Source organism: Nioella aestuarii, from assembly GCF_050896395.1.
Classification (GTDB): Bacteria; Pseudomonadota; Alphaproteobacteria; order Rhodobacterales; family Rhodobacteraceae; genus Nioella; species Nioella aestuarii.
Genome location: NZ_JBPBBA010000031.1, coordinates 1 through 47,785 on the forward strand (window position 1 = coordinate 1; position 47,785 = coordinate 47,785).

Here is a 47,785-nt window from a genome sequence, read left to right on the forward strand (position 1 = left end):
GGTGCGGAGGGTGCACTCACCGCGCGGAAACGGGCCACGTAGGCGGGACCGCCAGCCTTGGGCCCGGTGCCCGACAGCCCCTCGCCGCCGAACGGCTGAGAGCCGACGATGGCCCCGATCTGGTTTCGGTTCACGTAGATATTGCCCGCTTTAACCGCTTCGGTGATGTGCTGGACCCGGTCGTCGATCCGTGTGTGCAACCCGAATGTCAGGCCAAACCCCTTTGCGTTGACCGAAGCAATGACCTTGTCGATCTCGTGCGATTTGAATGTCGCCACATGCAGCACCGGACCGAACACCTCTTTCTCCATGTCCTCGATCCCGTTCACCCTGACCGCGACCGGCGCAACGAAACTGCCTGCCTCGGGCGCGCTCACCTCGTGCAGCACCTGGCCTTCAGCACGGGCGCGGGCCACGTAACCTGCAATGTCATCGCGCGCAGCGGTCGAGATGATCGGGCCCACATCTGTGGCCGGATCCCAAGGGTCGGCAACCGTCAGCTCGTCCATTGCCCCGTTCAGCATCTTCAGAAACGCAGGCGCGATATCCTGTTGCACGTAAAGACACCGCAACGCCGAGCAGCGCTGGCCCGCCGATTGGAAGCTGGAGGCCACGATATCACGGACCGCCTGCTCCGGCAGAGCCGTCGAATCCACGATCATAGCGTTAAGCCCGCCGGTTTCCGCGATCAGCGGCGCATGAGGCGCAACCTTGCCCGCCATCGCGCGGTTGATGCGCTGTGCGGTGGCGGTCGATCCGGTGAAGCAGACGCCCGCCACACGGGAATCGCCGGTTAGAAGTCCGCCAATGCGGCTACCTTTGCCTGGAAGCAATTGCAGCGCATGAACGGGCACCCCAGCCTCGTGCATCAAGCGCACCCCAAGCGCCGCCATCAGCGTGGTGGTCTCTGCCGGCTTGGCCAGCACCGCATTCCCTGCCGCCAATGCAGCTGCGATTTGGCCTGTGAAAATAGCCAGTGGGAAGTTCCAGGGGGAAACGCAGGTAAAGATGCCGCGTGGGGCGTCTTCGGTTGCCTGATCGGCGTAATAACGCAGGAAATCCACCGCTTCGCGCAGCTCGGCCACGCCATCCATCAGGGTCTTTCCGGCCTCTCGCGTCAGGACTGCAAAGATCTCGCCGAAATGCGTTTCATAAAGGTCGGCAGCTTTCAACAGCGCCGCCCGGCGCGCCTCTGCGGGCGCATCCCAGATTCGGGCCGCGTTAAGCGCGGTTTCCACATCCGCCTCGGTCGCCTCGGACACGCGGCCAACGATATCGCCCGGTTTGGCGGGGTTCACCACGTCCATCGCGGCCTCGCCCTGCACAGGACCGGCCAAAAGCGGGCCAGCCTGCCACTGACGTTCCGCAAAGGGCGCACGGGCAGCCTCGATCGCGGCCAGGTCATCTCGGGAGTGCAGATCAAATCCCTTGGAATTCAGGCGTTCCCCAAAGAGGCGCGGCGGCGCGATGACGCCGGGCGCAGGGGTTTTCGCGGCCTCTGCCAACTGCTCGAACGGATCGGCGCCGACCACCTCTGCGGGTACGTCCTCGTCCACGATCTGGTTCACGAAACTGCTGTTTGCCCCGTTTTCCAGAAGCCGCCGCACGAGATAGGCCAGCAAGTCGCGATGCGCGCCGACTGGAGCATAAATCCGACAGCGGGTGGCGTTTTTCTTGTGCAGGATATCATGCAACGCCTCGCCCATCCCGTGCAGGCGCTGAAACTCGAACGTGTCGAAATCCTCGGCCATATCCAGAATGGCCGCTGCCGAATGGGCGTTGTGGGTGGCGAATTGCGCATAGATGCGGTCGGAATAGCCAAGCAGTTTCCGCGCACAGCACAGATACGCCACATCGGTCGCCGGTTTGCGGGTGTAGACTGGGAACCCCGCCAACCCCTCGACCTGCGCGCGCTTGATCTCGGTATCCCAATAGGCGCCCTTGACGAGGCGAACCATGATCTTGCGGTCGAGCTCGGTTGCGAGCGCGTTGAGCCAGTCAATCACACCCGGCGCGCGCTTGCCGTAAGCCTGCACCACCACGCCGAACCCGTCCCACCCGGCAAGGCTGTCATCGCGCAGCACCGCCTCGATTACGTCGAGCGAGATATCCAGGCGGTCCGCTTCCTCAGCGTCGATATTGAGCCCCATACCAGCTGCCTTGGCGTCCTGCGCAAGGTCCAGCACGCGCGGCACCAGCTCGGTCATAACGCGCGCGTATTTGGTTTCTTCATAACGGGGATGCAGTGCCGACAGCTTGATCGAAATCCCGGGATTGGCGCGGATATCGTCATGCTTTGCCTCGGTCGCAAGCTTGGCGATGGCGCCCTTGTATGCCGCGAAAAAATGGTCCGCATCATGGGCCGTCATCGCGGCCTCGCCCAACATGTCATAGGAATATGTGTAGCCCTGCGCAGTGCGGGATCTGCCGCGCTTCACAGCCTCGCCGATGGTTTCCCCGAGAACGAATTGCTGGCCCATTTCCTTCATCGCGCGCGCCACGGCCCGGCGGATAACCGGTTCCCCCAGACGTTTCACCGCCCCGCGCAAGGTTGCGGTCAGGCCGGGTTCCGCGTTTTCTTTCAGAACCTTACCAGTCAGCATGAGGCCCCATGTCGAGGCATTGACCAGAGAAGAGCTTGAATGGCCCAGATGCTTGCCCCATTCGGAGGGCGCGATCTTGTCCTCGATCAGCGCATCCATTGTCTCGGCATCCGGCACGCGCAACAGAGCCTCGGCCAGACACATAAGCGCCACGCCTTCCTCAGTGGAGAGCCCGTATTCGGCTAGGAACACCTCCATCAGGCCGGGCTTGCTGTCGTTGCGGATGGCGTTGACCAGCTCTGCCGCCGAAGCCGCCATGCGCGTTCGGGTGGTCAGATCGGGGGCCAGCGTGGTCGTGAGGCGGTGAAGCAGAACGGTCTCATCGGCCAGATGGTCGGCGCGGATGGACTGGCGCAGATCGGCAAGGGTGGTCATGGCAAACCTCGAAGACAAGAGATGCATATCTCTAGCACCCTTACGAAAGTCTGGTTGCCTTTCCTTGTTGAAAATTCCGGCTCCTGACCCTATTCCATGGCTTGATTCAGGCTGAAATTACCCAAGAGGACGCATGGAAAGTCAACTTGACCGGTTCGACCGGAAAATCGTTTCCCTGTTGCTGAGCGACGGTCGCATGCCTGTGACCGAAATTGCCCAGAAGATTGGATTGTCGAAAACCCCCTGCCAGATGCGGGTGAACCGGTTGCGCAAGGATGGGGTGATCCGGGGCTTTCGGGCGGTGGTGGATCCGGCAAAGCTGGGGCAGGAGCATGTGGCCTTTGTAGAGGTGCGCCTGACGGACACGACCGAGGACGCGCTCCGGGCGTTCAATGGCGCAGCGCTGAAGGTGCCCGAGATTGAGCAAGCGCATATGATTGCAGGCGCGTTCGACTATCTCTTGAAGGTGCGGACCAGGGATATCCGCGATTATCGGCGGGTGTTGGGAGAGGTGATTTCTGCGCTACCTTTCGTTGGTCACACTTCCACACATGTGTCGATGGAGGCGGTGAAGGACCAGGCGTTCTGAGCCGGTTTCGCCGGGGACACCCCGAACACCCCCTTGTGCATATGGCGGGTCGGTTTCGCCGCCTGTCGGCGTCGACCCGAGAGCGGCCCTTCTCAACCCCCGGCTGACGCCGGAGGCCTCGGCGGGCCGCGTTGCCACGGCAGGTTGAGGGGGCGGTGTTAAGCAGCGAATGTTGGCCTGAGGATCGAGGCCAGGATGCCTCCGACGGGAGTATTTGGGCCAAAAAGAAGCCGGATCAGAATGGAACTTCCGGAATTGGGGGATGGCCGGAACAAGAGTGAGGAACGCCTCTGGCGGGCGGTGCAGCGCAAGGACAGGATTGAGCTGGGTCACGAGACGCGCGGGGCGGTCATTGGGAGAGCGCGGTGTCAATTGCGCGGGAGAGTTTGCTTGCCAGCTCGTCGATCTGACGGTCAGTGATGATGTAAGGCGGCGCGAGCAGTATATGGTCACCTGCCTGACCGTTGGCAGTGCCGCCTGAGGGGTAGCAGATCAACCCCTCTGCCATGGCTGCCGACTTGACCTTGAGATGCAGTTTGCGCGCGGGATCGAAGGGGCGTTTCGTGGCCCGATCCTCGACAAGTTCCACACCCCGCAGGAGCCCGCGCCCACGCAGGTCGCCCACATGGGCGTGTTGGCCAAAGGCCTGCTGCAGCGCCGCCTGCAACACCTCGCCCTTGGCCTTCACCCGGTCGCAAAGGCCCCGCGAGACGATGGCGTTGACCACAGCATGACCGGCAGCGGCGGCAAGCGGGTGGCCGTGATACGTATGGCCATGCTGGAAGCTGCCGGAGCCCTGTTCGATGGCCTTGTAGATCGGGGCAGAGGCCAGCATCGCGCCGATCGGGGCATAGCCCGCGCCAAGGCCCTTTGCGATGGTGACGATATCAGGGGAAATCCCGTCAGCCTCGCTGGCAAAGAGATGCCCGGTCCGGCCCATGCCGCACATGACCTCATCGAGGATCAGCAGCACGCCATACTTGTCGCAGATTTGCCGGATGCGCTTGAAATAGCCCTCAACGGCTGGAACCGCACCCGCCGTTGCGCCCACCACCGGTTCGGCGATGAAGGCCATGATGGTATCAGGGCCTTGGCGCAGAATTTCCTCCTCCAGCGCATTGGCAGCGCGCTGGCCGAACTCCCACCGGCTTTCAGCGTCCTGCCGCTCTCGATATTCGAAGCAGGGCATGATGTGATGGGTATCCACCAGAAGCGGCGCGTATTTTTGCCGCCGCCAGGCATTGCCGCCTGCAGCCAGAGCACCGAGCGTGTTGCCGTGGTAGCTTTGCCGCCGGGCGATCAGCTTATGGCGCTGCGGCTGGCCGGTTTCTAGATGATATTGGCGGGCGAGCTTGATGGCGGCCTCGACCGCTTCGGACCCGCCGGACAGCAGGTAGACCTTGTCAATTCCAGCGGGCGCGTGGGTGATCAGCAGGTTGGCCAGTGCCTCGGCGGGTTCCGAGGTGAAGAAGCCGGTATGGGCGAAGGCGATCGTGTCAAGCTGTGCGTGGATGGCGGCACGCACGTCTGCATCGGAATGTCCGAGACAGGACACCGCCGCACCGCCAGAGCCGTCCAGATAGGCGCGGCCTTCGGAGTCATAGAGATAACAACCTTCGCCGCGAACTGCTGTGGGAAGGGACCCGGGGCCGCGCCCGAACATGTGCGACGTCATTGGCCTGTTCTTTGCGAAAGGGGGATGCTGCATGGGCGATATTGGGGGCATGGGTGGCTGCGAAAATGGACCACGGATGGTCCCCGCTGGACCTGGCCCGAGGTCTGGGCAAGCTGATGCGTGGTCATGGTACCCTCTTCGATTGCGTCGCAACAAATTGCGAATGCAGAATGAATGAAACAAACCATTGATTTCCGTCAAGACATGAAGCAAACGCGCGGAATTGAAACAGAACTGGTTTTGACGACATGACCCTCGACGATCTCAGACAGGCTTTGGCAGAGCAGGTTCACACCGCTTCGCCCAAGGTGTCGCGCCTTGCTGCATGGGCTTTGGAACATCCACAGGAGATGGCGTTTCACTCCGTCAGGGCCTTGGCGAAACGGGCGGACGTGAACGCAAACACGGTGTTTCGTCTGGCTGTTGCGCTTGGATTTCCCGGCTACGAGCCGTGCCGGTCGGCCTTTCAGGCGGCGCTGAGAGGCGAGGGTGGCATGTACGGGTCGCGGGCAAAACAGCTGCGATCCCGGGGCACGGCGGCCCTGTCGGCACGAATTCGCGAGTCGGCGCACAAGAACCTGGACGCGCTGTTTTCCGATGCGAACGTCCAGAGGGTCAGCGAGGCGGTGGACCTGCTGGAAGCTGCCGAGCGTATCTTCGTTGTCGGGGTACGCAGCTGTTTCTCGCTGGCCCATTACCTCAGCTACTCGGGACGCATGGCGTTTGATAGCTTTGCCCCGCCGCTGAACGAACCCGGCGGCATCGCCGACGCCATCACCTCGACCGGCCCTTCGGATGTGGTGGTCGTGATCACCTTCTCGCTCTACTCGTCCGAGGTCGTGCGCGCCTATGAGGCCGCGCTTGCACGCGGGGCGCGGGTCATTGCCATCACCGACAGCTATGTCTCACCGGTGGCGCGGGGGGCCGATGTGGTCTTTTGCCTGCCGATGGATGGGCCGCAGCCCCTGCCCTCTCAGGGCGCATCCTTCGCGTTGGCCGAAGTGCTGGTGGGCGAGATGATCGCGCGCAGCGACAGCGCCGCACAGCGGATTGCCGACTACGAAGACAGGATGCTGGAATTCGGTGGTTACGTGCAGACCGCGCCGGGGGCCCGACCCAAGGGATCAGGCTGAGCGCTTCCCGTAATACAAACCAACGACATGCTCTGCCTCTGCAAAGAACAGCCAACGGGAGGTCACGAGGCCAGCAACGTGGGCAAGCACAGCGAGCAGGCCAAGCACATGACCCGCGCCCGGGATGATCAGCAGGACAACCGGCAGGCCATAACCCAGGGTCAGCGCGATCATTCGCAGCTTGCGGGAATGCTTGCGGCCCACCACATGCACGAACTCCTTCAGCAGGTAGTTTGTGCCGGTATGGGGCGGCTCGAACGCGCGGATGGTGCCGGGGGAACCCAGACCCGTAGCGGTGGCAAGGTTGGTGCCGGATTCGCGAAGCGCACTGTCCCCGACCTGCCAATGGGCGACCTGCACGGCAGCAGCCAGCGCCAATAGCGCGGCGGCGGTGGTCATCTGGCCCGCCAGCAGCGCACCGCCCGCGATGGACAGCGTCAGAAGGTGAATGGGCGTCAGCGGCTGGTTCCAGCGTGGCACGGTCCTGAGCTGCCCGTAGATCATGGAGGTGGAATAGACGGTCAGAACCGATAGCGCCGCCCCGATCCAGCCGACCAGTGTCAGGCGGGTACCTAGGAACACGGCACAAAAGGCGTAGACCGCCATGACCAGCAGCGCCATGACCGACAGCCATGCCTCGCGGCTGAGCCAACTGGTTTTCCACTGGGTGAAGGCGCGCAAGGCCCGTTGCGGATTGCCCAGGTGAAAGGTCGAGGCCAACAGCCCACCCACGGCCAGCGCATAGGCAATGGCGTAGAAGACGAAGGCGACCCAGCCGGTGACGGGCGGAAAACCGAGGCCCAGGAAGAAGAGCAGCCCAAAGCCGAGGCCCGAGAAGCTGGTGAAGATGATGACGGACGGTGCGGGATGCATCAGAGCTTCTCCAGTGCCTTGTCCAGCCAGCCGAGGAAGCCTTTGGGGTCTTCGGCGACGGGTTCGAGGAAGGGGGCGAGGATGTCGATATCCTCGGCGCGGTCCTGTTTCGGACGCGGCGGCAGGTACTTGTTGACGGGCTTGGTGCCCTGTTCGGGCATCAGGTCCATCCCGCCACGCTCGGCCACCAGCTTTGACACGTCGCTGTCGGGATCGCCCAGATCACCGAAATGGCGCGCGCCCGCGGGGCAGGTGCGCACGCAGGCGGGCTGGCGGTCCACCTCGGGCAGGTTTTCATTGTAGATCCGGTCCACGCAAAGGGTGCATTTCTTCATCACCCCCTCCAGCGCGTCCAGTTCCCGCGCGCCATAGGGGCAGGCCCAGGCACAGAGGCCGCAGCCGATGCAGGCGCTCTCGTTCACCAGAACGATCCCGTCCTCTGACCGCTTGTAGCTGGCCCCGGTCGGGCACACCGTGACGCAGGGCGCGTCTTCGCAATGCAGGCAGGACTTGGGGAAGTGCACCAGCTGCGCAGGGCCTTCGGCGGGCGTAATCTCGTAGCTGTGGACCCGGTTCAGGAAGGTGCCCGCGGGATTGGCGCCATAGGCGTCCACATCGGACAGCGGTGCACCATAGTTTTCCGTATTCCAGCCCTTGCAGGAAATCACGCAGGCATGGCAGCCGACGCAGGTGTCTAGGTCGATCACCAACCCGAGTTTCTTTTGCGTGCTGACGGGAAGCTCGGTCATGCGGCCTGCTCCTTGCGGGTGTCTTGGACGAAGGCCGAAAGATCAGCGGCGAACCGGTCCGGGTCTTCAAGGAAGGGGGCGTGGCCGATGCCATCGTATGGCAGGAAGCGGCCTTGTGGCATGGTTTCAGCGGCGGCCTTGCCCGTTTGCGGGGAAACAACCGTGTCGGCGGTTCCATGGATCACCAGACCGGGGCAGGTCATGGCGGCGTAGGTTGGGCGCATGTCCCAGTTGGCGGCAAAAAGCGCACGGCGAGCAGTCGCCGGGCAAAGCATGTTGGCGGCGACCATGCGGCCATAGGTTGCGCGGTCCAGCGGTTTCGCGGTGCAGGCGTCGACGAAACGGGCCGTGGCGGGGATGAGGCGCGAAAGATCGGTGGTATAGAGATTACGATCAAGGCCGGGGCTGGCGGGGCCGACCATCCAATCCTCGCGCGCAGTGCCGATGGCGAGGATGCCTCCGGCCAGCACGACACCCGCAAGGGCCACGTCGCCATGGGTAGCCAGGTAACTTGCGATAACCCGGCTGCCATAAGACCAGCCAACGAGGGTGACGTTGCTCAGATCATGCAGAGCCATGACGGCGGCGACATCGTCGGCCCAGAGTTGCGTGTCGGTATAGGCTGCCGGATCCTCGGGCTTGTCGGACGCGCCGTGGCCACGCAGGTCCATCGCGACGATATGAAAGCGGTCCCTGAGCCGGTCGATCAGCGGATCCCAGCACAGCGATTGCTGCGCCCATCCGTGGATCAGCAGGATCGCGGGATTGGCGGGGCTGCCTGCGGTATAGGTCGCGATCCGGGTGCCGTCGGAGCTGGTGATCTTTGCGGCACTCATTTGCCCACCTTCCATGCGAGGTTCTCCGGTCCCTGCCCCACGGGGGACTTTATCGGCGGATAGGAAGGTTGCGATTCTTCCGGCGCTGCGACCTTCTCGATTTTCACGCGCAGGTCGAACCAAGCCGCCTGACCGGTAACCGGATCAGAGTTGGTCCAGCGCATTCCATCGCCCTTCGGCGGCAGAAGTTCATGTATAAGATGATTAAGCAGGAAGCCCTTGGTGGCCTCCGGCGCGTGCTCATCCAGCGCCCAGGCCCCCTTGCGCTTGCCGATGGCGTTCCAGGTCCAGACGGTGTTTTCATTGAGTGCGGCCATGTGGGCGACAGGGACGGTGATGGATCCATGGGCCGAGGTGACCTTGGCCCAATCGCCCTCAGAAAACCCATTGGCGTCCCAGATCTTCGTCGGCACATATAGCGGGTTGCGCCCGTGCAGTTGCCGGAGCCATGCGTTCTGGGTGCCCCAGCTGTGATACATCGCCATGGGCCGCTGCGTCAGTGCGTGAACCGGGAATTCCTCGGTATCAACATGGCTGTCCTCAAAGGGCGCATACCAGATCGGCAGCGGATCCATCACTTGCTTGACCCGCTCGCGCAGATGTTCGGGCGGTTGGCGATCACCATGGCCCTCAGCGGCCAGCTGGAAACGGCGCATCGGTTCCGCGTAGAGGCTGAAGAGGTAGGGCTGCGGGCTGTCAAAGATGCCCATGCCCACGGCCCAATCCTGATAGGCATTGTTCCACGGTTTGAAATACAGCGCCTCATCCGGGATGTGTTCAACGAAGAAGCCGCCATTTTCGATATAGCGGTCGAGCTGTTCGGGGTTCGGCGCGCCCCGCCCCTTTTCGCTGCCATCGCCCCGGAAGCCTGCCAGCGGACCGATGCCGGGCTTGCGTTCGTGGTTCACGATATAGTCGGCATAGTCCTTGTACTTGGCGCTGCCGTCCTCGTTGACGAAGGCAGGCATTCCAAGGCGCGCGCCGAGATCGACCAGCACCGACTGGAAGCCGCGCACATCGCGGTCAGGCTCGATCACCGGCCAGCGGATCGCGTCGGCTGCCGCATCAGCCTCGCAGATCGGGCGGTCGAGCAGCGAAATACAATCATGCCGCTCCAGATAGGTCGTGTCGGGCAGGATCAGGTCCGCATAGGCCACCATCTCGGAGCTATAAGCGTCGGAATAGATGATGCGCGGAATGACATACTCTCCGCTGTCGTCCTTATCCGTCAGCATCTTCATGACGCCCGACGTGTTCATCGACGAATTCCACGACATGTTCGCCATATACATGAACAGCGTGTCGATCTTGTAGGGGTCGCCCGCATGGGCGTTGGAAATCACCATATGCATGAGGCCATGGGAACTCATCGGATTTTCCCAGGTGAATGCCTTGTCGATCCGCGCCGGAGAACCATCCGGTTTTAGCGCCAGATCCTCTGGCCCGTGCACGAAGCCAAGATGGGGGCCATCAAGAGGTGTATCGGGTGTAACCTTGCTATGCGGTTTCGGGTGGGCCTCCATCGGTTTCGGATAGGGCGGCTTGAAGCGGAAGCCGCCGGGCACCTCGACGCTGCCAAGGATGATCTGCAACACATGCAAAGCGCGGCAGGTCTGGAAGCCGTTGGAATGGGCGGAAATCCCGCGCATCGAATGGAAGCTGACCGGGCGACCGATCATCTTGTCATGCTTTACACCCCGGAAATCAGTCCAGGGCTGGTCGATCTCGATCTCTTCCTCGAAAGCCACTCGCGCCAGTTCGGCGGCGATATGGCGGATTCGTTTCGTGGAAATGCCGACACGGTCGGCCACTGCCTCGGGCGTGTAGTCGTCTGACAGATAACGCTCTGCCATAAGCTGGAACACCGGGCGATGCGTGACACCTGCATTGCGCCAGGTGCCGGCAAGGTCGGGCACTACATCGGGATCGTCGAAGGGCGCAGGCTTGCCGGTGCGGCGATCCAGAACCAGCATCTTGCCGTCTTCGTCGCGCAGTAGCAGACCGTGTTCAGGCGAGCTTTCGTCGCCATTCACCAGCACCGGCGCATTGGTGTAACGGCGCAGGTAATCGAGGTCGATCCTGCCTGCCTTCAGCAGGCAATGGATGAGCGACAGGATGAAGAGCCCGTCGGTGCCGGGGGTGATCCCCACCCATTCGTCGGCCACGGCGTTATAGCCCGAGCGGATCGGGTTCACGCCGATCACCTTCGCGCCGCGCGCCTTGATCTTGCCAAGCCCCATCTTGATCGGGTTCGAGTCGTGATCTTCCGCAACGCCGAAGATCATCAGCAGTTTCGTATGATCCCAGTCCGGCTGACCGAATTCCCAGAACGCGCCACCCATGGTGTAGATGCCACCCGCCGCCATGTTGACGGAACAGAAGCCGCCATGAGCCGCGAAATTGGGAGTGCCGTAGTTCTGCGCCCAAAGGCCCGTGAAGCTTTGCGACTGGTCGCGACCGGTGAAGAAGGCGAGCTTCTCGGGGTTGGTTTCGCGGATCGGTTTCAGCCACGACACCGCCAGTTCCAACGCCTCGTCCCAGGTGATTTCCTCGAACTCACCTGACCCGCGCGGACCGACGCGTTTCAGTGGCGCGCGCAGGCGCGAGGGCGCGTTGACCTGCATGATCCCCGCCGAGCCCTTGGCACAGAGCACGCCCTTGTTCACCGGATGGTCGCGATTACCCTCGATATAGGCGACCTGGCCGTCCTTCATGTGCACGTTGATCCCGCAGCGGCAGGCGCACATGTAGCAGGTCGTCTTGCGGATCTCGTCCGATACTTTCGGGGAGAGATCAATCGCGGGTTGAGTATGGGCCATGGGTGTCCTGTACCTTCCTGCCGGAATACCTGTTCTTCATTTCCGCCGTGTGCGGCGAACGGAGCACAAAAGTTAGGCTCTTTCCAGAACGTTTTATCGCATTTCTGGTAACGATGCTTGACCCAACAAGCGAGGGCCAGTCTTTTAGGGGCAATATGGCCAGTTTTTCTGTAAGCGCTTACATTATGTCGCAGAGATCAACCCTCTTCGCAGGGCTTCTGATGCTGTCTGGATGTGTTCCGGGGGGCGAATCACCAGGCGATGCGGCCTGTATTTCGACCAATAGCCCCCCGATGGTGCAGCGTGACATCTTTCAGCCCGGCGCGATAACCGTGGCGGCCGTGGGAGACGTTCTGATGCATGTACTTCTACAAGAAGTCGCAGCGTCACAGCCCGATGGATACGGTACGTTGCTGCGCCATGCCGCGCCGTATCTGCAATTGGCGGACGTGACCATTGCCAATCTGGAAGGCCCTGCTGCCCGCGATGTCCTGCCCGGTGGTGGAGAACGGGCGGTGCCTGCCGGGGTGATCTATGACGGTCAGGTGTATTCCGGCTACCCCGCGTTCAACTATCACCCCTCGTTGGTCCCGGCCTTGCGCGATGCGGGCATCGATGTGCTGCAGACGGCGAACAATCACGCGATGGACCGCGGGTCTCTGGGCGTCGACAGAACACATGAGGCGATTGCCGCGGCGGGACTGCCCCAGACCGGTACCCGGTCTCGTTCAGCGCCAGATGCGCCCTGGCACACGGTGATCACGGCAGGCGGCGCACGGATTGCCTTTCTGGCCTGTTCCTATTCCACCAACGGCCGCGCCGATCCCAACCATCAGGTTCTGCAATGCTACCAGGATGAGGCCGAGCTGCTGTCCACCATCCAGAGCCTGCGCGCCAGTGCGTCTGTCGATGCGGTGATTGTCCTGCCCCATTGGGGCGCGGAATACACCCAGTCCCCAGACGCCAACCAGCGCCGCCTTGCCCGCGCCGCGATGGAGGCCGGGGCCGCCGCCGTGATCGGCACCCACCCGCATGTGCTGCAACCAATCGAGCACGTCACCACGTCGGATGGGCGTCAGGGGTTCATCGCTTACTCGCTTGGCAACTTCATCTCGTCACAATGGACACTGCCACAGCGATCGTCGGTCATCCTTTATTTCGACCTGCTGCCCGGCCCGGGCGGGCTGGAGGCACAGATGCCCGCCTATCTCCCGACCCGCGTGACACGCTATGTCTCGGGCGTGGTGGTGCAGCCTGCCGAACAAGCGGTTGATGGGCAGCAAAGCGTCACCCATGTTGCGCAGGTTCTGGGGCATGAAGGCGTGCTAAGCTTGGCCGATATCGCACGCCTTCAGGGCCGCCCGATCTGCACGCGACGCAGCTGACGCGACGCAGGTGCTTGCGCAGCTTCGCAGCCCGTGCGACTTTGACCACCTGATCAAGAAATGGACCGGACGGGATGACCCAGACGACCCTAGAGACCACCACGACCGCCGCAGGACTGCCGCAGGTCAGTGACCCGCGCAACCCCGGCATGGCGCTGGATATGGATTGGGTGATGGGCGCGCAGGCCAACACCTCAGCCATTGAACGCCGCTGCGCCACCCTGCCCGGCCGCCGGACGGTCAAGAAGGAATATCAGGCCGCATGGCTGGCCCGCGCGATTTCCTGCATCGACCTGACGACACTGGCGGGCGACGATACGCCGGGCCGGGTGAAGCGGCTCTGCGCCAAGGCGATGCAGCCGGTGCGCGCCGATCTGCTGGAGGCCATCGGCCTGCCCAATCTCACCACCGGCGCGGTCTGCGTGTATCATGAGATGGTGCCGGTCGCGGTCGAGGCGCTGGCGGGGTCCGGCATTCCGGTCGCCGCCGTATCGACGGGCTTCCCGGCGGGGCTCTCGCCCTATCATCTGCGGGTGAAAGAGATCGAGGAAAGCGTGAAGGCCGGGGCCGAGGAGATCGACATCGTGATTTCTCGCCGCCACGTGCTGACCGGCAACTGGCAGGCGCTGTATGATGAGATGAAGGAGTTCCGCGAAGCCTGTGGCGAGGCGCATGTGAAGGCCATTCTGGCGACGGGTGAGTTGGGCACTTTGCGCAACGTCGCCCGCGCCTCGCTCGTCTGCATGATGGCGGGGGCGGATTTCATCAAGACCTCGACCGGCAAGGAAAGCGTCAATGCCACCCTGCCGGTGTCGCTGGTCATGATCCGCGCGATCCGGGCCTATCAACAGGCGACCGGATACCGTGTTGGCTACAAGCCCGCGGGCGGGATTTCGAAGGTGAAGGACTCGCTGGTGTACCTGTCGCTGATGAAAGAGGAACTGGGCGACAGATGGCTGCGGCCCGACCTCTTCCGTTTCGGCGCCTCGTCCCTGTTGGGCGATATTGAGCGGCAGCTGGAACACCACGTGACCGGGGCCTATTCCGCCAGCTGGCGGCATGCGATGGCATAAGGAGGACGCATCATGCTCAATCAGATTTCTACTAAGACACGGTCAATTTTCCTCGCGCTGGCAACGAGTTGTCTTTCCACCGCGGCCTTTGCTCAGGTCAGCGAGGACTTCGGCGCAGAGTGGCTAGTCATAACGGGCACAACGAGCGCAGACCTAGTTCGCCGGGGATTTGAACTCTTGACGTCGTCCAGTCACACGATTGGAGATGCAACCGAGGTGGTCGTAACTTTTTGGCTCAATGAAAACGACGGCGTTGTTCGCTGTGTTGAATACCTGAATGGGCATGAGCCTGCGGGTGTCAGACTAATCGGTGACATCCGGCACTCAGAGAGACACTACGGCTGTGGCCTACCTTACCTCCCCCAGTGAACGGCGGAATAAATGACCATCCCCGAGATTTTCGAGACCATGGAGTACGGCCCCGCGATGGAAGACGCCTCCGAAGCCCGCGCGTGGATCGCCAGGCATGAGGGCCGGTTCGGCCAGTTCATCGGTGGGGCCTTCACGGCACCGGGTGAGACCTTCGCCACGAAGAACCCCGCCGCAGGTGAGGAATTGGCGCAGGTCACGCAAGGCAGCGCGGCGGATGTGGAGGCGGCGGTTGAGGCGGCCTCCAAGGCCTTCCCCCGCTGGTCGAAGCTGTCCGGGCACAAACGCGCCCGGCACCTCTATGCACTCGCGCGGCTCTTGCAGAAGCACAGCCGCCTGTTCGCTGTGGTGGAAACACTGGATAACGGCAAACCGATCCGCGAGGCCCGCGACATCGACGTGCCCCTCGCTCAGCGGCATTTCTATTATCACGCCGGTCTGGCGCAGCTGCGCGATAGCGAGTTGCCGGGGCACCAGCCGCTTGGCGTCTGCGGGCAGGTGATCCCATGGAACTTCCCGCTTCTGATGCTGGCGTGGAAGGTCGCGCCCGCGCTGGCCGCTGGCAACACGGTGGTGCTGAAGCCCGCCGAATACACGTCGCTCACCGCGCTGCTCTTTGCCGATATCTGCCGCGAGGCTGGGTTGCCCAAGGGTGTCGTCAATATCGTCACCGGCGATGGTGCGACGGGGGCGGCACTTGTCGAACATCCCGGCATCGCCAAGGTGGCTTTCACCGGCTCGACCGAGGTGGGCCGCAAGATCCGAGAGGCGACGGCGGGCAGCGGCAAGGCGCTGACGCTCGAACTGGGGGGCAAGTCGCCCTACATCGTCTTCGACGACGCCGATATCGACAGCGCCATCGAGGGGCTCGTGGATGCGATCTGGTTCAATCAGGGGCAGGTTTGCTGCGCAGGATCGCGCCTGCTTGTGCAGGAGAACATCGCAGAAGATTTCCATGCCCGACTCAAGGCCCGTATGGCCAATCTGCGCGCAGGCGATCCGCTAGACAAATGCATCGATATCGGCGCGGTGGTGGACCCGGTTCAACTTGCGCAGATCAGCCGGATGGTGAGCGAGAACAATGCGGGCGAGACCTATCATGCGCCGATCAACATGCCGTCCGAGGGCTGTTTTTACCCGCCCACGCTGATCACCGGGCTGGAGCCTGCGGACCGGCTGATGCAGGAGGAAATCTTCGGCCCCGTCCTTGTGTCCTCCACCTTCCGCACGCCGGGCGAGGCGGTGGCGATGGCTAACAACACGCGCTATGGGCTTGCAGCGACAGTCTGGACCGAGAACGTCAACCTCGCGCTCGACGTGGCGCCAAAGCTGGCGGCGGGGGTGGTCTGGGTCAACGCCACCAACCTCTTCGACGCGGCGGCGGGCTTCGGCGGGGTGCGCGAAAGCGGGTTTGGCCGCGAAGGTGGTTGGGAGGGTCTGTTGGCCTATCTCAAGCCCGCGGATGCGAGCAAGCCGGTGAAGCCTGCGAAGGTTCATGAGGCAGGCGAGGCGGATTTCGACGGGATCGACCGCACCGCAAAGCTCTATATCGGCGGCAAGCAGGCGCGGCCCGATGGCGGCTATTCGCGCGCCATTCACGGGCCGCGTGGCGCGCTGCTCGGCCATGTGGGGATCGCGAACCGCAAGGATATCCGGAACGCGGTGGAGGCGGCGCAGAAGGCCGCCGGTTGGGGCAAGACGACCGGGCACCTTCGGGCGCAGATCCTCTATTACCTGGCCGAGAACCTCGGTGCGCGGGGGGCCGAGTTTGCCGACCGGATCCGGGCGCAGACGGGGCGGTCTGCTGCCTCGGCCCGGGATGAGGTGGACATCGCGCTGTCGCGGCTCTTCAGCTACGCGGCCTGGGCTGACAAGTTCGACGGCGCGGCCAAATCGGTGCCCATTCGCGGCGTGGCGCTGGCGATGAACGAGCCCGTCGGCGTGATAGGGGCCTTCTGCCCGGAGGATGCGCCCTTGCTCGGCCCGGTGTCGCTGCTGGCGCCAGCGATGGCCATGGGCAACCGGGTGATCCTGGTCGCCGGCGAAAGCGCGCCGCTTAGCGCCACGGACCTTTACCAGGTGCTCGACACGTCGGACGTGCCCGGTGGTGTGGTGAACATCCTGACCGGGGCACATTCCGATCTGGCAAAACCGCTGGCCACCCATATGGATGTTGACGCGGTTTGGAGCTTCTCCTCCGCAGAAATCTCGGGTGCTGTGGAAAAGGGTAGCGCCGGAACGCTGAAGCGGACCTGGGTCAACAATGGGCGCAACCCCGATTGGTTTGGAGCAGCTGGCGAGGGCAAGGCGTTTCTGAGTGCCGCGACCGAGGTGAAAACGATCTGGGTGCCCTACGGGGAATGAGCGTGTTTCGCCGCCTGACGGCTTCGATCCGCGGGGGCTTTGCCCCCGCACCCCCAGAGTATTTACACCAAGAAGAAAAGCGGGTTCAGCGGCCCGACACACGGTCTTTCAGCTTGGCCCACCGGACAAGAACCCAGTCGACCGCGGGGTCTATCACGCGATCCTCGAACCGTTCCCAGAGTCTCCACAGGAAGAAGACAAACCCGGCTAGAAGCAGAAGGATCACGATGTTGAGCCACGGAAAGAAGGTCACGTCGGGGCCATCAACGGCGCGGATCGCCACGGCATTGGGATAGATAGACAGGGCCGGCAGCCGCCATCCGTAATGGGTGATCACAACCCATTGCGGATTGGCAGACGTGCTGGTCAGATCCGCCGCCTCGGCATGAAGATTAGAGCTGTCGAGCTTGAAATAGGGCGGCCAGCCGAAGCCCGTATCCTCGTTGCGATAGACACTGACATTGCCATCGGGTTGGGTCGTGTTGATCAAACGCAGATCGCGGTTGGTTCCGTCCGTGTTGCCTGTATCCGAGCGGGCATAGAACATCCGGTTCCAGCCCGACAGGTCAGCTCGGATGATTTCGGTTCCAGTGATCCGCACGACATCACGTCCCGGCAAGGTGTAATGCAGGAACCCGCCAATGAAGAGCGCGATCAGCAGCAGGATAATCCAGCGAACCCATCTCATATCGGTCAATTCCTTTCCGGCGAATGGCCTTTTCCTATCGTGTCAGATGGGCACCGCCAAGCCAAATACGAGGGCTTGCGGCATGATGGCCATGGGCGCAAAGTGCGCGCATGAGTGATGATCCAAGCCTAGACCGCCTGTTTGCCGAGATCGCTGCCCGTGAGGGAGAGCTGATCCAGCTGACACAAGACCTTGTCCGCATTCCCACGCTGAACCCGCCGGGGCTGCATTACCACGACATCTGCGATTTTCTTGGCGACCGGCTGCGCCGCAAGGGTTTCCACGTGGACATGATCCGCGCCCGTGGTGCGCCTGCCGACAGCGAGAAATACCAGCGCTGGAACGTTGTGGCGCGTCATCAGGGGGCAGGCGGCACCGGCGAATGCGTGCATTTCAACAGCCACCACGACGTGGTCGAAGTGGGCCATGGCTGGACCACCGACCCGTTCGGGGGCGAGTTGAAAGAGGGGCGCATTTACGGGCGCGGCACTTGCGACATGAAGGGCGGGCTTGCTGCGTCTGTCATCGCGGCAGAGGCGTTCATTGCGGCCTTCCCCGACTATTCCGGCGCCATCGAGATCAGCGCCACGGCGGATGAGGAGTCCGGTGGCTATGGCGGTGTTGCCTACCTGGCGGAACATGGCTGGTTCTCGCCCGAGAAGGTCCAGCACGTGATCATCCCCGAACCGTTGAACAAGGATCGGATTTGTCTGGGTCATCGCGGCGTCTGGTGGGCCGAGATCGAAACCAAGGGACGGATCGCCCATGGCTCCATGCCCTTCCTAGGTGACAGCGCCATCCGTCATATGAGTGCGGTGCTGGAGGAAATGGAGCGCACACTCTATCCGCTGCTCGCCGGAAAGCGCACGGCGATGCCGGTTGTGCCCGAGGGGGCGAAGCAATCGACGCTTAACGTGAATTCCATTCATGGGGGAGAGCCAGAGCAGGACTCGGATTATACCGGCCTGCCCGCGCCCTGCGTCGCAGACCGATGCCGCATCGTCATCGACCGGCGCTTTCTGATCGAGGAAGACCTGAACGAGGTGAAGGCCGAGGTCGCGCGGATGCTGGAAGGCATCAAGGCCAGTCGTCCGAATTTCGAATATGACATCCGAGACTTGTTCGAGGTGATCCCTTCTATGACGGACGAGGACGCGCCGGTGGTGAAAACCGTGCAGGCCGCGATCGAAAAGGTCTTGCACAAGCAAGCGGAATTCGTTGTCTCACCCGGCACCTATGACCAGAAGCATATCGACAGGATAGGCAAGCTTAAGAACTGCATCGCATACGGGCCGGGCATTCTGGACCTTGCCCATCAACCCGATGAATGGGTGGGGGTGCAGGACATGATGGACAGCGCCAAGGTGATGGCGCTCACTCTGCGGGAACTGCTGACCTGAAGGGGCGGGCGCGGCATCGTGTCATGGGCGCGAGGCCAGGGCCGAGCCGAAGCCTTGCAACCCGCGCAAGCCGGGGTTGAGGATTCGTCGGGTGGTGGTGGGCTGAGCAGAGGCGTATCAGCGCCACCGAACACCTTCCATCCCGATCTTATACAGGATCAAGACAATGCCTCACGCAGCCCACAACCTGCACGCCTTCAGCTTTCTGATGACCGCCCTAGATCTGCGCGGTCTCTTCCCCGGCACCCGCACCCGCAAGGCGTCTGAACCGGTCCCGCACTGGATCGACTTCCTGCATCCGACCCCGCGGGACTAAAACGCGCCGGACCGCCCTTGCCGGTTCGCGCCAGTCACGAAAACAACAGGGTCGCCGCTGGACCGCAGGGCGGCGATCAGCAGATACGGCAGGAACACCACCGCGCCGAACAGCATTGCTGCACCAAGCGCGATGCCAGCCCCGCTGAACCCATGCCGCCAGGCGACCCAGAACGCCGAAAGCAGCAGATATAGCAGGAAATCCAGAGCGAACTGGCCGGGCCATGTGACAGTCAGGATGGCGCTGAAAAAGGGTGTAAAGAAGTCCAACCCGTCGCGCAGGATCACCGCGCCGGAATAAACCCAGATCACCGCAACCATTCCTGCGATCAGCCATTTGATTCCTTGCATGACAGACTCCTGTTCTATGTGTCAGCTCTGGCAGTAACTGGACCGGGGTCATTGCAGCAATTACCTCTGAGGTAACTGTGTTTCGCTCGGGCAGAGCGCTATGCTGCCGCTGTGTTTCAGCCGGAGATCCCCCATGCAATTCGGAGAGTCCTTGCGCGACTGGCGCAGCAAAAGACGAATGAGCCAACTCGATCTGGGTTTGTCGGCCAATGTGTCGGCCCGGCATATCTCGTTTCTCGAAACCGGCCGGTCACGGCCGAGCCGGTCGATGGTCCTGACACTTTGCGAGGAGCTGGATGTGCCCCGCCCCGACCGCAACCACATGCTGACCGCCGCTGGCTTTGCACCGCTCTACAAGGCGCGCAACTGGGAGGCGTCCGACATGGAGCCCGCCCGCGCGGCGATGGAACATATGCTGACCAGCCACGCGCCCTATCCCGGCCTCGCGCTGGACCGGCATTGGCGCATTTTGCGGATGAACGCGCCTGCCGAACGGCTCTTTGGCCTGTTCGGGATACAGGAGGGCGACGCGATGTTGGAAGCGATGCTTGGAAACGCGACACTCCTAGATGCCATCGAGAACCTGCCGGAATTGGCCCTGCATCTGTCGGCACGACTGCGTACAGAGAGCGCCCATCTGGGGGGCGACGCGGTGCTGGAGGCCTATGCGGCAGCTCTTGACCGGCTGATCGCCGCGAGACCTCGGGCCGACGGACCATTGCCCGCCTTTGTTCCCACGCTGATCAGGTTGGGGGACGCGCGGCTTTCATTCTTGTCCACCATTGCGCAGTTCGGCTCGGCCGAGGATATCGCGCTGGCAGAGATCCGGGTGGAGCTTATGTTCCCCGCAGACGACGCCACTCGCGCCGCGATGACGCCCCCTTGACCCCATGCCGCGGCTCACCTAGGAGATGCGCAGGCCGCAGGCGCCTGCCATCCGCAGACATTCGTCATGGTGAAGCCCTGTTACTGATACGACCCATCATCCTGCTCGCATATCGCGCGGATGGTAACGCGGATACCCGTCCAGTCTTTGCGATGTGTTCACAGCAAGGAGATAGGGGCCATGTCAGTCATTCCCCGGAACACGTTCACAGACGGACCGCTTGGCGCAACCTATGCCCGAACGGCCCTTCCCATCATATTCGTCATGGGCATGAACGGGCTTTTGTCCGTCAGCGATGCTCTCTTTCTGGGCCGCTATGTCGGGCCAGACGCGCTTGCCGCCGTCACCATGATGTTTCCCGCCTACATGGTGATCGTGGCCAGCGCTACCTTGACCGGCAGCGGGTTGTCCAGCGTGCTGGCCCGGCATCTGGGGCGCGCGGATGGCCCTGCCGCGCGTCAGGTCTTTGCCTCTGCGCACGGATTGGCAGTGGCGATAAGCGGTCTGCTGATCCTTGCATTCTTGCTGTTTGGGCCGGCTGTTGCCCTTGCCACGGCGAGAGGGGACACCGCATTGGCGGATATGGGGCTAAGCTATATGCGCATCCTCGTGCTGGCTGCGCCTTTGACATTCCTTCTGTCGGTGCATTCCGACGCCCTGCGCAACGAAGGGCGTGCGGGTTTCATGGCGGCGATGAGCCTGCTGGTGTCACTGGCCAATATCGGCTTCAACTACCTGCTGATCGCTGGACTTGAGATGGGCGTGGCCGGGTCAGCCTATGGCACCGTACTTGCACAGACGCTGGCCTTTTCGATCATCGCGGGGTTTCGCGCTCGGAGCCAAGCCGCTCTGACCCTCAGGGGACTATTCCAGCACAATCCTCTTACCGGGTGGGGTGAGATCCTGTCGCTTGGCGCCCCGCAGAGCCTGACTTTCATCGGCATCGCCCTTGGAACGGCGGCGGTCATGGCCGCGCTGCAAATGACCGGCGGGAACGACTATGGCGTGACGGTATCAGCCTATGGCATCGCCTCTCGGCTGCTGACTTTTTTCTTTCTGCCACTTCTGGGACTGTCCCATGCCATGCAGTCGATTACCGGCAATTGCATCGGGGCCGGTCAACCCGACAGGGCGCGAAACAGCCTGCGCCTGGCGATCGCCCTGGCCTTTGGGTACTGCCTGCTGACGCAGATCGTTCTGCTTGTGTTTGCCAGTCGCATCGGGGCGGGGTTTGTCGAAGATACCGCCGTGGTGGCCGAGGTCGGGCGCATCTTGCCGATGATCACGGCGGCAATTGTCCTGACCGGGCCACTGATGATGACCGCCATGCATTTTCAGGCCATCGGAGATGCGGCACGCGCAGCGTTGCTTGGCCTGTCCAAACCTTTCCTGTTTGCCATTCCCCTGACTTTTGGACTGGCGCTATGGATCGGTGAAACCGGGGTCTGGCTGGCCGGGCCGGTGGCCGAGGTGCTACTTCTCGTGCTGACCTTGATTGTCCTGCGACGCAGTCCGACGCCAGCAGCGCAGGAGGTGCGCCCATGAAATCGCCCTTACCTACCCGCAATGCGGCCAAGGATGCCGCCCGAGATCTGCGAAAAACTTTGGCCAAAGACGGTGAACATATCAGCCACGGTCAAGCGCTTGACCGGGTGGCCCGCGCCCACGGATTCCGAGATTGGAACACGCTGTCCGCCGCCATCGCCGACACGCCCCCAACCCGGCTAATCCCCGGTGCGCGGCTATCGGGGCGATATCTGTCGCAGCCATTCATAGCAACGGTGCTAAGCGTGGAAGAGCCCAAGAAGGGTTGGTTCCGCGTAGGGTTGGATCTTGATAACCCGGTGGATGTGGTGACGTTCGATAGCTTTTCGAACCTGCGCAGGCGGATTCGGGGGACCGTTGGACCAGATGGCAGGTCGAAGGAGACGACCTCGGACGGTGTCCCCCATCTGGTTCTGGATCTTTGAAAGTCCGGGCCGGGATTGCCTCGTCGCTACCAAGCGGCATGTCCGCGACCACAATCGCGTATGTCAAACGCCGCCGGACCGTCGCGCCATGCATCCCCCCAAATATCCATGATGGGGCCAAGCGTGCTGTCCATATCTTGCAGCAGCTTGCCAGCCGAATCGCCTACCAAAGCGATATCGCAATGCCGGTCGATCAGCCTGGCAACGGGGTGACTAAGCCAATCAGACAGACCAGCGGCACCCCGTCTTTGCGGGCCCGGATATCAGCGGGCATCGGGGCGGTTTTCCTTGCAGCGGTGTTCATGTCCCTTCCCATGCAGCGCCATTGTGAGACTGCGGCATAGTGCGCTGCGGCGCATAAATTCAGCAACGCCACGAGGGCCACGCAAGAAATTTCCTCGTCAACTCGCTTGATTAAGCGCCCGCTTCGCCCTTTCATGGGGCAGAGGACCGGCATGCGACCGGCCATGACAGGGAGAAATGATATGCGTATCCTGCAAACCACGGCGCTTGCGCTGGTTCTGGGCAGCACCGCCGCCTTCGCCACCACGACCGACATCACGATCGGTATGCAGTTGGAGCCACCCAACCTTGACCCGACCTCTGGCGCGGCGGCCGCGATTGACGAGGTCACCTACGCCAATATCTTCGAAGGTCTGACGCGCTTTGCCTCTGACGGATCGGTCATTCCGGGCCTTGCCGAAAGCTGGGACATTTCCGAAGACGGGCTGACCTACACGTTCCATCTGCGCGAAGGTGTCATGTTCCATGACGGAACCAGCTTCACCGCCGAAGATGCAGTGTTCAGCCTCGACCGGGCCCGCGCCGAAGAATCTACCAACGCGCAAGGCGGCCTGTTCGCCGGGATCGCCAGTGCCGAGGCAGTCGATGACACCACGCTTGTCGTCACTCTCTCGGACCCAAATGGTAGCTTCCTGTTCAACATGGCCTGGGGTGACGCCGTAATGGTCGCGCCCGAAAGTGCCGAAAGCAACGCCACCAACCCCGTGGGCACTGGCCCCTTCCGGTTCAGCGAATGGGTACAGGGCGACCGTGTAGAACTGGTTCGCAACGAAGATTACTGGGGCGAGCCGGTAGCGCTTGAAGCAGCGACCTTCCGCTTCATCAGCGACCCAAGCGCGGCTTTTGCGGCGATGATGGCGGGCGACGTGGATGCGTTCCCGGTCTTTCCCAGCCCTGAAACGCTGGCCCAGTTCGACGCCGACCCGCGCTTCAACGTGATCGTGGGCTCGACCGAAGGTGAAACGATCCTCTCCACCAACAACATGGCCGATCACCTGTCTGACGTGCGCGTGCGGCAGGCGATTGCCCATGCGATCAACCGTCAGGACATTATCGACGGGGCAATGTTCGGCTATGGCACGCCCATCGGCACCCATTTCGCACCGCATAATCCCGATTATGTCGACCTGACCGGCATGTCCGAGTACAACCCCGGCCGCGCCCGCGAATTGCTGGCCGAAGCCGGGGCCGAAGGGATCACCCTACGCCTGATGCTGCCGCCGCCGTCTTATGCGCGCCGCGGGGGCGAGATCGTCGCCGCTCAGCTGCGAGACGTTGGGCTGGATGTGGAGATTTCCAACCTGGAATGGGCGCAGTGGCTGGAACAGGTGTTTCGCGGCCATGACTTCGACCTGACCATTGTCAGCCACACGGAGCCGATGGATATCGGCATCTATGGCCGCGACGATTACTACTTCCAGTATTCGTCTGACGCGTTCAATGCCGTGATGGCAGAACTGAATGCCACCACTGACCCGGCGGGCCGGTCTGCCCTGCTGCAACAGGCACAGCGGATCATCGCCGAGGATTATGTGAACGGCTACCTGTTCCAGCTGGCCAAGACCGGTGTTGCCAATGCCGATATTGAAGGACTTTGGGAAAACTCGCCCACGCAGGCCATCGACCTGACCGGGGTGCGCTGGACCGACTGAGGTCTGCCCCCCACTGATGACCCCCGCCGCGAGGCGGGGGTTTTTCTTTGCAAAGGGTTCCGAAATTGGTTCCACCCCCGTCAACCCGCGTCAACAAGGTGCTGCCCGGTGTGCTGCTCAGCCTGCTGGCGATCCTTCTGTTCGACCTGATGGGGCTGGTGATCAAGCACCTGTCCAGCAGCTACGGCGCTGCTGAACTGTCAGCATGGCGAAACCTGTTTGGCCTGATCCCGGCCGGCATCGCCCTATGGTCGTCGCGTGCATGGCGCCAGGGGGGCCGCACGCTGCGCCTGCGTCAGTGGCATATCCCTCTGATCCGCGGACTTGCCGTAACCGTCGCGCAATTTTGCTTCTATCTGGCGCTTGGGCGGCTGGCTTTTGCCACGGCGGCAACCATTTCCTATTCCAACGCGCTTTTTATCCTCGTCTATTCCGTCCCCCTTTTGGGGGAAAGGGTGGGCCTGTTCCGTTGGTGCGCGGCATTGATCGGCTTTGCGGGTGTCATCCTTGTCATGGGGCCGGGGCGCGAGAGTTTCACTTGGGAGGCACTGCTGCCGCTTGCCGCTGCCTCGCTATATGCCTTCGCGGGTGTCTCATCGCGGATGATGGACGAGGACGTACCAAGCCCGTTGATCAACCTGTGGTCTTCGTCCGTCTCCTGCATCGGGGCCTTTACGCTTGCGATGGCGCTTGGCGGCTTTACCACCCCGGCCTCGCTGACAGATATGGGGTGGATTCTGTTGATGGGCCTCTTCGGCGGGTCAGCTGTGCTGAGCATGGTGGTGGCCTACCGCATGACCGAACCCGGAAACCTTGCGCCCTTCGCCTATTCGGGCATCCCCACAGCCTTCGTTCTGGGCTGGTTATTCTTTGGGGAAAGCCCGTTCTCGGACCTGTTTCCGGGGGCCATCCTGATCATCGCGGGCGGGTTAATGATCGTGTGGCGGGAACGGCGCAACATGCGAAAGGCCTGATCTGGGCGGGACCAAATTCCTTGCAAGGAATTTTCAAGGATCTTGCAAGATCCTTCCCCGCTCAGACCGCAAAGGCCGCGCTATCTTCCTCACCGGCGATATCCAGAACCACCGCCCCGCGCCGATGCCGCCCCTCGACATGGGCATAGCCATCACGGATGTTGTCGAACGGATAGACCCGATCAATCAACGGGCGCAGATCACCCGCAAGCACCAGGTCGGCCACCGTTTCCGCCAGGGCCCGGCTATCCCCGTTCACATGCAGCTTCATACGCTTTCCGCCACCAAATCCGGAAAGCAGAGCACGCGGCACATCGCCGATGCCGAAGTTCAACGGCAAAAACAGACCCCTCTCGGCAAGAAGCCCCTTGGCCGTACTGAAGCTGATTGCTCCGACGGTGTCGAAAATCAGGTCAAACCGCTCTGAGAGGGTCGCAATATCGGTCACCCGATAGTCAACCACAGCATCCGCCCCGAGATCTCGCAGATAATCGAGATTGTCGCCACTGGCCACGCCTGTGACATGCGCGCCAAGCCATTTCGCGATTTGCACAGCATATCCGCCGACCCCGCCAGACGCCCCGACGATCAGAACCTTCTGCCCCGGCTGAACAGCCGCCACATCGCGCAGGAATTCTATCGCGCAGTTGGTTCCGAAAGGCAGCGATGCGGCTTCCTGAAAGGTCAGGCCTCCGGGAATGGGGGCAATCGAACCCTCCGCTGACATGGTCAGGTACTCCGCGTGGGCCCCGAACATGCTGAACCCGAATACCCGTTCCCCCGGCCTGAAGCGGGTCACGCCTTCGCCCACAGCCTCAACAACACCGGAAAAGTCACCGCCAAGAACCGGTTTGCGCGGGCGGAAAAGCCCCGTCATCAGCCGCCCTGGCAGCCACAGCCCCCCCGGGAAGGCCGAGGCGCGCAGCCGCCAATCGCCGGTCGTGATCCCGGCGGCCATGACCTTAACCAGAACCTCACCTCGCCCTGGTTCCGGGCGAGGTAGCTCTCGCGGCTGAACCACATCCGGGCTGCCATAACTTTCGCATATCATCGCTTTCATTTCAGTCTCCTTTGTCGCTGTTGCGGCACGGATAGACCACCAGGATTCATGCGTAAATTGAGAGAATGTGCAACCGAACCATGCATGAATGCATGATTAGCCTTGCTCATGAAAAAGCCCCCGCCGGATCGCTCCGCCGGGGGCCACACCTGCTTAAATCACCTTACATCGGAGGGATTGCGAAGAACATGGTTTCGCCGGAATGGTCGTCGACACCGTCATTGTCGGTCGACACCCACATCGTGCCGTCAGCCATGATCGCCAGGCCTTCGACCTTGTCCAACACATAGCCGCCTGTTGAGGTCAGGTAGGGGATCAGGTCCAGAACCACCTCATGGTCAACCACCGGCAGGTCGCCGCCCAACGGGGCAGGCACCATATCGGCCAGCGCAACGCGGGTGATCAGTTTGGTCACTGCATCCGACCCGATCTGGTTGTCGCGTTCGATCAGGTAGACATAGTCGCCATGGGCAACGATTTCCGACAGGCCAACCCAGCCGGTTTCCGGTGTCGTGGTTTCATACAGCACCGCGCCCCATTCCTCGGTTTCGGTGTTGTAGGCCACCAGCTTGACGTGATGCGCAGGGTCGTCAGCCCATTCACGCTGCACCGCCATCCAGAGGGTGTCGCCGACCATAGTGATCCCCTCGAAGCCGAAACGGCGTTCCACCGCCTGCAACTCTGCCGGTAGCGGGACGTAGTCTTCGATCTCGCCATCGGCCCCAACATGATACAGCGCGTGCGGCACCAGACGGTCGGTGCGCCCTTCAGAGGCAATCCAGAAACCACCATCGCCATCCAGCGTGATGCCTTCCATGTCCAGCAACTGCGCCGGTTGACCGCCACGAGTCACACGGATCGCATCGATGATGCGCGAGGGGCCGTCCAGTGACGGATCGATCACGAAGATCGTCGGCTGCATCGCATAAAAGCTGTCATTCACGGCGTAGATCAAACCGCTTTCCGGGTCAGCCACCATGCCAGAGATCGCACCCCAACCGGTCAGCTCATCCATGCCTTCGGATGTCAGATGCGGATAGGCCGCGTCGGCGTCCTGATACTCGTAAATCATGACATGGCTGCGCGCAGCGCCGTCTTCCAGCCCGTCCACCTCGTTGGCGCTGATCAACAGCCCACGTTCGGGAATGGTTACGTAGCCTTCCGGCCCGATGCCAGAGGGTAGCAGTTGTTCCAGCACAGGATTTGCCGGGTCGGTCACGTCATAGACGCCCACCACACTGGCGCGTTCGGCACCAACAAAAACGTAGGGCGTGCCGCCGAATACGTCGAAAGTGACCGACTCGGGTTCCACACCTTTGTTGCCGGACCGGCGTTCCGGGTAGTGCCCGATCTGGATGATCGCCTCTTCGAAAGACGTGCCGGATTCGTAAACCACGGTGCCGTCCTGATGGAAGATGGTCCAGCCGCGCGATCCGCCATCCATGTCGCCTTCATTGGCAATGGCGAAATGGCCGTCGTCGATCCAGGTCACCGCGTCAGGTTCGCGCAGGCGGCCCATCTGCACGCCGTCATAGACAAAGGCGCGCTCTTCTTCGACGTCAATTCCAACGAGGTCGACGGCACCCGCCGAGAAGTGGCTCAGCACTTCACCAGATGCATTCAGAACAACCATGTGATTGTTTTCCTGCATGGTCACGACGATCTCGTTCTCGCTGTTGATCGAGACGAATTCCGGTTCCGGGTCTTCGGGCGACACGTCGGCCAGACCGGTCACGTCGGCAACGATCATGGCGTCGCACTGCATGACCCCATCAGTCAGCGGCACAATCGCAACGAAGCCCGCAGGCATCTGACCGGTGCGGCCATCGCCCAGATCCTCGTCACGCTCGTTCTCAATGGCGACCGCAATGAAGCTGTGGTCGGGTGCCGCGGCAACGCTGTCAGGCTGTCCGCCAAGGTCGCAATCGCCCAGCGTTTCGCGGCTGTCCACATCAATAGCCAGAAGGTGACCGGACGTGTTGATATAGTCGGCAGAGGTGTTGACGCCTGCAAAGGCGGTCTGCCCGATAACAGCGACCGAGGTCGGCTCGCCATCCAGCGCGACCACCCCCGCAGCTTGCGGATTGGACGGATCGGTGATGTCAATGAAGCCGAGCACTTCAGCCGGGCTGTCAGTATAGACAAGCGTCATGCCATCAGCTGTGGCGGCGATGATCTCGGACGAGGTTTCCTCAGCGTCCGGTATGTTCTGAGCGACCGGGAAAGACGCAATGCGGTTGAAATTCATGTCTGCAAGTGCAGGACCAGCCATCAGGGCTGCGGCAGTGCCAAGCAGGACGGTGCGATAGGTCATAGGATGTCTCCAGCGGTTGGATACGCTCCCCGTGCCCTAGCTTTGTGACAACCGCATAAAGCTTAGATGATAGGCTTGTGAAACCACATGTGCGAATTCCTTTGATGCCACGCCTGGATGACTGGCCTGCGCTCGATACAGGTTTGACTGATTGGTCTGATCAGACGCCCCGGCGCTGTTTCTTTCGGAAGGCTTCCTGACCTGCGCGGGCGTCCCTGACGCTTGCGCGTTCCGATACTTCGGGAACACCCACATACCAATCGGCGCCACCTGGCGTCCAGGTATAGGCATCCGAAGCCATGCTTAGCACCGTGGTTCGATCCGTGCCCTGTGCCCAGTCCAATGCGGCCTCCAGATCGGCCAGGCTTTCGCAACGCCGCGACAGCGCACCCATTGCCTCGGCATGTTTTGCGAAATCCACATGCAGCGGGTTGGCCTTGTTCACCACTCGGCTATCTTTCAGCAGGTTATTGAAACCGGGCACGCCCATGCCGGTTTGCAGGCGATTGATCACCCCGAAACCGCCATTATCGCAAACAACCACGATCATCTTGTGCCCCGAAAGGACCGAGGAATAGATGTCGGAATTCATCATCATGTAGGATCCGTCACCGACCAACACGATCGGAGTCCCGTTACTCCCCTTAGCCATTGCATGGCCCCAGGCACCGGCAATCTCGTATCCCATGCAGGAAAATCCGAATTCACAGTCAAAAGTATTCGGCGCTTTGACACGCCAGTTCTTGACCGATTCACCCGGCAGGCCACCTGCCGCCGTCACGACGGTGTCCTCCGGTTTTGCCACCTTGTTCACCACGGCAATCACCTGCGAATAGCTGGGAACCGCCGCATTGGTTGGCGTTTGGCGTTCATTCAGCATCGCATTCCAGTCGGCATATAGTTTTTTTGCCTGGTTCATTCGGGTCGGGGGGCAACGCCAGTCGCCAAGCGCTGCATCCAAGTCGGCCAGCGCTTCCAGCGCGTCACCAACAACCGGCAGGGCTCGGTGCTTGCGGGCATCAAAGCGGGCCGCATTGATGTTGATGAACTGAGCGTCACGGGGAAAGGTCGTCCAGGATCCGGTGGTGAAGTCCTGCAAGCGGGTACCAACCGCGATCACCACATCAGCCGTTTCGGCAATCCCCTTCGCGGCGTCGGTCCCCTCGATCCCCATCGGGCCGATATAGGCGGGATGATCATGAATGACCGCGCCCTTCCCTGCGATGGTTTCCGCCATCGGAATACCACGGTCTCGGGCGAACTGGGCCAGAGCCTCTCCAGCGCCGGAATAGCGCACGCCACCGCCTGAGATGATCATCGGGTTCTTGGCGGTTTTCAATAGCTCCACCGCCGCCGCGATCTCGTCTCTTGATGGACGCAGACGCGGGATCGTCCAAAGCGTTTCCTCAAAGAATTCGTTCGGATAGTCGTAGGCGAGTTCCTGAATATCCTGTGGCAGACCGATAAACGCCGGACCGCAATCGGCGGGGTCCAACATGGTGGCCACGGCTTGCGGGAGGCTGCTGAGGATCTGGGCGGGATGTGTGATGCGGTCCCAGTAACGCGAAACAGCACGGAAGCTGTCATTCACGGTGGTGGAAGGGCAACCGAAGTGCTCCACCTGCTGCAAGACGGGGTCCGGCAAGCGGTTGCTGAACGTGTCCCCACAGAGCAGCAGGACCGGCAAGCGGTTGGCATGGGCCACGCCCGCCGCCGTCACCATGTTGGTTGCCCCAGGCCCAACCGAGGTCGTCGCGACCATTATCTGGCGGCGCAGCTTGGCCTTGCCATAGCCGATGGCCGCCAGTGCCATGGATTGTTCGTTCTGCCCGCGCCATGTCGGCAACTGATCCTGTACCTGTTCCAATGCTTCGGACAAACAGGTGACATTGCCGTGCCCGAAGATACCGAACACCCCGGCGAACAGGGGCACCCGTTCGCCCTCGATCTCGGTGAATTGGTTGCAGAGATAGCGGACAAGTGCCTGGGCCATGGTCAGGCGCACGGTGCCTTGGGTCATGAGACCTCCTCCGGGTGGCGAAATCCTCTTCCTGTTGGAACGTATATTGACAATAAGAGGTATATGCAATGAGTATTGCGAATACGCATCGCCGTTGGCTTTGGCGACCGATGCCCTTGCCCGCTGCCAAGCCTGTGCAGGACGCTGGCGCTGAAATCGGGCATGGTTGAGATTAACAGCTGTGCGTTCGCTGCATCCAAGGCGCTGGTCGTTGGAATTGGCTTCTTTGGCCTTGGGCGGAAAAACGTCGGTGAAAGGATCGAGAATGATCTCGACACCAAGCGTGTACAGATCGTGTTTTGAAGGGGGACATCATGCAGAACAACAAACTAAAGGCCCTGTGGGCGTCCGGCCGGCCGGCACTGAATGGATGGTGTTCCATTGGCAATCCCTTCACCGCAGAAATCATGGCCGCGCAAGGCTATGACAGCGTCACAATCGACATGCAGCATGGCGCGCTGGATTATTCAGCTGCGCTGCCGATGCTTCAGGCGATGAAAGCCTCTGAGGCGACGCTGATGGCGCGGGTACCGTGGCTAGACCCCGCCGCGATCATGAAGGCACTGGATGCGGGTGCCATGGGGATCATTTGCCCGATGATCAACACAGCTGAGGAAGCTGCCGAATTCGTCAGCTACATGCGCTATCCGCCTCACGGGCAGCGCAGCTATGGCCCGACACGTGCCGCAGTGGCGATACCGGGATATGGGGTTGCCGCCAATGACGAGGTGCTGGCACTGGCGATGATCGAAACCGCCGAGGGTATGGCAAATCTCGAAGCAATCGCCGCGACTTCGGGACTTGACGGCATCTATGTGGGCCCGGCCGACCTGACCCTGGGGACACAACAGGGGCGGTTGGCGCCGGGCTTTGACCGCGAGGAACCCGAGATGCTTGCGCTTATCAAACGTATCGCGGACACGTGCCGCACCAACGATATCCGCGCCTGCATCCATTGCGGCACACCTGACTATGCCGCCCGAATGATCGACATGGGTTATTCCCTGACCACAGTCTCTGGCGATGCGCGCCTGCTAGCCGGTGCGGCAGCGGAATCGGTTACGGCTTGGCGGCGCCGGGTCGGCCAGAGTGCAACACCCGCCGACACCGGAGGGACATACTGATGCCCAGACTTCTGGTTGCCGGAAAGTTGCACCCCGCGGGGGAGGCGAGGATAGCCGCCTTGCGCACCGAAGGGATCGAGGTGGACTATGTGGAGGAGATCTCCGAGGAGTCCTACCTGCCTCTTATGGCCACCGCCGATGCACTTGTCCTGCGCACACAGCCCCTGACAGCAGAGACCATCGCAAACGCCCCACGGCTCAAGGTCGTATCGCGCCATGGGGTTGGCTACGACGCGGTCGATGTAGCGGCGCTGACGGAACGGGGCATTGTACTGACCATCGTCGGCGACGTGAACTCTGCCTCGGTTGCGGAACAGGCAATGATGTTTCTGCTTGCGGCCTCCAAACGGGTGCTGAGAGCCGACCGTGCAGTGCGCGATCCCGCCCTTTGGGGATGGCGCAACCGGCTGGAGCAGCAAGAGATTTCTGGAAAGAACCTGTTGATCGTGGGCTATGGCCGGTCGGGCCGGAAGCTGGCAAAGATGGCGGCAGGGTTTGACATGCAGGTCCGTGCCCATGACCCCTATCTTGAGCGTGTGGGCTGGCCTGATGGACCGGTTCGCCCATCCGGTCTGGACGAGGGACTGGCCTGGGCCGACTGCATCTCGGTCCATATCCCGAAAGTCGAGCGTCCCATTCTGGGCGCTGATGAGCTGGCGCGCTGCAAACCCGGCGTGATCATCGCAAACACGGCCCGTGGCGGCGTGATAGACGAGGCCGCGCTGGCCGATGCCCTGGCCTCGGGCCATGTAGGAGGCGCGGGCGTGGATGTGTTCGAGACCGAGCCCCCCGGCGCGGATATGCCGCTCACCGGCTGTGATACGGCCCTGCTGACACCGCATGTTGCGGGGCTGACGGAGGAAGCCAGCGAGCGTATGGCACTGGCCTCGATTGAAAACGCGATTGGGTTTCTTGATGGCACCCTTGACACTAGCTTGATCGTGAACCCGGAGGCATTCGATGGCTGACCGCAAAACACTCAAAATTGGCCTGATCGGCACCGGGTTCATGGGACAGGCCCATGCGCTTGGCTATGCTACCGCGGAGAAGGTCTTTGACATGCCATATGGGCTGTCCCTGCACCGGGTTGCTGATGTGACCGAAGAGGCCGCCGCGCGGGCCGCACATCGCTACGGCTTCGCCGGATGGACCACCGATTGGCGCGATTTGCTGGCTGACCCTGAAATTGACGTTATCGACATCACCGCGCCAAACGCCCTGCATAAGGAAATGGCACTGGCGGCGATTGCGGCTGGCAAACATGTCTATTGCGAAAAGCCCCTTGCGCCGCTGTCTGCCGATGCCCGCGAGATGGCGCAGGCCGCAAAAGCCGCTAGCGTGGTGACGCAGGTCGGGTTCAACTACCTTTGCAACCCAATGATGACTTTGGCCAAGCAGATGATTGAGGCAGGCGAATTGGGTGAGATCCGCAGTTATCGCGGCATCCATGCCGAGGACTACATGACCGATGCAAGCGCCCCCCATTCTTTTCGCACCGACCCGGTTGGCGGCGGCGTGTTGGCTGATCTGGGCAGCCACGCACTGGCAACAGCAGAATACCTTCTAGGTCCGATCACCGGCGTCATGGGCGATTGCGTGACCGCCATCAACAGCCGCCCAAGGCGTGACGGCAGCCCGGCCCCGGTTGAGATCGACGATGTCTCGCGCGCGTTTTTACGATTTGACAACGGGGCGTCCGGGTCAATCGAAGCAAATTGGATCGCCACGGGCCGCAAGATGCAGCATGATTTCGAGGTCCATGGCTCGAAAGGCGCGCTGATCTTCAGTCAGGAACGGTTCAATGAGTTGCATTTCTATTCTACTGAAGAGGCCCCAGGCCGGCGTGGTTTCCGCAAGATCGAGGCCGGACCGGAACATGACCCCTACGGAATGTTCTGCGTCGCACCGGGGCATCAGCTTGGGTTCAATGATCTAAAGGCCATAGAGATCGCGGGCTATGTCGGCGCGATTGGCGGACAACACCCCGAGCCTTTCGGATTCGACGCGGGAACGCGCATTCAGATGCTTGTGGAAACGATCCTCGCGTCCTCTGCCGCGGCCGCGTGGAAAACGATCTGAGCTGCCGCCAACTGCCTGGTGACTATGTCAGAGATAAGCCCGGCGCGGGTCTGTTTGGATTTGCTGTTGATCTTTGTCTGACGGTTGGAGGACAAGCGGCGCAAGAAGCATGGTTTCGTCATGACCGGATATCGCCGCTATAGTGTGTTTTTTGTCCCTGAGGGGGCGTTCTATCTTGCCGGTGCAAGCTGGCTTGGATGGGATGCGGTGGAGGGCCAAAAGATACAACGCGCTGAAATCGGCGGGCTTCCGGTTCCCATTGACCTGATCACTGAAGCTCCTCGAAGATATGGATTTCACGGTACAATCAAGCCGCCATTTCGGCTGGCAGATCACATGACGGAGGACGACTTGCGCGGCGCTTTTGGCAGCCTCTGCACGCGCCTTGCGCCTGTCGTTGTGCCTGACCTTGGCATTCAGCGCCTTGGCAGCTTCATTGCAATCACACCGGATACTCCCTGCCCCGCGCTCTCAGATCTTGCGGCAACCGTGGTCGCCGGGCTCGACTGCTTTCGCGCGCCTGCAACCGAGGCAGAGTTGATGAAACGCCGCCGCAAGAACCTTTCCGCCCGACAGGAAGAGATGCTGACCCGGTGGGGCTACCCCTATGTCTTTGATGAGTTCAGGTTCCACCTGACCCTGACCGGCAAACTAGGTAAAAATGCTATTGCCGTGGCCTCGAAGGTTGAAGATTTTTTCACGCCGGTGCTGCCGAAACCTCTGGTGATTGACAGCCTGTGCTTGATGGGTGAAGGCGCAACGGGCGAATTCACTGTGATCGCTCAGCGGCAACTGAGCGGATCAGAGTCACATGTCCCCGTTCCAAAGCCTATGTAGCGACGCCGGTTCAAGGCGGTAGACTTGCCTGGCGCGCAGGGAACTACGAACACGTACCTATGACCCTCGATAGCTGACGATCAGCCCTTGCCCATATCGGAGCCATTATGGCTGATACCTGCGCCATTCGGGGCCTGATGTCTGATGTGATCTCTGGCTTTGTTGGCGTTGATGTGCCTTGTCTGTGCGGCAAATACTCTGGCCTACGTCGCAGTGCAGCCAGCGCTACGAATGCCATCAATCATGGGTTTGGTGCTGCGCTCTTATCGCATTCATAAGGAATGTGCCGGACGCCCCCAGGGCCTTGTCCCTAAGCTTTGACACCACGACCCGGAAGCGTGGCATGGTATCGGATGAGTCCCACTGCGCGGGTTTCAAGGCGATCAGGCGACCGTGCACAAGTTCGTCTTCGACCATGGGTCGCGGCATTGACCCCCAGCCGATACCCTGTTTGACCAGATCATACCGAAGCCGAACATCACTGACGCGCCATTGATTGACGCCCACAACGCCGAAATTCCGTGCGTTCGCAGGAGCCTTGGGATTGGAGACGACGATTTGAAGATGGTCCCGCATCGCGTCTTTGGGGAATCCCGCGGGAAGCTTTGCCAGCGGATGCTGAGGCGTGGCCACGGCAACGAAGTCCATCTCGGTCACAAGATGACTTTCAAGGCTCGGTTCGGGCTCTGGCGACAAGAGAAAAAGGCCCAGATCAGCGTCATGTTCTTGCAGTTGGCCGTGGGCGTCTTGCGGTCTGACAGAGATGATCCGCAACTGCACCATCGGAAACTCTGCCTGAAATCTACGCAAGGCAGGCGCGATCATGGACAGGGACAAGAATGTCTCGATCACGAGGACAAGTTCGGCCTCGATCCCTTTTGACATTGAAGCGGCCTGAACCCGGAAATCGCCAAGGTCATCAATAATGCGGCGAACGCGCGGCAGCAGCGCACGCCCCTCTTCTGTCAGGCTGGGACGATAGCTCGTCCTGTCAAACAAGGTCACACCGCATTGATCTTCCAACTTCTGGACGGCGTAAGTAATCGCTGATTGGGCGCGCCCCAACCGACGCGCAGCAGCGGCAAAGCTGCCTTCCTCGACGATGGCCAGAAAAACGTTGAACTGATCGAGAGTAATAGCATCCATAATATTCAGATTATCTGAACATCATCTTCTAAACTATCCCAATTTTTTTGAACTGCCCACTCACCTAGATCTGTTCGCAAGCGGATGTTCCGGCATTGAACAATCAAAGGTGAAAACGATGACATACACAGCAGAAGCCCCCAACACCTCAAAAGGTGCAAGCAACGGCATCTGGGCCGCACAGGTTTTGGGTGCCGCCCTTTTTATCATGTCCGGCGCGATGAAACTTTTCACGCCCATCCCCGACCTCGCGGCAATCATGCCCTGGGCCGGCGAATACTCTGTGGGCTTTGTGCGCTTTATCGGCGTGGTGGATCTGGCTGGTGGCCTTGGCCTTATCCTGCCGTCGCTCACCCGGATCATGCCCCGTCTCACTGTGATTGCAGCGGCTTGTTGTGTCCTGCTTCAGGTGCTTGCCATCGGTTTCCATAGTATGCGCGGTGAATTCGAGGTCCTGCCCATGAACGCGGTCTACATCGCACTTGCCCTGATCGTGCTTTGGGGCCGTGGCAGCAAGCTGCCGATCCTCCCGCGTGGCTAAGCCAGACCTTTCGCATCAGCCTCACTCCAAAGAACCCCTTTCTGTCAGACAGGAAAACAGACCATGAAAATCTATAATGGTAACTTTTCGGCCAATGCCCTGCGTGTCCGAGCCGTGGCGCTTGAACTGGGATTGGATTTCGAGATCGTCGAAATCAACGTCATGGGCGGAGAAAACAAGACCGAAGACTATCTTGCCATCAACCCAAACGGCAAAATCCCGGCGCTTGAAGACGATGGGTTCATCATCTGGGAAAGCCGCGCGATCACGTCCTATCTGGCGGGCAAGCGCCCCGAGGCTGGTCTATATCCCGATGACATCAAACAGCGCGCGATTGTCGACCAATGGTCCTACTGGCAAACGGTTCATCTTGGGCCAGCCATGTCGAAGGTAATCTTTGAACGCTTCTTCAAGCCGAAATTCCGCATGGGAGAGACAGACCCCGTCGCAATCGACTCCGGCGTCAAGGAAATCGCACAGTTCCTACCTGTGCTTGAGGCCGGTCTGAACGGCAAAGACTGGGTCGCGGGCAATCTGTCGGTTGCTGACTTTGCCTTGGCCAGTGCCTTTGTCTTCCGCAAGGAAGGGGACATTTCGCTGGCCGATTACCCCAATGTGACAGGCTGGATCGACCGAATGGAAAGCCGCCCCTCCTGGCAGGAGGCCGTCAAGCCGCTGGTTGCGATGATGTCCTGATCTTCGGCAAAGCCCCCTTCGCTACCCATTTTCACAAACTCGGGCGGCGGCCCTGCGCGCCGCCCCAATGCCCTAAAGGTTTCCATGTCAAAGACCCTACCGACCTACTTCATCTCGCATGGTGGCGGCCCTTGGCCCTGGGTGCCGCCCATGCGCGAATTCTTCGCCCCTCTGGAACAGTCCCTGAAACAGATGATCGCCGACCATGGGGAACGCCCAAAGGCAATCTTGATGATCTCGGGCCACTGGGAAGAGGATGAGGTGGCCATCATGGGCGCAGCCAAACCGCCGATGCTCTATGATTATTCCGGCTTTCCGCCTCATACATATGAAATCACCTATGACGCGCCCGGCGCGCCCGAAATCGCGGCCCGAACGCTGGACCTGCTGAAAGGCGCAGGGATCAAAGCGCATATCGACCCCACGCGCGGCTTTGACCATGGGCTCTTTGCCCCGATGGAGGTCATGTATCCGCAGGCGGACATGCCGATCTTTCAGGTCTCGATGCTGAAATCCTATGACCCGGCCGATCACCTCGCTATCGGACGTGCGCTGAAACCGCTGCGCGACGAAGGCATCATGATCATCGGATCTGGCCTGAGCTTTCACAACCTGCGCCTGCCGCGCGGTGTCGGCAAAGACCCATCCGCCGCATTCGACGCCTGGCTCTACGACGCAATGAACGCAGAGCCAGAGGCGCGTCGCCAAGCCGTTTTGAACTGGGAAACTGCCCCCGCCGCCCGGATCTGTCATGAAGAAGAGGATCATCTGGTGCCCCTCTTCGTGGCCCTTGGTGCAGCCGAGAACGAACCGGCAGAGCGGATCTATCACCACACAAGCGAAATGACCGGCATCACCGTGTCGAACTACAAATTCGGCTGAATGCGCCACGCACCGGTCTGTGACGAAGGAAATCACATGAAACTTTTGGTTTTGGGTGCCAGTGGACGCACCGGACGACATATCGTTGAACAGGGCCTTGCCAAAGGGCACCAGATCACCGCGCTGGTGCGCGATCCCAGCAAGGTCGAACCGCAAGACGGGCTGACACTGATCAAGGGCACCCCTACCGATGCCGCCGATCTGACCGGTGCCGCGGATGGTGTGGATGCGATCCTTGTCGCACTGAACAATCCGCGCAAGTCGGATGCACCATGGGCGAAACCGATCACAACGGAAAAGATCCTGACCAAAGTGGCTCAGAACATCATCGCTCTTGGCAACAAACGCGTGGTGTTCCTGTCGGCTGCGGGCGTCGGCGATAGCTTTGACACAGCGCCATGGTTCATGCGGTTCATGATCAACAAGACCAACCTTGGATACGCCTATGCCGACCACAACAGCGTGGAGCAGGCATTCCGCGCCTCGAACACGGACTGGACGCTGGTGCGGGCAATGGGCCTATCCAATGGCGAGAAGGAAAAGACGCTTATCGTCGGCACGGCGACGACACCAAAACCCGGGATGATGGTCCGCCGCAGCGCTGTCGCCGGTTTCATGTTATCCTGTGCCGAAAATGGCAGCCATATCCACGACACGCCGGTAGTCTCGGAAAAATAGGGTTTGGGGCTTGCCTCTTTCAAGCAATGACAGATGTTGCTTGGTCTTAGCGACGGAACACGCGCGGTGATCCGTGTTTCGTCCGAAGGATATGATGGAGAAAGAAGATGACCCATGGAAACTATCCGCGCCGTAGCCTGTTGACATGGGCCCTTGGGGTTATGGGCTTGGCAGTGACCAAGCCGGCGCTCGCGTCAGAGCCAACCCCAAGCGCAACCGAAGGCCCCTTCTATCCCACACCGGCCATGCGTCGCGCGGATGTGGACAACGATCTGGTGAAGATCATCGGATCGGTTCAAGAGGCGGGCGGCGAAGTCTTCTTGCTGAAAGGGCGTGTTCTGGATCGCGACGGAGTGCCCATGGTCGGTCAACGTATTGAAATCTGGCAATGCGACATGAATGGCAGGTATCTTCATACCGGCGATCGCCAGACCATCGCGTTTGACCCCGCATTTCAGGGCTTTGGCCACGACATCACTGGTCAGGATGGTTCCTATGAGTTCCGTACAATCAAGCCGGTCACGTATCCCGGTCGGACGCCGCACATTCATGTAAAGGTCTTCGACGGGGACCGTGAGGTGCTGACAACTCAATTCTATATTTACGGCCACCCTGCGAATGCACGGGACCGGATCTTTGGCAGGATGTCTGAAAGCGATGCCAGGGCTGTCTCTATGGTTTTCACAGTAGTCGAAGGCGTAGAGCAGGCCATCGTGGACATCGTCGTCTGAGAACCCCATGCCATAAGACAAAAGACCTGCTTATCGCGGCGAATGCTTTCCGTCTTCACATCCGAATGCCCAATGCAACGGGTTTTGACCCTAGGCTCAGTACCTATCGCCACGCGTCCAGTTGGAGCGTCAAAATGGGGGGGGCGTGTTCGCCTGATCGGCCACACCGAAAGTCTTGGATTTCCAAGCTGCACGCCATTTGCGGTAGGGGTGGCGGTGCGTTTGCCGATGTCTCGACACTGGCGGCAAGCAGGTTATGGCAAGCCAAGCCCGACGGTCCTGGTCGATTTTTTGTCGAGGATCAGCGGGTTGCAAATGGCAGCCTATGCAGATGTCGGGATTTCGGGGTTAGCTCATGGAGCAGATCACTGGTTGGTGTCGATTGACCGCACTCTCTAGGTCGGCTGAGTGGTCGTTTTCTGTGAATGCGTTGAACTTCTGACCGTGGCACCCATATGTCTTAGATGGAAAAGCAATCGGTCGGCTGCTGAATTGTGGTGCGTTTGTTTCGTCTTTCCTAACTAACACAAAAGGCGTCTCGCCTATCAGAATCTTAACTGTCTGTTTGCCGATCCGTGCGGCCATGGCATGCCACGAACGCGTTCCGCTGCTGTTGGATAAGCTCGGATGCGCTGAGCGAGAGCTCAAAACGACGATCCAGACGATCCACTACCTTGCGATGCCTATCTTTCCGCGACGGCGGATAGGATCTGCTTTTCGAGGCTTAACTGACTTTCATTGAAACCAACACACTATGCGTGGCGGCGCATTCCCCGTCCGAAGGAACAGATAATGAACTTACCAGAGTGGATAAAGCCGGGCATCTATGGGGCCCTTATTGGTGCCGCCGCTGTGACCATTCTCGGGTTTTCCTGGGGTGGATGGGTTACCCATCGAGCAGCAGGAGAGATGGCGGATGATATGGCTCAGGACGCGTCCATAGCGGCTCTTGTACCGGTATGCGTTGAGATGGCGCGCACGGATCCGAACCGAGCCGAGCAGCTGGCCATCATCCAGGCCGCTTCGACATACCAACGGCGTGATGCCGTCATGGAAGCCGGATGGGCCACCATGCCAGGATCGGAAACCGCCAATCGAGATCTTGCACTCGCATGTGTTGCGGGGCTTGACCTGGATGGATCATAGACCTTTCGAGACTTTCGCGAGCCGGGCCGGGACAATCCAATTGTCCGGAAAACGCGACGCATTATTCTCGCTATTGTTGATACTCGTCCTTTTTTCATCCCCTTTGTTTGCGCAATCGAGTGACACCTCCCCGCCAGAGAACTCCCATCCAAGGTCCTATGGGACAGGCTGGGACTGCGATCAATCCTTCAGGCTCGAAGGCGACCAATGCGTGGCCATTGTTCTGCCTGAGAACGCCTACGCTACCAACCGCAGCTATGGCTCGGGTTGGGAATGTCTGCATGGGTTTCAAGAGGTCAACAGGAACACTTGCGTCGAAGTGATGGTTCCGGTGAACGGCTACCTGGATCGGTCGGGCAGCAGCTGGAGCTGTCATCGCGGCTTTACGGAGAGAGCTGGCTCGTGTGAAGAAATCATGGTGCCCGAGTTCGCATTTCTATCGGACGATAGATACGGCCCCGCGTGGACCTGTGAGCGAGGATACGAAGCAATCGGAGACAGTTGCGTTCAGATCGAAGTGCCCGCTCATGCTTTTCTGAATTCATCCGAATACGGTCGGGCCTGGACCTGTGAGCGCGGTTTCACAGAACAGGGCGATACGTGCAGCCCCATCATCATCCCTGAGAACGCATATCTTGTTGAAGAAACCTACGGTCCGAACTGGCGATGCAACCGTGGTTATGCCGCGCTGAACAATCGCTGCGAGGTGATCGACCTGCCTGAAAATGCGCATCTGGACCGCACCGGCAACCGATGGGAATGCAACCGCAACTTCCAGCGGACGAGGGGGACTTGCGAGCTAAGCAACTAGCAGATGAGATGCGTTTTCGATTGATCTATCCGGCTTGATACATGCGGTATCGTCAGGCGACACGATTGTTGAGCTTGAACCAAACCGGCCAGAACCGGCATTCGTGCCGCGCTGCTGGCGCGGAGAGGTTGGTTCGAAGCGATCCCAGATGTCAAAGAGCGACCGTCATCCGTCGTCTCGGAGACCGAGACCGATCGAGCTCGCCTGCGGCGGCCTTGTCTGACATGGCAGTTCAGTGGGTGGTCAGGAAGACCCGCCGATGCGCATCGTCAGACTGCTGCCCCCCGAGTATCTTGCAACGCGTCTTGTAAGTTGCGATGGGAGTGCCCATCTATGGTTAGCAAAGCTTTTTCTTAAGAACTTCTGTCTCCTAGCGGCCACAGTGGATCATATGACGACACTTGGCCGGGTCATCGCGTTTTGCGGATGGCAATCACATAAGGAGATCTCACGATGGCCAATGGCACCGTGAAATGGTTCAACACCCAAAAAGGCTTCGGCTTTATCGCCCCCGAACAAGGCGCAAAAGATGTGTTTGTTCACATCTCTGCACTGGAACGGGCTGGACTGAGCCAGCTGGACGACGGTCAAGCCGTAACGTTCGACCTGGAAAGCAGCAAGGACGGTCGGGAATCCGCGATTAATCTCGTACTGGCATAAGCCTGGATTCGGAAAATGGTAAGGCGGGCACGGTCCCAGAGATTGGCCCGCCTTGTCAAAGACAATGACCCGCTGAAATTCGGCGACGGTCATTCAGATATTTGGAAAGACACATTGATAGAAACCTATTGGGGACAACCCATGACCTTCGTCGTGTCCGCGCAAGGCGACACGCAGGAATTCACAACGATTGAACAAGCGCGCCACTGGCTTCGCCGCAAGTGGCCTATTGTTAACAAGGAAAGAGATCGCGCACTGGCGCAGGTCGATGCGGCAATGCAATGCCTGACCACCATCAGTATGGCACGTCGTGCGTTTCTTTCAGCAGCCCAAACAGCGGGCTTCAAGCTCGTTGGTCACGATCCCCGATCAGCGGGTTCCCTTTGAACGCTCTGATCCGTGCGGGGCGTGGCCGAAACCCATAGTGCGCCAAACCAGTTTCGCAGTGGGATCGCCTGAACCTAAAGTTGGGGTAGGCAATTAACTCAACAAGGAGATTGAAAGATGGCCAGACAGGCAAAGACATCATTGTTCAACACACCTGGCCCGCGGGCTGAGACACCGATGGACAAGACCACTCGCGCTGTCCGGCAGATCCTTGACGATGAGGCAGAGAAACGATCCACCAAGACATCCAAACTTCGCAAAGCGCGTCTGGAAAGAGAAGCAGCCACGCCGAAAGCCGAAGTGAAAGCTCCAACCACGGCTCGTAAAAAGATCATGCGCAAGACCTAGGACGTAGTGCGCGCAACGAAACACTTTGCAGTTGTCAATTCTGCGTCTCTTAGCGCGTCGTGAAGCTTGTGCGACAACAGGATAAGCCCTCTCTGAGGTTCTGCTTCGCGCCATGGATGTGCGCCTTGATCAGCGCCTGGTGCAACGGAAAGGTGCCTGGCGTTGATCCAGGCAAACACGCCCTTGTCGCTCCCGTTGCCCGGCAGGTCATGCTCTTCATGCCCGAGGGGGGGCGTGTCCGACGGTTGCGGGGCGTCTGGAGCGGACCTAATTCCTTCGGTGCATCGCGCCAGCGCAAGCCATTGCGATTGATGAGCATGGGTCCACTCAACACCAGTTGATCATCAACGCGTGGCTTGCCTTGGGACTTCGGACAAGAGGCTTTACGTCGCGCAATCTGTGCGTCGCTCAGACAAAAGAAACAGACATGCCACCGACTTGCTCTCCCGAGATGAATCACGCGACAAAGCGAAAATCAATCGCGCCCACCCCTCCAGATCATTTCGCCGCAGTAGGTGCTACCAGCTGAACTGAGGGGGCAATCGACGGCTGGTTGAATGCCCCGCGCCTCGCGGCTTGCATCACATGGAAGGAGAGCAATTAGATGGCAATCTCCCGCATCCCTCAGAACACGAAATCGCTGGCGTCGAAGCCTCCGGTGTAGCCGAGGACGATCACAGCATCCCCGCCCGCGAAGGCGATGCGGGTGTTCGTGCCGTTGTCGGTGATGGTCAGGTCGCCCAGGCCGCTGACCAGGCTGTGGCCCGAGAAGTCCATCCGGTCGAGGCCATCCTCCCAACCGACCAGGAAATCCGTGCCGCTGCCGTCGTTGAACACGAAGGTATCACTGCCACCGTTACCAAAGAGTGAATCGAAATCCGCCCCGCCTTCGATCGTGTCGTCGCCCTCGCCGCCGGCCAGAACATCGCCCGCCGAGCCGCCGGTCAAGATGTCGTTGCCGCCCGCTCCCGACAGCACAACCGAGTCCGTCACCCCGGTCGCGTCCAGCGTGTCATTGCCGCCGCCAGAGTTCACCCGTTCGACCCCGCTGCCCGCCAGCGCGAAGTTGAAATCACCGTTGTCCTGGATGAAGAGCCGGTCGTAATCGGCACCGCCGTTGAACGAGCTGTCGCCCGATTCCGCGAAGAACTGGTCGTTGCCTGCGCCGCCGTTGAACGAGTCCGAGCCGCCATCGCCGAACAGGAAATCATTGCCGCCGCCGCCGTTCAGAACGTCGTCATTGTCGCCGCCAGAGATCTGATCAACCGCGTCGCCGCCGGTCAGCGTGTCATTGCCGCCCTCGCCCGAAATCACCAGCGTGGTCGCCACCCCGGTCCCGTCAAACACATCACCACCGACGCCACCGATCACCCGTTCGACATTGGTGCCCGCCAGCGCCACGCTGACCCCGGCCGTGCTGGCCACGATCAGCCGGTCATAACCGCCGCCCCCGTCGAACGAGACATCATCGGCGTCAATGTAGAGATCATCCGCCCCGGTCCCGCCAGAGAAACTGTCCGCCCCGCTGTTGCCCTGCAAGACATCATTGCCCCAACCGCCGTTGAGCTGATCATCCCCCAAACCACCGCGCAGAACATTCCCGTTCCCGCCCGTCGCGTTCAGCGTGTCATTGCCACCTTCGCCCTCAAGACTGTCCGTCCCGCCGCCGCCAACAATACTGTCAGCCCCATCACCACCACGGATCGTGTCATTGCCAAGACCGCCATCAAGGGTGTTGGCGCGCCCGTTCCCTACAATCAGGTTCGCTGCATCATCCCCGATAAACACGATCTGATCCTCATCAATGACCGGCTCTGGCAGAACCGCCGGAATTCGGGTCAAACCGATCAAATCATCTGTCAGCACCTGATGCTGTGCCAAAGGCAGACCGTTATGGGAGTAGATGCGAAGCTCTTCCTGGCCGAACTGCAGAATGGCTCCGTTTCCCGCAATCGTGAAACTGATCTGACCCAGGTTGCGCAGCATCGGCCAAGCGGTCAGGTCGATCCGGTCCTGATTTGGGTCGAAGTCACGGATTTCGTCAAAGGACCCGTCCGCTTCAAGCACAAATACATCGCGGCCAGAACCGCCAATCAGTGTATCCTGCCCCACACCGTCCATCAGAATGTCATCGCCCTCACCCCCATCAATCACGTCATTGCCCGCGCGGCCTGCCAGAACCTCCCCGGCGTCGCTTCCGACAAGGTTGGTTGAATTCGCGCCGTCAATCAGGGTTGCGCCGAGAGGACCGGGATCCATGTTGAACTGGGTAATGCCGGTTTCGGTTCCGCTGCCAACAAAGATCTGAAGCTGACCGTCGGCAGCAATTGCCCCGATGGCCGAGACATTGGCCAGCGTTGTGGTGAACGCATCGGGAATGGTGTCATGCAGCAGCAGTCGCCCGCCGGGAAGCAACTCGAAAAAGCTCACACCGTCATCTCCACCACCGGCGATGATAAATGCTCTGTTCCCCAGCATGACGGTTTCCACCGAGGTGACATTCTGGAAACGTGTCGTCAGATCGTCGATGATGTGATCGACAGGGGTCAGCGTACCGTTGGTCTCCATCCGCAACACGCTGAGCGAAGAGCTGTCGCACGCTGCCACCACAACGTAGTGGCCGTCGGGAAGGTTGACATGATCCAGGGTTGAAATCCCCGCCACGCCAAGGCCTTGGTCGGCACCGCAAACGCCCCCCTCGGTGAGAGAGCCGTCATTGCCCACCCGATAACTGCGTACGTGTTGCCCGTCTGCATCGGCCATAACGAGGTACTGAGCCGACCCGATGTCAGCCCGAGCAAGGCTAGCGACGTTTGTAGGGTTGGCGGTGGCGGCGACCAGGGCAAGGCTTCCATCAGGGCCAATGCGAAAGGCGTCAAGTGCGCCACTATCGGCGTCGGTGCAGTACAGGTAACTTTCCTGTCCGACCTGCATCTGAACGAGACTGTGCATGGCCGCCGTCTCAGCTGTCAGGGTCAGGGCGGTGCCGGTCAGGTGACCGTTGGTGTCCAGGGCATAGAGGCGCGTCGAATCCTCCTGTGGAGCAAGCGTGACAACATAGTCTGTATCGCCGATCGAAATGAATTCGGTCCGGTCTGCCTCGGTGCTGAGGGTTTGGTGATCAGCCAGCCCGGTTGATCCGTCTGCGGCCACGGAGAATGCTGAAATTGCCTCACCTGAACGGCTCGTGGCATACAGGACGTAATCACCGGAGTCCGAAAGTCGAACGTCCAGATCCGTCACGCCCGTCAGATAGCTGGCCACGTCTCGCTCTAGCAGCGAGACGTATCTCAGTATCGGCATTTCCAGCCCCATCATCGCAGGGCCCCCACACGTGGGAAAGACTGCCGAAACGGCGTTAATACTTAGTCAGGACTTTGTGGCTTGGGTGGGGCGCTTGCTGCGAAGTTGTCGAAAAATTCAGATCTTCGTGCAGGCTACACACGGTAGTAATCCCGATACCACGCCACGAAACGCGCCACGCCGTCAGTGACATCGGTGGACGGGCTGTGCCCCGTCAGACGCTGTAGCAATCCCGTATCGGCCCAGGTCGCGGGAACGTCACCGGGTTGCATATCCATCAGGTTTTTGTGCGCGATCAGGCCCGTTGCGGCCTCTATGGCGGCGATGAAATCCATCAGTGGAACCGGGTTCGCATTGCCGATATTCACGATGCGAAACGGGGCTACGGAAGACAGGCTATCGCCGTCTGCTTGGGATTCCCCTGCGGTCGGTCGGATCGGTGCAACCGCGATCAGTTTTTCGATTCCGGCAACAAGATCATCCACGTAGGTGAAGTCGCGTTGCATCCGCCCATGGTTGTAGACGTCGATCGGCTCACCAGCCAGAATAGCGCGGGTGAATTTGAACAGCGCCATATCGGGCCGCCCCCAAGGGCCGTAAACCGTGAAGAAGCGAAACATCGTGGTCGGCAGATCATAAAGATGCGCATAGCTGTGCGCCATCGCCTCGTTGGCCTTCTTTGTCGCCGCATAGAATGACATCTGCGTGTCGGCTTTGTCGGTTTCCGCATAAGGCATCTGGGTATTCGCCCCGTAAACCGAGCTGGTAGAGGCCAGCAGCATATGGGCGGGTGGATGCGCACGGGCGGCTTCCAACAGGTGGAACGTTCCGATCAGATTGGCCTCGACATAGCTTTTCGGCGCTTCGATGGAATGGCGAACACCGGCCTGAGCCGCGAGGTGGATGACTGCATCGGGGTGATAATCCTCGAACAGGTTTGCCAGGACGCCGGGCGCTTCAATCCGTTCATTAATGGCTCTGAAATTTTGATGAGCGCAAAGCCGGGCCTGTCGCGCACGTTTCAGGTCTACATCGTAGTAGTCTGTCAGGGCATCTATTCCGATTACGCACCAGCCAGACTCCAGCAGGCGGCTGCAGAGATGATAGCCAATGAAGCCAGCTGAACCGGTGACCAGGGCTGTGCCTTTATGTTGTGACATGGGAACAAGACCCCTCGTTGTTAATTAGTGGCCCAGGGGCCAATTTCACCGTTGTAGAGGCGTGCTGGGCCGTGGGCAAAAGGGAAGTTTTTGCGAAAGGGCCATGATAGCCTGTTATCCCATACAGCTGTGATCGCCTTTTCGACTGACGTTGTTCTCCCTGGCCGGGGGAACCCTTTCGACAGCAATCGAACATAAGATCTTTTCCGGTGCAGTTTGCTAAAATGCCGCAAAGTGCCTTTTGTGGCCAAGTCGGCAGAAGCCCTGGCCGGAAAATAGGCCAAGGCAAGGAGGCGAAGCCGCGCTCTTGTTCCGAAAGACCCGCCATTCATGCGTCTTGCCGGACCGGCTGGCGCCGTTTTAGCCTCAGAACACGAAATCGCTGGCGTCGAAGCTTCCGGTGTAGCCGAGGACGATCACAGCATCCCCGCCCGCGAAGGCGATGCGGGTGTTCGTGCCGTTGTCGGTGATGGTCAGGTC

42 protein-coding genes and 1 pseudogene are annotated in these 47,785 nt (G+C 60.6%); 28 read left to right on the plus strand and 15 right to left on the minus strand.

What is annotated here, in order from left to right; all coding sequences use genetic code 11:
* The coding region (gene putA / locus ACROHD_RS15730; protein WP_432679220.1) for a bifunctional proline dehydrogenase/L-glutamate gamma-semialdehyde dehydrogenase PutA at positions 1–2,978 on the minus strand (2,978 nt) is incomplete at its 3' end.
* A 133-nt stretch (positions 2,979–3,111) separates the two neighbouring features.
* Between putA and ACROHD_RS15735 the strand changes: the two genes are divergently transcribed.
* Positions 3,112–3,567, plus strand: coding sequence for an Lrp/AsnC family transcriptional regulator (locus tag ACROHD_RS15735; protein ID WP_432679222.1), 456 nt, complete (start codon positions 3,112–3,114; stop codon positions 3,565–3,567).
* Positions 3,568–3,916: 349 nt separating this feature from the next.
* Here ACROHD_RS15735 and ACROHD_RS15740 read toward each other — a convergent pair whose 3' ends face one another.
* Positions 3,917–5,242: an aspartate aminotransferase family protein gene (locus ACROHD_RS15740; protein WP_432679224.1), complete on the minus strand. Its 1,326-nt coding sequence runs from the start codon at positions 5,240–5,242 to the stop codon at positions 3,917–3,919.
* 248 nt (positions 5,243–5,490) lie between these two features.
* Between ACROHD_RS15740 and ACROHD_RS15745 the strand changes: the two genes are divergently transcribed.
* Entirely contained in the window at positions 5,491–6,375 is an 885-nt protein-coding gene (locus ACROHD_RS15745) for a MurR/RpiR family transcriptional regulator (RefSeq protein WP_432679226.1), read from the plus strand.
* Here ACROHD_RS15745 and ACROHD_RS15750 read toward each other — a convergent pair.
* Genes ACROHD_RS15750 through ACROHD_RS15765 form a run of 4 tightly spaced genes read right to left on the minus strand, consistent with a single transcriptional unit; the run spans position 6,367 to position 11,652 of the window.
* Complete coding sequence (locus ACROHD_RS15750) at positions 6,367–7,248, minus strand: dimethyl sulfoxide reductase anchor subunit family protein (RefSeq protein WP_432679227.1); 882 nt, start codon at positions 7,246–7,248, stop codon at positions 6,367–6,369. The genes ACROHD_RS15745 and ACROHD_RS15750 overlap by 9 nt on opposite strands.
* On the minus strand, positions 7,248–7,997 hold the full coding sequence (locus ACROHD_RS15755) for a 4Fe-4S dicluster domain-containing protein (RefSeq protein WP_432679228.1): 750 nt from the start codon (positions 7,995–7,997) through the stop codon (positions 7,248–7,250). The genes ACROHD_RS15750 and ACROHD_RS15755 overlap by 1 nt, the downstream gene beginning before the upstream one ends.
* Positions 7,994–8,833 (minus strand): alpha/beta fold hydrolase, encoded by an 840-nt coding sequence (locus ACROHD_RS15760; RefSeq protein WP_432679229.1) that lies wholly within the window; start codon positions 8,831–8,833, stop codon positions 7,994–7,996. Before ACROHD_RS15760 ends, ACROHD_RS15755 begins: the two co-directional genes overlap by 4 nt.
* Positions 8,830–11,652, minus strand: a complete 2,823-nt coding sequence (locus ACROHD_RS15765) for a molybdopterin oxidoreductase family protein (RefSeq protein WP_432679230.1) — start codon at positions 11,650–11,652, stop codon at positions 8,830–8,832. Before ACROHD_RS15765 ends, ACROHD_RS15760 begins: the two co-directional genes overlap by 4 nt.
* A 293-nt stretch (positions 11,653–11,945) precedes the next feature.
* On the opposite strand from ACROHD_RS15765, the gene ACROHD_RS15770 reads away from it, so the two are divergent.
* The 3 genes from ACROHD_RS15770 to ACROHD_RS15780 all read left to right on the plus strand — a co-directional run bounded on the left by ACROHD_RS15770 (position 11,946) and on the right by ACROHD_RS15780 (position 16,843).
* Positions 11,946–13,037, plus strand: a complete 1,092-nt coding sequence (locus tag ACROHD_RS15770; protein ID WP_432679231.1) for a CapA family protein — start codon at positions 11,946–11,948, stop codon at positions 13,035–13,037.
* Between the two features lie 74 nt (positions 13,038–13,111).
* Positions 13,112–14,110 (plus strand): deoxyribose-phosphate aldolase, encoded by a 999-nt coding sequence (gene deoC / locus ACROHD_RS15775; RefSeq protein ID WP_432679232.1) that lies wholly within the window; start codon positions 13,112–13,114, stop codon positions 14,108–14,110.
* A 381-nt stretch (positions 14,111–14,491) separates the two neighbouring features.
* The gene (locus ACROHD_RS15780) at positions 14,492–16,843 is read left to right on the plus strand and encodes an aldehyde dehydrogenase family protein (protein WP_432679233.1); all 2,352 of its coding nucleotides are present in this window, start codon (positions 14,492–14,494) and stop codon (positions 16,841–16,843) included.
* Between the two features lie 85 nt (positions 16,844–16,928).
* On the opposite strand, the gene ACROHD_RS15785 is transcribed toward ACROHD_RS15780, so the two are convergent.
* Positions 16,929–17,531, minus strand: a complete 603-nt coding sequence (locus ACROHD_RS15785) for a DUF1523 family protein (RefSeq protein ID WP_432679234.1) — start codon at positions 17,529–17,531, stop codon at positions 16,929–16,931.
* 110 nt (positions 17,532–17,641) lie between these two features.
* Between ACROHD_RS15785 and ACROHD_RS15790 the strand changes: the two genes are divergently transcribed.
* Both ACROHD_RS15790 and ACROHD_RS15795 read left to right on the plus strand, forming a co-directional pair.
* Entirely contained in the window at positions 17,642–18,931 is a 1,290-nt protein-coding gene (locus ACROHD_RS15790; protein WP_432679235.1) for an acetylornithine deacetylase/succinyl-diaminopimelate desuccinylase family protein, read from the plus strand.
* Between the two features lie 166 nt (positions 18,932–19,097).
* Complete coding sequence (locus tag ACROHD_RS15795) at positions 19,098–19,247, plus strand: hypothetical protein (protein WP_432679236.1); 150 nt, start codon at positions 19,098–19,100, stop codon at positions 19,245–19,247.
* Here ACROHD_RS15795 and ACROHD_RS15800 read toward each other — a convergent pair.
* The gene (locus tag ACROHD_RS15800; protein WP_432679237.1) at positions 19,244–19,597 is read right to left on the minus strand and encodes a hypothetical protein; all 354 of its coding nucleotides are present in this window, start codon (positions 19,595–19,597) and stop codon (positions 19,244–19,246) included. The two genes, ACROHD_RS15795 and ACROHD_RS15800, sit on opposite strands and share 4 nt — an antisense overlap.
* Positions 19,598–19,730: 133 nt before the next feature.
* On the opposite strand from ACROHD_RS15800, the gene ACROHD_RS15805 reads away from it, so the two are divergent.
* From ACROHD_RS15805 to ACROHD_RS15830, 6 genes are all read left to right on the plus strand, one after another.
* Complete coding sequence (locus ACROHD_RS15805) at positions 19,731–20,483, plus strand: helix-turn-helix domain-containing protein (protein ID WP_432679238.1); 753 nt, start codon at positions 19,731–19,733, stop codon at positions 20,481–20,483.
* 180 nt (positions 20,484–20,663) lie between these two features.
* Positions 20,664–22,028: an MATE family efflux transporter gene (locus tag ACROHD_RS15810; RefSeq protein ID WP_432679239.1), complete on the plus strand. Its 1,365-nt coding sequence runs from the start codon at positions 20,664–20,666 to the stop codon at positions 22,026–22,028.
* Positions 22,025–22,453 (plus strand): glyoxalase superfamily protein, encoded by a 429-nt coding sequence (locus ACROHD_RS15815; protein WP_432679240.1) that lies wholly within the window; start codon positions 22,025–22,027, stop codon positions 22,451–22,453. The genes ACROHD_RS15810 and ACROHD_RS15815 overlap by 4 nt, the downstream gene beginning before the upstream one ends.
* Before the next feature lie 38 nt (positions 22,454–22,491).
* On the plus strand, positions 22,492–22,797 hold the full coding sequence (locus tag ACROHD_RS15820) for a hypothetical protein (protein ID WP_432679241.1): 306 nt from the start codon (positions 22,492–22,494) through the stop codon (positions 22,795–22,797).
* 141 nt (positions 22,798–22,938) lie between these two features.
* Complete coding sequence (locus ACROHD_RS15825) at positions 22,939–24,408, plus strand: ABC transporter substrate-binding protein (protein ID WP_432679242.1); 1,470 nt, start codon at positions 22,939–22,941, stop codon at positions 24,406–24,408.
* 65 nt (positions 24,409–24,473) lie between these two features.
* Positions 24,474–25,382, plus strand: coding sequence for a DMT family transporter (locus ACROHD_RS15830; RefSeq protein WP_432679243.1), 909 nt, complete (start codon positions 24,474–24,476; stop codon positions 25,380–25,382).
* Between the two features lie 61 nt (positions 25,383–25,443).
* On the opposite strand, the gene ACROHD_RS15835 is transcribed toward ACROHD_RS15830, so the two are convergent.
* From ACROHD_RS15835 to iolD, 3 genes are all read right to left on the minus strand, one after another.
* Complete coding sequence (locus ACROHD_RS15835) at positions 25,444–26,442, minus strand: NAD(P)-dependent alcohol dehydrogenase (RefSeq protein WP_432679244.1); 999 nt, start codon at positions 26,440–26,442, stop codon at positions 25,444–25,446.
* A 163-nt stretch (positions 26,443–26,605) separates the two neighbouring features.
* Entirely contained in the window at positions 26,606–28,756 is a 2,151-nt protein-coding gene (locus tag ACROHD_RS15840; RefSeq protein WP_432679245.1) for an esterase-like activity of phytase family protein, read from the minus strand.
* Positions 28,757–28,916: 160 nt separating this feature from the next.
* Positions 28,917–30,776, minus strand: a complete 1,860-nt coding sequence (gene iolD / locus ACROHD_RS15845) for a 3D-(3,5/4)-trihydroxycyclohexane-1,2-dione acylhydrolase (decyclizing) (protein WP_432679246.1) — start codon at positions 30,774–30,776, stop codon at positions 28,917–28,919.
* Positions 30,777–30,851: 75 nt separating this feature from the next.
* On the opposite strand from iolD, the gene ACROHD_RS15850 reads away from it, so the two are divergent.
* The 5 genes from ACROHD_RS15850 (at position 30,852) to ACROHD_RS15870 (ending at position 34,816) form a co-directional block, all read left to right on the plus strand.
* Positions 30,852–31,079 (plus strand): hypothetical protein, encoded by a 228-nt coding sequence (locus ACROHD_RS15850; RefSeq protein WP_432679247.1) that lies wholly within the window; start codon positions 30,852–30,854, stop codon positions 31,077–31,079.
* Positions 31,080–31,090: 11 nt separating this feature from the next.
* Positions 31,091–31,900, plus strand: coding sequence for an HpcH/HpaI aldolase family protein (locus ACROHD_RS15855; RefSeq protein ID WP_432679248.1), 810 nt, complete (start codon positions 31,091–31,093; stop codon positions 31,898–31,900).
* The gene (locus ACROHD_RS15860) at positions 31,900–32,868 is read left to right on the plus strand and encodes a hydroxyacid dehydrogenase (RefSeq protein ID WP_432679249.1); all 969 of its coding nucleotides are present in this window, start codon (positions 31,900–31,902) and stop codon (positions 32,866–32,868) included. The genes ACROHD_RS15855 and ACROHD_RS15860 overlap by 1 nt, the downstream gene beginning before the upstream one ends.
* Positions 32,861–33,979, plus strand: coding sequence for a Gfo/Idh/MocA family protein (locus tag ACROHD_RS15865; RefSeq protein ID WP_432679251.1), 1,119 nt, complete (start codon positions 32,861–32,863; stop codon positions 33,977–33,979). The genes ACROHD_RS15860 and ACROHD_RS15865 overlap by 8 nt, the downstream gene beginning before the upstream one ends.
* A gap of 120 nt (positions 33,980–34,099) precedes the next feature.
* Positions 34,100–34,816 carry a DUF1045 domain-containing protein gene (locus ACROHD_RS15870; RefSeq protein ID WP_432679252.1) on the plus strand — a complete coding sequence of 239 codons (717 nt, stop codon included), beginning with the start codon at positions 34,100–34,102 and terminating at the stop codon, positions 34,814–34,816.
* Between the two features lie 237 nt (positions 34,817–35,053).
* Here ACROHD_RS15870 and ACROHD_RS15875 read toward each other — a convergent pair whose 3' ends face one another.
* Complete coding sequence (locus tag ACROHD_RS15875; RefSeq protein ID WP_432679253.1) at positions 35,054–35,962, minus strand: LysR family transcriptional regulator; 909 nt, start codon at positions 35,960–35,962, stop codon at positions 35,054–35,056.
* Positions 35,963–36,080: 118 nt separating this feature from the next.
* Here ACROHD_RS15875 and ACROHD_RS15880 point away from each other — a divergent pair, with 118 nt between their 5' ends.
* The 10 genes from ACROHD_RS15880 (at position 36,081) to ACROHD_RS15925 (ending at position 42,842) form a co-directional block, all read left to right on the plus strand.
* Complete coding sequence (locus tag ACROHD_RS15880) at positions 36,081–36,503, plus strand: DoxX family protein (RefSeq protein ID WP_432679254.1); 423 nt, start codon at positions 36,081–36,083, stop codon at positions 36,501–36,503.
* 63 nt (positions 36,504–36,566) lie between these two features.
* Positions 36,567–37,199 carry a glutathione S-transferase family protein gene (locus ACROHD_RS15885; protein ID WP_432679255.1) on the plus strand — a complete coding sequence of 211 codons (633 nt, stop codon included), beginning with the start codon at positions 36,567–36,569 and terminating at the stop codon, positions 37,197–37,199.
* Positions 37,200–37,283: 84 nt separating this feature from the next.
* Complete coding sequence (locus tag ACROHD_RS15890; protein WP_432679256.1) at positions 37,284–38,081, plus strand: DODA-type extradiol aromatic ring-opening family dioxygenase; 798 nt, start codon at positions 37,284–37,286, stop codon at positions 38,079–38,081.
* A gap of 36 nt (positions 38,082–38,117) precedes the next feature.
* Positions 38,118–38,759 carry an NAD(P)-dependent oxidoreductase gene (locus tag ACROHD_RS15895; protein WP_432679257.1) on the plus strand — a complete coding sequence of 214 codons (642 nt, stop codon included), beginning with the start codon at positions 38,118–38,120 and terminating at the stop codon, positions 38,757–38,759.
* Between the two features lie 107 nt (positions 38,760–38,866).
* Positions 38,867–39,490, plus strand: a complete 624-nt coding sequence (locus tag ACROHD_RS15900; RefSeq protein ID WP_432679258.1) for a dioxygenase family protein — start codon at positions 38,867–38,869, stop codon at positions 39,488–39,490.
* Positions 39,491–40,282: 792 nt separating this feature from the next.
* Positions 40,283–40,636: a hypothetical protein gene (locus ACROHD_RS15905; RefSeq protein ID WP_432679259.1), complete on the plus strand. Its 354-nt coding sequence runs from the start codon at positions 40,283–40,285 to the stop codon at positions 40,634–40,636.
* 211 nt (positions 40,637–40,847) lie between these two features.
* Positions 40,848–41,447 (plus strand): hypothetical protein, encoded by a 600-nt coding sequence (locus tag ACROHD_RS15910; protein WP_432679260.1) that lies wholly within the window; start codon positions 40,848–40,850, stop codon positions 41,445–41,447.
* 453 nt (positions 41,448–41,900) lie between these two features.
* Positions 41,901–42,107, plus strand: a complete 207-nt coding sequence (locus ACROHD_RS15915; protein ID WP_432679261.1) for a cold-shock protein — start codon at positions 41,901–41,903, stop codon at positions 42,105–42,107.
* A 42-nt stretch (positions 42,108–42,149) separates the two neighbouring features.
* Complete coding sequence (locus tag ACROHD_RS15920) at positions 42,150–42,494, plus strand: DUF982 domain-containing protein (RefSeq protein ID WP_432679263.1); 345 nt, start codon at positions 42,150–42,152, stop codon at positions 42,492–42,494.
* 117 nt (positions 42,495–42,611) lie between these two features.
* Positions 42,612–42,842 (plus strand): hypothetical protein, encoded by a 231-nt coding sequence (locus ACROHD_RS15925; RefSeq protein WP_432679264.1) that lies wholly within the window; start codon positions 42,612–42,614, stop codon positions 42,840–42,842.
* A gap of 232 nt (positions 42,843–43,074) precedes the next feature.
* Here the strand turns inward: ACROHD_RS15925 and ACROHD_RS15930 are convergent.
* The 3 genes and pseudogenes from ACROHD_RS15930 to ACROHD_RS15940 form a co-directional block, all read right to left on the minus strand.
* Positions 43,075–43,299, minus strand: a pseudogene (locus ACROHD_RS15930) (transposase); the annotation flags it as partial.
* A gap of 167 nt (positions 43,300–43,466) precedes the next feature.
* Positions 43,467–46,145 (minus strand): hypothetical protein, encoded by a 2,679-nt coding sequence (locus ACROHD_RS15935; RefSeq protein WP_432679265.1) that lies wholly within the window; start codon positions 46,143–46,145, stop codon positions 43,467–43,469.
* A 134-nt stretch (positions 46,146–46,279) separates the two neighbouring features.
* Positions 46,280–47,305: an NAD-dependent epimerase/dehydratase family protein gene (locus ACROHD_RS15940; RefSeq protein ID WP_432679266.1), complete on the minus strand. Its 1,026-nt coding sequence runs from the start codon at positions 47,303–47,305 to the stop codon at positions 46,280–46,282.
* Between the last annotated feature and the right edge of the window lie 480 nt (positions 47,306–47,785).

Bases quoted from the DNA above. Each gene is read 5' to 3' on its own strand.
- ACROHD_RS15735 (WP_432679222.1), top strand. From the start codon at position 3,112: ATGGAAAGTCAACTTGACCGGTTCGACCGGAAAATCGTTTCCCTGTTG.
- ACROHD_RS15740 (WP_432679224.1), bottom strand. From the start codon at position 5,242: ATGACGTCGCACATGTTCGGGCGCGGCCCCGGGTCCCTTCCCACAGCA.
- ACROHD_RS15745 (WP_432679226.1), top strand. From the start codon at position 5,491: ATGACCCTCGACGATCTCAGACAGGCTTTGGCAGAGCAGGTTCACACC.
- ACROHD_RS15750 (WP_432679227.1), bottom strand. From the start codon at position 7,248: ATGCATCCCGCACCGTCCGTCATCATCTTCACCAGCTTCTCGGGCCTC.
- ACROHD_RS15755 (WP_432679228.1), bottom strand. From the start codon at position 7,997: ATGACCGAGCTTCCCGTCAGCACGCAAAAGAAACTCGGGTTGGTGATC.
- ACROHD_RS15760 (WP_432679229.1), bottom strand. From the start codon at position 8,833: ATGAGTGCCGCAAAGATCACCAGCTCCGACGGCACCCGGATCGCGACC.
- ACROHD_RS15765 (WP_432679230.1), bottom strand. From the start codon at position 11,652: ATGGCCCATACTCAACCCGCGATTGATCTCTCCCCGAAAGTATCGGAC.
- ACROHD_RS15770 (WP_432679231.1), top strand. From the start codon at position 11,946: ATGGTGCAGCGTGACATCTTTCAGCCCGGCGCGATAACCGTGGCGGCC.
- deoC (WP_432679232.1), top strand. From the start codon at position 13,112: ATGACCCAGACGACCCTAGAGACCACCACGACCGCCGCAGGACTGCCG.
- ACROHD_RS15780 (WP_432679233.1), top strand. From the start codon at position 14,492: ATGACCATCCCCGAGATTTTCGAGACCATGGAGTACGGCCCCGCGATG.
- ACROHD_RS15785 (WP_432679234.1), bottom strand. From the start codon at position 17,531: ATGAGATGGGTTCGCTGGATTATCCTGCTGCTGATCGCGCTCTTCATT.
- ACROHD_RS15790 (WP_432679235.1), top strand. From the start codon at position 17,642: ATGAGTGATGATCCAAGCCTAGACCGCCTGTTTGCCGAGATCGCTGCC.
- ACROHD_RS15795 (WP_432679236.1), top strand. From the start codon at position 19,098: ATGCCTCACGCAGCCCACAACCTGCACGCCTTCAGCTTTCTGATGACC.
- ACROHD_RS15800 (WP_432679237.1), bottom strand. From the start codon at position 19,597: ATGCAAGGAATCAAATGGCTGATCGCAGGAATGGTTGCGGTGATCTGG.
- ACROHD_RS15805 (WP_432679238.1), top strand. From the start codon at position 19,731: ATGCAATTCGGAGAGTCCTTGCGCGACTGGCGCAGCAAAAGACGAATG.
- ACROHD_RS15810 (WP_432679239.1), top strand. From the start codon at position 20,664: ATGTCAGTCATTCCCCGGAACACGTTCACAGACGGACCGCTTGGCGCA.
- ACROHD_RS15815 (WP_432679240.1), top strand. From the start codon at position 22,025: ATGAAATCGCCCTTACCTACCCGCAATGCGGCCAAGGATGCCGCCCGA.
- ACROHD_RS15820 (WP_432679241.1), top strand. From the start codon at position 22,492: ATGTCCGCGACCACAATCGCGTATGTCAAACGCCGCCGGACCGTCGCG.
- ACROHD_RS15825 (WP_432679242.1), top strand. From the start codon at position 22,939: ATGCGTATCCTGCAAACCACGGCGCTTGCGCTGGTTCTGGGCAGCACC.
- ACROHD_RS15835 (WP_432679244.1), bottom strand. From the start codon at position 26,442: ATGAAAGCGATGATATGCGAAAGTTATGGCAGCCCGGATGTGGTTCAG.
- ACROHD_RS15840 (WP_432679245.1), bottom strand. From the start codon at position 28,756: ATGACCTATCGCACCGTCCTGCTTGGCACTGCCGCAGCCCTGATGGCT.
- iolD (WP_432679246.1), bottom strand. From the start codon at position 30,776: ATGACCCAAGGCACCGTGCGCCTGACCATGGCCCAGGCACTTGTCCGC.
- ACROHD_RS15855 (WP_432679248.1), top strand. From the start codon at position 31,091: ATGCAGAACAACAAACTAAAGGCCCTGTGGGCGTCCGGCCGGCCGGCA.
- ACROHD_RS15860 (WP_432679249.1), top strand. From the start codon at position 31,900: ATGCCCAGACTTCTGGTTGCCGGAAAGTTGCACCCCGCGGGGGAGGCG.
- ACROHD_RS15865 (WP_432679251.1), top strand. From the start codon at position 32,861: ATGGCTGACCGCAAAACACTCAAAATTGGCCTGATCGGCACCGGGTTC.
- ACROHD_RS15870 (WP_432679252.1), top strand. From the start codon at position 34,100: ATGACCGGATATCGCCGCTATAGTGTGTTTTTTGTCCCTGAGGGGGCG.
- ACROHD_RS15875 (WP_432679253.1), bottom strand. From the start codon at position 35,962: ATGGATGCTATTACTCTCGATCAGTTCAACGTTTTTCTGGCCATCGTC.
- ACROHD_RS15880 (WP_432679254.1), top strand. From the start codon at position 36,081: ATGACATACACAGCAGAAGCCCCCAACACCTCAAAAGGTGCAAGCAAC.
- ACROHD_RS15885 (WP_432679255.1), top strand. From the start codon at position 36,567: ATGAAAATCTATAATGGTAACTTTTCGGCCAATGCCCTGCGTGTCCGA.
- ACROHD_RS15890 (WP_432679256.1), top strand. From the start codon at position 37,284: ATGTCAAAGACCCTACCGACCTACTTCATCTCGCATGGTGGCGGCCCT.
- ACROHD_RS15895 (WP_432679257.1), top strand. From the start codon at position 38,118: ATGAAACTTTTGGTTTTGGGTGCCAGTGGACGCACCGGACGACATATC.
- ACROHD_RS15900 (WP_432679258.1), top strand. From the start codon at position 38,867: ATGACCCATGGAAACTATCCGCGCCGTAGCCTGTTGACATGGGCCCTT.
- ACROHD_RS15905 (WP_432679259.1), top strand. From the start codon at position 40,283: ATGAACTTACCAGAGTGGATAAAGCCGGGCATCTATGGGGCCCTTATT.
- ACROHD_RS15915 (WP_432679261.1), top strand. From the start codon at position 41,901: ATGGCCAATGGCACCGTGAAATGGTTCAACACCCAAAAAGGCTTCGGC.
- ACROHD_RS15925 (WP_432679264.1), top strand. From the start codon at position 42,612: ATGGCCAGACAGGCAAAGACATCATTGTTCAACACACCTGGCCCGCGG.
- ACROHD_RS15935 (WP_432679265.1), bottom strand. From the start codon at position 46,145: ATGCCGATACTGAGATACGTCTCGCTGCTAGAGCGAGACGTGGCCAGC.
- ACROHD_RS15940 (WP_432679266.1), bottom strand. From the start codon at position 47,305: ATGTCACAACATAAAGGCACAGCCCTGGTCACCGGTTCAGCTGGCTTC.